A 42,838-nucleotide genomic window follows, 5' to 3' on the forward strand; every position below is an offset into this window, starting at 1 on the left:
TCAGGTGATCCCGCCACAACATCCTCTCTGTTGCTTTGGGCGGCTGCCTGTTGCGTAGGGGGTGCGACCCACCGGACCACACGGAAAGCAGCCTCGGCTTCGCCATCGGGACGGTTCGCCTTCGGCATCGCGGCTATCCCCGTCGCCGCCGTCTGCGTGCGGCGCCTACATGCCGTTGATTCCTGCGTGGTACTTCGGCACCCGCACCGTGATCTTCGTGCCCAGCCCGCACGCCGTCTCCACCACGAGGCCGTACTCGTCGCCGTAGACGCGGCGGAGGCGTTCGTCGATGTTGCCCAGGCCGATGCCTGCGGACTCGTCCACCTGTCCAGCCAGCGTTCGGCGGAGTTTCTCGGGGTCCATCCCGATGCCGTCGTCCTCGATCGTGATGTGGGCTTCGGCGCCGCCGTCGTTCGCGTAGATCTGGATGTGGCCGGGTTCGACCTTGCCCTCCATGCCGTGGCGGACTGCGTTCTCCACCAACGGTTGTAGGCACAGGAACGGGACGGTCACCGGCAGCACCTCGGGTGCCACCTGCAACGTGACCTTCAAGCGCTCGCCGAAACGTGCGCGTTCCAGGGCCAGGTACTGGTCGATGGAGCGGAGTTCCTCCGCCAGCGTGGTGAAGTCGCCGTGGCGGCGGAAGGAGTAGCGGGTGAAGTCCGCGAAGTCCAGGAGCAGGGTTCGGGCTCGTTCCGGATTGGTGCGGACGTAAGAAGCGATGGCGGACAGCGAGTTGTAGATGAAGTGTGGGGAGATCTGGGCGCGCAGAGCTCGCACTTCCGCTTCGACCAGGCGGGTTCGGGAGCGGTCCAGTTCGGCGAGTTCCAGCTGACCGGCTGCCCAGCGGGCTACCTGGTTCGTGGCGCGGACGAGGCCCGCTGAGGCTTCGCGGGAGTAGGCGGCGAGGGTTCCTACTACGCGGCCCTCGACGGTCAGCGGGGCTACTACTGCGCAGTTGATTGGGCAGTTGGGTTCGGTGCAGCCGATGTCGAAGGCTTGGGTGCGGCCGGTGAGGAAGACGTCTTCGGCCTGCATCATGGCTTCGGCGGCGTGGTGATCGGAGACGCCTTCCCAGGCGACTACTTCTGTTTCGTCGGTCAGGGCCAGGGCTGGGGTGTCCAGCAGGGTGCGGAGGTGGCGCGCGGATTTCTTTGCGGCGTCTGGGACCAGGCCTGCGCGGAGCGGTGGGGCGGCGGACCAGGCTGTGTGGAGGGTTTCGTAGGTTACGCGTTGGGCTTCGGTGGAGAGCGACTGTTTGTTGCGCGTGCCTCGCCATAGGACCAGGACGGCTGAGCCGCCCACGATCAGGATCGCGGCTGCGGTGAGGAAGTCTTGCATTGTCGCGTCACCTTCTAGCTTCGCTCGTCGGCCGAGGTGGGGCCGGAGCTGTCCAACCCGAGGTTTTCGGGTGCGTGGAGCTTGACCATTGCCCGTTGCACGCCTGGGGGGACGTGTCTCGGGGTTAGCAGGGAGACGACGTACATCACCGCGAAGCCGAGGGGGACTGTCCAGGCTGCCGGGCGGGAGAGCAGGACCTGGTACCAGGAGTCGCCGGTGTCGGTGAACATCGTGACGAGGCCGGCGGTCAGGGCGGGGACGCCGCCGGCGAGCATGCCGGCGATGGCGCCGATTGTTGTTATGCGCGAAGACCAGATGCCGAGCATCAGTAGCGGGCACAGGGAAGAGGCGGCTACTGCGAAGGCCAGGCCGACCATGTCTGCCACTGGCATGCCGGTGGAGACGAAGGTCATCGCCAGGGGTACCAGGCCTGCTAGGACGGTGGAGATTCGGAAGCCTCGTACGCCGCCCAGGCGCAGGACGTCTTGGGAGAGGACGCCTGCCAGCGAGACGACCAGGCCTGAGGACGTGGAGAGGAAGGCGGCGAAGGCGCCGCCTGCTACCAGGGCGCCCAGGAGTTGGCCGCCTATGCCCTCGATCATTCTGGTTGGCAGGACCAGGACTACGGCGTCGGTTTGGCCGGTCATCAGGAGTTCTGGGGTGTAGAGGCGGCCCAGGGCGCCGTAGATCGGGGGCATCAGGTAGAAGACGGAGAGCAGGCCCAGGACGATCAACGTTGTGCGGCGGGCTGCTGTGCCGTTGGGGTTGGTGTAGAAGCGGACGATCACGTGCGGTAGGCCCATGGTGCCCAGGAATGTGGCGATGATGAGGGAATAGGCGCCGTACAACGGGAAGTCCGCGCCGCTGGACTGGGGGAGGGCCCAGGTCGCGTTGGTGTTGTGCTCCATTGTGGACAGATGGGGGACGGCGGCGCCCTTGGGGAAGGTGAACTTCGAGCCTTGGCCGATTCGGTGGTAGCCGTCGGTCAGGGTCAAGCCCGCGTCCTCGATGCGAACGCCGTCGACCTCGCCGTTGCCCTTGATGAAGATGGAGTGTTCGGCGTGGATGGTGGTCTGGTTGTGGAACTGGACCTCGGTGTCCTGGCGGAAGGTCGGGAACTCCGGCTTGGTGAGGGATTCGGCGCCGTGGACCTGCCAGACGACGATCAGGAAGACGATCGGGACGGTGATCGCGGTCAGTTTCAGCCAGTACTGGAAGGCCTGTACGAAGGTGATGGAGCGCATGCCGCCGGACATGACGTTCGCGGTGACGACGACTGTGACGATGAGCGCGCCCACCCAGTCCGGTGCACCTGTCACGGTGTTCAGGGTCAGGCCGGCGCCTTCCAGTTGGGGGAGGAGGTAGAGCCAGCCGATCGCCAGAGCCAGAACCGATGCGACGCCGCGTACCACGCGGGAGCGGAAGCGGGCCTCGGCGAAGTCCGGGAGGGTGTAGGCGCCGGAGCGGCGTAGGGGTGCGGCGACCATGGTCAGCAGGACCAGGTAGCCGGCGGTGTAGCCGACTGGGAACCACAGCATGTCCGGGCCGTAGGCGAAGATCAGGCCCGCGATGCCCACGAAGGACGCGGCTGACAGGTACTCGCCGCCGATCGCGGAGGCGTTCCACCACGGGGAGACCGTGCGCGAGGCTACGTAGAAGTCCGACGTGGTGCGGGAAACGCGCAAGCCGTAGGTGCCGACCAGGATCGTGCCCAGTGCTACGACCAGCACCGCCACGATGGCGTAACCACTCGTCATGGACGTTCGACCAGCTCCGCGAACTCGCGCTCACTGCGCTCGGCCTGCCGCACGTAGAACCAGCCGGCCAGCAGCAGCATCGGGAAGGTCGCGACGCAGAGCAGGAACCACGGCAGGCCCAGGCCCAGCACGCGGGCCTTGCCCAGTTCGGGTTCGATCGCGAACAGCAGCGGCAGCAGGCCCAAGGTGCAGCACACCACCAGACAGACCGAGATGCCCAGCCGTCGTTGTGCGCGGATCAGGGTGCGCATGTAGACGGCGCCGAGCTCGCTCTGTTCGTTGATCTCGCGGGTGCCCGAGTACGGGCGGCGGGCGCGGGGTGCTCTGGTGCGCGGGCTCGTCACCACCACACGCTGGGTCGGCTTTTGCGGTGGCGGCGTGGTCACGAACCCAGCCCGTTCCTCGGTTGCACGACACCGGCGGGGGTTGCGCCGGAGACGGGGGTCGGGCGGGCGCGGCGCACCAGCAGTTGCCGGAGGTGGCGGGCGTGACGGCGGCTGACGGGGAGAACGGCGCCGCCGATCGTGACGCTGAGGTGGCCGTCTTCCAGGCGCAGCTCGTCGATGTGGCCGAGGGAGACGAGGTGGCTGCGGTGGATGCGGACGAAACCCGCGCTGCGCCAGCGTTCTTCGAGGCCGTTCAACGCCGCGCGCACCAGGCCGCTGCCGGTCGCGGTGTGCAGGCGGGCGTAGTCGCCGTGTGCTTCGACGTAGCGGATGTCGGCGAGGCGGATGAACCTCGTGACGCCACCGAGTTCTACCGGGATGACCTCGTCACCCATCTCCGGCGGCGTGGTGTTCGCGGGCTGCGCGGCCGCGGCGGGTACGGGTTCGGTGGGGGGCTTGGAGTCCCAGACCTCGTGCACGATGCGGTGCACGGACTCCGCCAGCCGTTCCGCGCGCACGGGCTTGAGCAGGTAGTCGAGAGCCTTGAGCTCGAACGCCTCGACGGCGGGCTGCTGGTGTGCCGTCACGAACACCACGGGCGGCGGCTGCGCGAACCGGGAGAGCACGCGGGCGAGGTCGAGGCCGTCGAGCCCGGGCATGCGGATGTCGAGGAACACCGCGTCCAACGGCTGTCCTGCGTCCATCGCGCGGTGCAACACCCGAAGCGCCTTGGTGGCGTCGGTGACCGCTTCCACGTGCGCGATGCGCGGATCGGAGCGCAACAGGTACACGAGGTCTTCCAGCGCGGGTGCCTCGTCGTCGACGGCCAGCACCCGGAGGGAGCGCTCGAGGCTGCCACGTCGATCCGGCCCCTCGCAGACGGGGCAGGGCAGACCTGAGGTCATTCGAGATCGAGTCCAAACTGTGTACGGCCGATCCTCACGTGGCGGCGATTAGACCACGCTCGGTCATCGCGCGCCTGGTGAGCCGAGGGCGTCGGATACGCGATCATGCACCCTCACGGAGGGTGACCCGCTGCGGGGGTCCGATTGCACAACGTGTGCACGGCAATGCCCCCTCCCACCCCTGAAAAGCCCGATTGGGCGCATCATCCGTCAGGTGGCGGAGGTGCGGAAACCCTCCGAACGGGTGTGTCTCGGATGGGAGACGGAAACCGCTATCACGCAGCGTGCACTTGCCTGGTCAGGCACACGGGCCGTGCGGGCCTGGATCAGGACTGCCGGAGGGCGCGCGGCTGGGCCGCGAGGGCGTCACCGAGCGTGATCTCCAGCTCGATGAACGACTCCTCGGCGCGGCGGGCCGCGACGCTGACGGAGGCGGCCGCGGCGGGGCCGATGAGTCTGCGGGTGGGGGCGCGCAGTGCCTGGATCGCCTCGGACCACTGGTTCGAGAGCTTGGCGAGACCGCTCAGCGTGTCCACGAGGTCGTCGGTGTTGTCCGGCGGTGACGCGATGATCTCCGCCAGCCGGTCGCGCAGCGCGTCCAGTGCCGGGTCCACTTCAATCCTCCCGTCGTGCTGCGCCAGGGGGATATGCGCAGTGGGTGGCTGCGGCTGGCTGAGGACAAGTGCTGACATTTCCCCCACTGGGCAACACCATATCTCGACCGCTGTGGTCCAGCGCAATGATGTTGCCCCACTGGGACCACTCGGTCAATCGTGCACCCATTCCGTCTCAATAGGTGCTTGTCTCAACTGGTGCGCGCTTATGGCGGCCGGCTGAAATGAACTGGTTTCGACGTTTAGTCGGCGTTGCTCGACGCAGCGTCGGTTCTACGTCCCTGGTAGGCCAGGTGGCGCCGGGGGTGTTGGGCCGAATCGGTGTGTCCTGGGTCGCATCAATCGCGGCAATGCGTTCCCCGATGGAGGGACTTCTCGACAGTTGTATTAACTCTTTTGCTGCAGTGCGGTCGCGCTGGTGTGGGCGATCGTGTCGGGAGTTCAGTCGTTCGGGTTCATACAGGATTTTCCGGCCGTTCTCAGCGCGGATGCCGGAGGAGTCGCACACCGAGCAGGTCGACCCGCGCGGAGCCGTCGTGGTCCATCAGCAGAACGTCGCACAGGGCCGTTCCGTCCTGCACTCGCCCGGCCGACACCACGACCTTTCCGGGGGCCGAAAGAAGTCCGGTGCGGTGCACCCGGACCTCGCGCACGCTCGTCGCCACGGCGGTGCCGCCGAAGGCTTTCCGGCCCCAGTTCGCGGCGAGACGAAGGCACTCGTCCACTGCCGCGGGGTCGGTGCGGCTGTGTTCGAGCGGCCAGCCGAGGTCGCGGACGCCACGGACAGTGACCGTCGGCGCGTCCTGGACCCGTTTCGGCGGGAGGGCTTCGGCGATCGTCGCCCTGCCGTGCGTGACATCCGAGACGAGTGCGAGCCGCTTTCCCCGACCGCGCACGGTGATCGGCCCGGATCCGGTGCAGGGGTCGCGCAGCAGGGAGACGTCGCGCAGCGCGGTCGCGCCCGAGGCCGCGACGAACCACTCGATCAGCCACGTGAGGGGGCTGTGCGACTCGCCCGGCAGGTCCGTGGGCGGCACCTCGGCGCGGAAGACGCGTTCCTCCGGTGCCGGCGCCTGCTGGACCGCGCCCTTGGTGAGGAACTCGCGGACGAACGCCTCGTCGTCGCCGGCCGTCGTGGTCGACCAGCCGCGGGCGGTCGCGAGGCACCCGAGGGTCTCGTTGTTCATCGCGTGGGTGCGGTCGTCGGGTGACGCGAGCAGCACGCAGACTTTGGTGATGGGGTCGGCCGACGTGGCCGCGAGAGTGGCCTGCAGCGCCGATGTCGGTGCCGCGCAGGCGTTGTGCACGATGCCGGTGATCTGACCCCACTCGACCCGCACGGTGTCCAGGTCGTCGACGCCGGCGACGCGGGCCTCGGCGCCGGCCTCGGCCAGCAGGTCCCGGTACGCCCGCAGCCCGCGCCCGGCCAGGACCTCGCCGGCGAGCTCGATCACGCGGGCGGGGGAGAGGTCCTTGGTGTGGTTGAGGATCGCGCGTTTGACGGCGGCCTCGTCGCGGGCGGTCGGGTGCGGGTCGGCTGCTTCGGGATGGCCGAGCAGCACGATCTTCGGTTTCAGCTCGCGGGCCAGCGCGAGCAGGGAGAGCGAGGCGCCGGTCGCGACGATCACGTTGTGCGTCGTGCCGTCCGGGTCGGGCAGCGGGGTCTGTTCGGTGACCAGTTCGCGGCGCGCGCCGTCGAGGTAGCCGACGGCCTGGTCGGCGCCGCCGTGCAGGAGCTCGGTGGTGATGTGCCGGGCTGCGTTCTGGCCGCGCGGGACGTCGAGGGCGCGGACCGTGCTGTCCGGCCATTCGGTGCGGAGGTGGCGGGCCAATCCGGCCAGGCCGCCCGCCTTTGCTCTCGTCGCGGCGCCGCCGTTCTGGCCGAAGTCGCCGCCGGTGTCCTGCACCGTGACGAAGACCGATCGCGGCTCGCGTGCTGCGTGCAGGGCCTCGGCGTGGACGTTGCTCACGTCGTCGCGCAGGCCTCCCAGGAAGATCACGCCGCTCGCGCCGTACGGGACCTCCTCGACGACGGTGGCGGCGATGCCTTGTGCCGCAAGGTTCTCCCGGATCTCGTGGGCGGTTCTCCTACCGTCGTCGGTGATCACGAGCCGGCCGCGCAGGTTCGCCGTGCGCAGTCCGGGATGCGTTGCCGGCACGGTGGCCAGGACGTGCCTCGTCGGGTGGGGCCTGCCTTCGAGCGCTGCTTGCCATTCACCGAGGGTGCGGAACTCGCAGACGTCCGCGACGGAGATCTCCGGCAGGCCGGGCAGCCGGGTCCGCAGCGCGGTGAGCAGTTCGACGCGGGCGAGCGAATCGAGCCGGAGATCGGCCGTGAGTTCGAGTTCCGCGGTGAGAACGGCGACCGGACGTCCCGTCCGCGCGGACACGAGTGCCAGCAGCACGTGCGCGGGCGAGGAAAAGGAGGGCATCCGCTCACCCCATTCCTGGGCATTGTGTTCGAGCGACGGTACCGCAGCGGGAATGGGCTTCAACGGCTCGCCCGTCCGATCACACGAACAGCGCAACCCGCGCACGTTTGCACCCGGTCGCCGTCTCATTTGGGAACTTCACTGCTGCGAACGGCGCACGGTTGCTCGTGTCTCAACAGGGCCTTGACAGTTGCCGAAATCTCAGTTCGATTTGCGGGCAAACGAACTGTTCCCGCTGCTCTGTCCGGGTGATGGCGGCGGCTGTCCGTGCTGTTCAGGCGGTCTTTCGTGAAAAGCGACGCGGTGTTGGTTCCAATCGACGCTGGTAACAAATAGGGAATCCAACCGCACAGATCGAGTCAAGTATGTTGTCTTGTCGTGACACTCGATTACCGGGAGCTGGGAGATCGGGATCGAATCTTCGGGTACCGGAGGGTTCCGTAGTCCAGGTGAGCGTTGCTACCGTCCTGCGGCTGAAAGGTTTCCCCGGTGAGATCGGGTATCAGGATGAAAACCAGCGCTTCGCTCGACCACGCCGCCGCCTCCGTAGTCTCCGCATTTCAGGCTTTGTGGAAACGCTCTCCCGAACGACTTCTGTTCACGTTCGTCGACGAACTCGGCCGCGACGAGGAGCCGATCACGGCCTCCGCGCTGGGCGAAGCCGCGACCGCCGTCGGCGCCGCGCTGCGCGACTGGGGTTTCCGCCCCGGCGACCGCGCCCTGCTGGTCTACCCGCCCGGCCCGGAGTTCGTGCGAGCCCTGCTCGGCTGCCTGGCCGCGGGCGTCGTTCCCGTCCCGGTCTACCCGCCGAACCCGGTGCGGCTGGGCCACGACCTGGCGGGCTTCCGCTCCGTTGTGGACAGCTGCAGGCCCGTCGGCGTCCTGACGTCCAGCGCCTACGAGCGGGCACGGACCGTCGGCGCCGTGACCGGCTTCTTCGACCGCGGCAAACCTGAGTGGCCACGCCTGCGCTGGCACCGCACCGACCGCGTGCGTCCTGGCGTTTCTTTCGACTGGCACGAGCCTGCCTCGGCGGAGGAACCGGCGTTGCTGCAGTACACGTCCGGCTCGACCGCGGCACCCAAGGGCGTCGTCATCACGCACGGGAACCTGGTCTCCGAGATCCGCGCGAACGCCCGCGACCTGGGCCTCGGCGACGACACCGTCGGCGCGTTCTGGCTGCCGCAGTACCACGACCTGGGCCTGATCAGCGTCATCCTCAGCACCCTGACCGGCAACTCGCACACGTACCTGATGTCACCGCTGTCGTTCCTGCACCGCCCCGCGCTGTGGTTCGACGTGATGTCCCGCGTCCGCGCCACCCACACCGCGGCCCCGAACTTCGCCTTCGAACTGGCGCTGCGCAAGACGACGGTCGAGCAACGCGCCTCCTGGGATCTTCGAGCTCTGCGCGTGGTGATGTCCGCCGCCGAGCCGATTCGCGCGTCCACTGTGGATGCCTTCTACGCGGCCTTCGCCTCGTCCGGCCTGAGCCGCTCGTCGTTCTACCCCGCCTACGGCCTCGCCGAGCACACCGTCAGCGTGTCGATGGGAGGCAAGGCGGTTCTCCGCCTCGACCGCGCCGCACTGCAACGCGGCGAGGTGCTGCCGTCGCTGGACGGCGTGCCGATCGTGGGCTGCGGCCGCGTCACCAAGCCCGACGCCAGCGTCCGGATCGTCGACCCGGAGACGCTTCTGCCCGCAGGGCCGGACCGCGTCGGGGAGATCTGGGCCTCGTCGAGCACGTGCGCGGCCGGCTACTTCGGCCTGCCGGACGAGACCGGCCGGACGTTCCAGGCACAGGTGCCGGGTGACGAGCGGCACTACCTGCGGACCGGTGACCTCGGGTTCTTCTTCGAGGGTGAGCTGTTCATCGCCGGGCGGCTCAAGGACGTGATCATCATCAACGGCCGCAACCACTACCCGCAGGACGTCGAGGACGCCGTCCGCGACTGCCACCCCGGCGTGCGGCCGGGCGGGGTCGTGGCCTTCGGGGTGCCGCGCGAGGAGGGCGAACGGCTCGTGCTGTTCGTGGAGACGCGCGAGAAGAAGACACCCGACACCGTTCGTGCGGAGATCGCGGAAGCAGTGCGGCGGCGGGTGTTCGAGACGCACGGCCTGGCGGTGGACGAGGTAGTGGTGCGACCGCAGGGGCTGGTGCTGAAGACGACCAGCGGCAAGGTGCGGCGGCGGGCCTGCAGGCAGGCGTTCCTGGAGGGTCGGGCGTGAAGACCGTGATCGTGATCGGTGCCGGGGTCAGCGGCCTCACCGCCGCCCGCACGTTGGAGAAGGCCGGCCACCGGGCCATCGTGCTCGAACGCGGCGACGAGGTCGGCGGCAAGTGCGCGTCGGTCGACATCGACGGGCACGCGTTCGACCTCGGCGGCCACGTCTGCACGACGAAGTACGAGCGGCTGGCCGCGCTGGCGACCGAGCTCGGCCTCGACACCGAGCCCACGACGCCGCATCGGGTGTTCGACGCCGGTACCGGGGAGTCGCGGCCGCAGAGTTCGGCGTTCTTCACCTACGAGAACTTCCAGCGGTACACCAGGATTCGCGACGCCGAGTTCCCGCGGCTCGGCGAACCCGGCCTCGCGCACTCCGCCCGTGCACTCGCCACACCGGCAATGCAGTGGCTGCAGGAGCACGGGCTCGAAGCGATGGCGGAGTCGTTCGGCACCGGGTACACCGCCGCCGGCTACGGGCGGCTCGACCAGGTGCCCGCGCTGTACTTCCTGAAGTACGCGGAGATGACGGGTCTGCTGTCGAGCACTCGCGATCTGCTCGGGCACACCGGCAGCTTCACGATCAGGGGCGGGTTCGGCACGCTCTGGCAGCGCGTCGCCGAGGACCTCGACGTGAGGCTGAACGTCGAGGTCGAGCAGATCTCGCGCAACGCCGGCGGAGTGCGGGTCAAGGCGGGGGAGTGGATCGAGGCGGACGCGCTCGTCATCACCGTGCCGATCGACCAGATCCCGGCCCTCGACGCCACGCCCGAGGAACGCGACATCGCACAGCGCGTGCGGTACCTGGACTACACGACCGTGGTGTGCACGGCAGACGGGTTGCCGCGAGAGGCGTTCTCGCTGGTCACCCAGCCGAAGAACGTCGTGTCGTTCCACCATCGCTACGAGGACAGCGATGTCTACGCGTGCTACGCCTATGGGGCGGACGACGACGTATTCCGAGCAGACGTCACGGCATTGGGCGGAGCGATCCACGCGCCGCACGCCCGCAAGGACTGGAAGTTCTTGCCGCACTTCGGTTCCGAGGACCTCGCGAAAGGGGTCCTGGACCGGATCGAGCTCATGCAGGGCGAGCTGAACACGTTCCACGTCGGCAGCCTGCCCGCGTTCGAGCTGGTCGAGTGCACGATCGCGTACGCGGAAGACCTCATCGCAAAGCACTTCGAACCGCAGAGCGGCAGCCGCACGGTCACGACCGCGCAGACGATCCGCGAGTGGCTGATCAAGCACATCGCGGCCGAACTGCACGTGCCCGAGCACGCGATCGCCCCGTCGGCGCCGCTGACCTCGCTCGGCCTGGAGTCGCTGTCGGTCGCGACCCTGCAGAGCGCGTTGTCCGACTGGCTCGGGTTCCGCGTGCCGCACACGCTGTTCCTCGAACTGCCCACAGTGGACGCAATCGCCGAACACCTCGCGCGCCAAGATGTTCCGACGACGGCGAGTCCGCTGACGTTGCCGCTGACCACCCCGCGGCCGTTCTTCTGCATCGGCGGCGCGGTCGGCGCGGCCTACTACCTGCTGCCGCTGGCCCGCGCGGTCGGCCAGGGCCAGCCGTTCTACGGCCTGCAGGGACCCGGTTTCGACGGCTCCGAGGAACCGGTCGACGACATCGGGGAGCTGGCCCAGCGCTACATCACCGAGATCAAGCAGATCCAGCCGTACGGGCCGTATCTCGTCGGTGGGCACTCGTTCGGCGGCATCGTGGCGTACGAGGTGGCCAGGCAGCTCCGGCAACGCGGGGACGAGGTCGCGCGCGTCATCATGATCGACGCGTACCCCGCTGTGCCCGGTCAGCTGGAGCCGCCGTGGGACGAGCGCGCGGTGATCGAGGAACTGTGGACGATCCGGCAGCACGCGTTCCAGGACAACGGGGCACCGCGCCGCCGCGTCGACCAAACCCTCACACCGAAGGAACAACGCGAGCAGCTCGGCCGGTTCCTCGGCGCGTCCGGCACGCGGCCGGTCGAGGAGCACATCGCCACGATCATGGGTGTCTACCAGGCTCAGGTCGAGGCGTTGGTGCGCTACGAACCCCAAGCGTCCGACCTCAAGGTCACGCTGATCAAGGCGACCGGTGGCTTTCCCCAGGTGCTCAAGGAGGACCGGCACGTCGAGCTGTTCTTCGACGCGCCGGCCAACGGCTGGGAACGCGTCGCGATGAGCGAGCTCAACGTCGTGACCGTGCCGGGCGACCACTTCAGCATGCTGGTGCCGCCCGCACTCACGACGTTGGCCGACGCCGTCCGCACCGCCATCGCGCAGGTGCCGCCGCCTCCACCGCCACCCGCGGCGCACGTCGAGTCGTCGATCCACATCAACCCGATGCACCCGGACTTCCTGGCCGACCCGTACCCGTTCTACGCGCTGCTGCGGGATCTCGCGCCCGTCCACTACGACGACGCCCTCGACGGCTGGGTGCTGACGCGGCATGCGGACGTGACGGACGTGTTGCGCCGCACCACTGTCGTGCGCCCGTCCACCGCGACGCTGATGGCCCGGCTCCCCGGCGACGTGCTCCAGCAGATGAACCCGTTCATCCGGCGCCTCGACTCGTCGCTGCCGTTCAGCAACCGCCCGTCGCACACCCGGTTGCGCAAGCTGATGAACCGCAGTTTCACCCCGCGCGCCATGGAACACCGCCGGTCCGAAGTCGAATCCACCTGCCGCGAACTGCTCGACGGCTTCACCGGCGGCGACTTCCTGGCCGAGGTTGCCTACCCGTTCCCCGCACGGGTCGTGATGGACCTCGTCGGCGTGCCTCGCGAGGACCAGCAGCAGCTCACGCGGTGGGGCACCGACGTCATGAAAACGTTGGGGGAGGGGCAATACGGCGCAGACCCGGTGGCGGTCGCGCACGCCTCCTCGGCCGCGATGGACGAGCTGATGGCCTACCTGCGCGCGCTGATCGCGGAACGCCGTCAGCGCCCTCGAGCGGACCTGATCTCGGAGCAGCTGGGCAAAGCCGACGCCGACGCGTTCGGTGACCGCGGCGAATGGGACAGCGACGACGAGCTGGTCGTCAACATCATCTCGTTGATCAACGCCGGCCTGGAGACGACGGCGAACTACCTCGGCAACGGCGTGCTCGCCTTGCTGCGCAACCCTTCCCAGCTCGAACTGCTCCGCACCGACCCGTCGATCGCGGTCACCGCGGCCGAGGAACTGCTGCGCTACGACTCGCCCGCGCCGATCATCACGCCGCAGCTGGCGAGCGAGGACCTGGAGATCGGCGGCCACCTGATCCGGGCGGGCGAGCTGCTGTTCCCGGTGCTCGGCGCGGCCAACCGCGACCCCGCCCAGTACACCGACCCCGAGACGTTGGACCTGCGCCGCGAGTCGGCGGTCACGCACCTGACGTTCGGGGCGGGCATCCACTACTGCATCGGCGCGTTCCTCGGCCGGCTCGAAGGCCAGGTGCTGTTCCCGATGCTGGCGGCCAGGTTCCCCCGGCTCCGGCTCGCTCAAGAACCGGAGTTCCGGCCCGACCCGGCCTTGCGCGGCCTCAAAGCCCTGCACCTGCTCACCGACTAACAAACCTGCTGATAGGAAGCATCCGGAACGTACTGCGCCCACTCCTCGCGGCTGAGCGAGCGACCTGCCTGCTCGCACAGCGTCTTCTCGACGTCGACGGCGTATCCGATGTCCCACAACCGAACCGCGCTGTCGTCACCGCCGCTCGCCAGCGTCCGCCCGTCCGGGCTGAACCGCACGGCCCGCACCGGCGCGGTGTGCTGCAGGTGGCCGGGGCTGACCTGGCCGCGGGTCGCGAGGTCCCAGATCCGCACGGACGAGTCGCCGCTGCCGGTCGCGAGCAGCCTGCCGTCCGGGCTGAACGCCACCGAGTACACCGGCCCGGTGTGCCCGATCAGCTGCTCGCCGCTCGGCGTCCGGCTCGCCACGTCCCAGATCCGCACGACGCCGTCCTCGCCCGCGCTGGCCAGCAGCGTGCCGTCGGGCGAGAACGCCACCGCGCCGATCGCACCCGAATGCCCGGTGAGCCGGTGCTCGGTGTCGCCGTCCCACAACCGCACCACGCCCTCCGAACCTCCGGTGGCGAGCAGCTTTCCGCCGGGCTGCGAGGCGATCGCGTAGACGGCCTCCTCGAGCTGCTTGCCGCCGGTTCGGGTGTGGTTCGCGACGTTCCACCAGGCCGGGTTCGGCTCGCCGCCGCGAACGGCTCGCTGCCCCGTCACCAGCGCGCCGTCCGACGTGAACACCGCGGCCCTGATCTCGTCCGTGCCGACCAGATTGCCGAGGGACCTGCCGCTCTCCGGGTCCCAGAGCAGCACGCCGCCCTGGTTGTCGTCGGTGCGGCTGGGGTGCAGCCGGATGCCGGCGATCGCGATCTTCCGGTCCGGGCCGGCCGCGAGTGAGGTGACCGCGCTGATGACCCCGGTGCGCAGCGCACTGCGCTCCTCGCGCTTGCCGACGTCGATGAACCGGACCGTGGGGCCGCGCTCGATCAGGGATTCCGGGCCCTCGTCCGCGTCCGGGAACAGCTGGACGAGGTTGGGGCCCACCAACTTGCCGGGGTTCGCGCTGCACAGCATGAAGCCGGTGTTCTGACAGGTGTAGTTGCCCTTGTCGCTGTAGAGCGCGCCGCCGTTGTCGCCGCCCGCCACGAGCGTGTGGCCGGACTCGTTGAACAGCAACGAGTACACCGGCCCGGAGAACCCGGACAACGGCCTGGCGATCTCGTGGTGGGCACTGATGTCCCAGTGCCGCACCGTGCCGTCCGTCGACGTGCTCGCGAGCGTCCGGCCGTCCGGGCTGAACGCCACCGACGTCACCGGGCGGGTGTGGCCGGCGAGCGGCGGGCCGACCGCCTGCCGCGTTCCGGTGTGCCACAACCGGATCGTGCCGTCCTGGCTGCCGGTCGCGACGAGCGACGAGTCCGGGTGCACCGCGAGCGACGGCGCCACGAGTGCGCGGTCCTCCCGCGTGTAGCCGCTCACCGGCGCGCCGATCGGGGTGCGGCCGGCGAGGTCCCAGAACCGCAGCGTGCCTTCGAAACCGGCGGAGACGAGCGTCCTGCCGTCGTTCGCGAGCGCGAGGGCGGGGCTGAGGTCGGCGCTGTCGACGACGACGTGCGCGTTGATCGGATCGCCTTGCGCGGCACCGGTCGCCGGGTCCCAGAAGCGGATGGTGCCGTCGGTGGACGCGGTCATGAGGGTGGTGCCGTCGGGGTTGAAGAGCACGGCCGAGCCGGGGCGGATGTCGTCGTCGAACGGGTCGCTGCCGATTCCCCAGCCGCGGATCCGGGCGCCGCTGGTCGCGTCGACCAGGACGACCTCGGTGCCGGGGAGACCCACCGCGAGCGTGCGGCCGTCCGGGTGGAACGCCAGGCCGCCGATCTTCTCCGTGCGCGGGCCGCCGATCCGCAGCGCAGTGCCGATCCACTCGGAGGAAGCGGTGCGCCACAACCGGATCTCGCCCTCCCCGGTGGTGAGCGCGAGCACCGACGCGTCGGGGTTGAAGGCGACGGTCCGCACACGCGTTGCGTCCAGTTGCCGGTACTTGCTGCCGTCGCTGATGAACGCCTTGCCGTCCGCAACGACGGCGGAGCGTTCACCGTCGCGGCTGTAGGTCGCCGACTCGGCAGACTTCCCGAGGCGCAGCACGTCCCGGCTGGGCAGGGCGGCCGTGCGCACCATCCCGGCTCGTGCCTGCGGTGTCTCGCTCACGTTCCACGCGGCGAGGCTCAGCAGCCGGGCCAGCGCCGGGTCGTTGTCGCCGATGTTCTCGCTGCGCGCCGCCAGTTCACGCGACAGCGACCGGTCACGTTGCTCCTCGGCCTCGGACTGCTGTTTCGCCGCCGTCAGACCGAGGACCATGGCGATGACGGTCAGGATCGCGAGTGCGCCGACGGCTCCCTGCCGGGCACGAACGGCCGCGCGGTGCAGGCGGACGTCCTCGCTGTCGAGCGCTTCTTTGGGCTTGCCGTGGACCGGCGCGGCCAGCGTCGCGAGTTCCGAGCGGAACCTGCTGTGCCGCACGGAAAGCTGCGTCTCGTTGCGAGCCCAGGTCAGGTTCACCCAGAGCGGCTCGGCCTCGAACCAGCCGCTGAGCTGCTCGGGCAGCGCGTTCGTGGCGTTCCAGTCGAAGTCGTTCCTGCTCTCGTCCCAGTTGATCGTGCCGCTGGTGAGGACGATGAGGAACGTCGCCTGCTCGCGGTTCTCCCGCCAGTACTGGACCTCGCGGCCGACCCAGATCGACTTCGCGCTCTCCGGCGACGCCATCAGGATGAAGAACCGCGACTTGCGCAGCGCCGCCTCGATCGCGGCCCCGAGACCGGGACTGGCCTCCAGACCGGTCTGGTCGCGGAAGATGCTCAGCGCGTGCGGGCGGTACCAGGGTTTCGCGAGCCGGCTGAGCCCGCTCTGCACCGCCGGGGCGAGCGCGGGCCCGTCGACCGCGTAGCTGTAGGACAGGAACGCGTCGTACTGCCATTCGGACACCTGGCGGAGCGTAACGGGGTGCTCACGGGACCAGTCCCGTGAGCACCCGTGCCGTCAGGACACCGAAGGCGTGCCGCGCGTTTCGTCTTCCCAGTCCAGCACCGGGAAGTCGAACGCGCTGCCGGTCGACTTCAGCGTGTAGAGCTGCGTCTTGCCGTTCGCCGCGCGCACGACGGCGAGGTCCTCCTTGCCGTCCAGGTCGAAGTCTCCGGCCGTGACCACCCCGGTGTACTTGCCCTGCGACCACATGCGCGGGGCGAGGTTCGCTGCGGTGTGCACGAACAACGCCTGTTCGCCCACGACCACGACGTCCTGGCGGCCGTCGCCGTCGACGTCCGCGCTGACCGGTGTGGCGCTGCCCGCGGGGTAGTCGTTGCCCTGCCAGCGGATCTCACCGGCGCCGAACGCGCTGCCGGTCGACGCGTAGGTGCGCAACGACGTGCCGGCGCCCTCGGCCCTGATCTCGGCGAGGTCGGCCTTGCCGTCGCCGTCGAAGTCGCCCGCCGTGATCTTGCCGCTGACCCCTTCCACCCACGTCGCAGGCGTGCCGAGTGCGCCGCCGCGGAACACCTGCACGCGCGAACCGGTGGCCGCCGCGACGTCGGTCTTGCCGTCGCCGTCGAAGTCACCGGCGGCGAACCGGGCCCCCTCCAGCGGTAGGTCACCGCTCCACGGCGCGGTCGCTCCGAAGTCGTTGCCGTCCGAGAGCATCAGCAGCATCCGGGTCGAGTTGTTGAAGCCGCGCTGGAACATGACGACCTCGGAGCGGCCGTCGCCGTCGAAGTCGCCGCGCACGTGCGGTCCCCACTGCTCAGGACCCGAGCTGATGCCCGTGTCGAGCACCTGGGTCCCGCTGTGGAACCCGCCGTCGCGCGCCGTCACGTTCCACATGGTGAACCGGCCGAAGTCGTTGCGCTGCATGAACGTCACGTCCGCCCGGCCGTCACCGGTGAAGTCGGCGCGCACGTGCGGCTGCGGCGTCACGGGGTCGAGCGCGGCCAGCTCCCAGCTGTTGTTGTAAGCGCTGACGTTGCCCGCCCGGTCGACCGCCCGCACGTAGAAGAACGACGAACCGATCTGGTCGCGCGGCAGCGTCACCGGGATGACCGCGTGCCCGTCGGGACCGGCCTTGACGAACGTGTCCGCCCGGTCCTGGTACAAGCCGAACTGGTAGCCGTAAACGTCGTCGCCGGCGGTGGCGGGGGCCAGCGTGATCGTCCCCGTGGTGCCGGCCGGGATCGCGGGCTCGTTGTTCGGGTAGTCCGTCGAGGAGATCAGCGGCATGCCCGGCTTCACGGCGTCGACCAGGAACCAGCACTCGGCGCTGTACGGCCCGGTGTCCGTGCCGTCATTCGTCTTCGCGCGGTAGCTGTAGACGTTTCCGTGCTGCAACAGGCCCTGCGGCAGTTCCGGCCAGGAGAACGCCGATCCCGAGGTGGTGAAGACGCTGCTGGTGTGCACCACCGCACCCGTGGCGTCGCGGACCTCCAGCGTCGTCGTCACGTTGTCGCCGTCGAGGTCCTTGGCGCTGCCCGAGAACTGCCGCGGCGGCGGCATCACCGTCGGCGCCCCCACCGTGCCGCACGGACGCGGGTAGGAGGTGATCACCGTCGGCGCGCTCGGCGCGTTGTTGTAGTTGACCGCGATGTACACGCTGCTGGGCAGGATCACCTTGCCCTGCGCGGGATCGGTGTCCCGCGGAGCGCGCAGCCCGAACGAGACCGACCCCTCGCGGCCGTCGGCCACGTCCTGGAACACCCTGCGGACGTGCTCGTTGCTGAACTCCAGCGGCGCGTTGTACTCACCGCACGCCTGCGCGGACCCGTCCGCGAGCTGAGTGCGCCAGTGCTCGGCGGAGGTCCGCCAGGTCAGCGGCCGCGCCGGGTCGATCGCTTTGGTGTGCCACAGCTGCACCGGTGTCTCGTCGCACGACTCGGTGCGGTCGACGATGACGCGAACCGTCGCGGCGATGATCCGCGACCCGGCCAGTTGCCTGGTGTCGAACAGGAACAGCGGCCGCCACTCGCCGCCGTCGATCGCGCCGACCCGGACCGCGTCCCGGTTCTCGTCCCAGTACGAGGTGTCCGGCGCGAGCTGGTTGACGTGGGTCCACGCGGCCGGCCCGATCGCATAGGAAATCGCGTGGGCCGGTGCCGTGATCAAGGCGCTGAACAGCCCGAATAGGGCTAAGGCGGACAGTGTTCTTCGCACGAGCTCTCCCCCTCGCTCACGAATGCTGTGTCGTGTTCACGTGCGAGGGGGAGGTTAAGTTGCCCTGTCTACAGGCGGCCTACATCGCCAGGTTCGGTGGTACGACCTGTTCCCGGCCGATCCGGCGAGGAACTGCCGATCAGCCCCGAGGAGGCCCAGCGCCTGATGGAGCTGCTCAGAGCCGGCCGACGTCCGTGATCACCACGACCGCCTCGCCCACCTCGTCGGACGCCGCCAGGTCGACCTCGGCGTTGAAGCCCCAGTCCTTGTCGCCCGCCGGGTCCTCGAAGATCTGGCGGCAGACCCAGCGTTCGCGTTCGACGTTGATGATCAGGAACGCCGGGCCGCGGGCGTTCGGGCCCGCGCCGATGTCCGAGTGCTCCTCGAAGTACGGCTCCAGGGCGTCCATCCACTCCTTGGCCGTCCAGCCCGACTCGTGGTCGAGCTCGCCCAGCGAGTACCAGTCGCGCTTGGCGGCCAGCTCGACGCGGCGGAACAGCGCGTTGCGGACCAGGACGCGGAACGCGCGGACGTTGCGGGTGACCGCGGGCGGCAGGTCGACGCGGACCTCCTCGACCGGAGCGTCCGGGTTCGTGAGCTTCTCCCACTCGTCGATCAGCGACGAGTCGACCTGGCGCACCAGCTCGCCGAGCCACGAGATCAGGTCCTGCAGCGCCTCGGTCTTCGCCTCCTCCGGCACCGTCTGCGACAGTGCCTTGTAGGCGTCGGCCAGGTACCGCAGGACGAGGCCCTCAGACCGTGCGAGACCGTAGAACGACACGTACTCCGTGAACGTCATCGCGCGCTCGTACATGTCGCGCACGACGGCCTTGGGCGACAGGTTGTAGTCGCCGACCCACGGGTGGCCGCGGCGGTACGTCAGGAACGCGGCCTCCAGCAGCTCTTCGAGCGGCTTCGGGTACGTGACGTCCTCCAGCAGCTCCATCCGCTGGTCGTACTCGATGCCGTCGGCCTTCATCGCGCCGATCGCCTCGCCGCGCGCCTTGTGCTCCTGCGCGCCGAGGATCTGGCGAGGGTCGTCCAAAATGGACTCGATCACCGACAGGACGTCCAGCTCGTAGCCGGGGGCCTCGCGGTCGAGCAGCTCGATGGCCGCGAGCGCGAACGGCGACAGCGGCTGGTTCAGCGCGAAGTTGAACTGCAGGTCGACCGTGAGGCGGAAGTCGTCGCCGGAGCGTTCCACCACGCCCGCCGCGACCAGCGCCCGGTACATCGCCAGAGCGCGGCGGATGTGCTTGAGCTGCTTCGAGCGGTCCTCGTGGTTGTCCTCCAGCAGGTGCCGCATCGCCGCGAACGCGCCGCCCGCGGGCCTGCCGATCACGTTGAGCAGCATCGCGTGCGAGACCTGGAACGAGGACGTGAGCGGTTCCGGTTCGGCGCCGACGAGCCGTTCGAACGTCGACTCGCTCCACGACACGAACCCGTCCGGCGCCTTCTTGCGCACGACCTTGCGGCGCTTCTTCGGGTCGTCGCCCGCCTTCGCGAGCGCCTTGACGTTCTCGACCTCGTGCTCGGGTGCCTGCACGACGACGGTGCCCACGGTGTCGTAGCCCGCGCGGCCCGCCCGGCCGGCGATCTGGTGGAACTCGCGCGCCTTGAGGATCCGGGTGCGGGTGCCGTCGTACTTCGACAACGCCGTGAACACGACGGTGCGGATCGGCACGTTGATGCCGACGCCGAGCGTGTCCGTGCCGCAGATGACCTTCAGCAGACCGGCCTGCGCCAGCTGTTCGACGAGCCGCCGGTACTTCGGCAGCATGCCCGCGTGGTGCACGCCGATGCCGTGCCGCACGAGCCGCGACAGCGTCTTGCCGAACCCGGAGGAGAAGCGGAAGTTGCCGATCATCGCGGCGATCGCTTCCTTCTCGGGCTTCGAGCAGACGTTGACGCTCATCAGCGACTGCGCGCGCTCCAGAGCCGCGGCCTGGGTGAAGTGCACGACGTAGATCGGTGCCTCACGGCCGTGCAGCAGGTCCTCGATCGTCTCGTGCAACGGCGTGAGGACGTACTGGAAGTTCAACGGGACCGGGCGCTGCGCCGAACGGACCACCGCGGTCGACCGGCCGGTGCGCCGGGTCAGGTCCTTCTCGAAGAACGTGACGTCGCCCAGCGTCGCCGACATCAGCAGGAACTGCGCCTGCGGCAGTTCGATCAGCGGCACCTGCCACGCCCAGCCGCGGTCGGGCTCGCTGTAGAAGTGGAACTCGTCCATCACGACCTGGCCGACGTCGGCCTGCGCGCCGTCGCGCAACGCGATGTTCGCCAGGATCTCGGCGGTGCAGCAGATGATGGGCGCCTGGTCGTTGACGCTGGCGTCGCCGGTCATCATGCCGACGTTCTCCGGCCCGAACACGTCGCACAGCGCGAAGAACTTCTCCGAGACCAGCGCCTTGATCGGCGCGGTGTAGAAGCTGCGCTGGTTGCCCGCCATCGCCACCAGGTGGGCACCGATGGCCACCAGGCTCTTGCCCGACCCCGTCGGGGTGCTGAGGATGACGTTCGCCCCGGAGACGAGTTCGATGACCGCCTCCTCCTGCGCCGGGTACAGCGCGAGGCCGCGTTCGGCGGCCCAGTGGGAGAAGGTGTCGAACAGTTCGTCTTCGTCGGCGATCGAGGTGAGCCGGTCCGTAAGTGCAGTCATCGCAGGTGAACTATAGGTGGTACGCGTACTCGGTGAACTCCCAGTCGGTCACGAACCGCTGGAACCGGGCCACCTCCTCCCACTTGAAGTCCACATAGGACCGCACGAAGTCCTTGCCCAGCACCTCGACCATCGCCGTGTCCTCCTCCAGATAGGCGAGGGCGTCGGGCAGCGTGGCGGGCAGCGTCGGGGCCTTCGACGGGTCGTAGCCGTAGCCCGCGGACGGCCGCGGCGGCTCGATCCGGTCGCGAATGCCCAGGTAGGTGGCCGCGATGAGGCCCGCGATGCCCAGGTACGGGTTCGCGCTCGCGTCGCCGAGCCGCAGCTCCAGCCTGGTGGTTTCTCCTCTTTCGGCCGGCACCCGCAGCATCGCGCTGCGGTTGTCCAGGCCCCAGTCGATCAACCACGGCGCGAGCGAGTCCGGCCCGAACCGCTTGTACGAGTTCACCGTCGGGTTGAGCAGCGCGGCCAGCGCCGGGGCGTGCTTGAGGATGCCGCCGATCGCCCAGCGGGCCTCGTCCGAAAGGCCGTGTGAGGTGCCCGGCGCCTGGAACGCGTTGCGCCCGTCCTTCTCGTGGCACGACAGGTGCAGGTGGAAGCCGCTGCCGCCGCCGTCGTTGAACGGCTTGGCCATGAACGTCGCCAGCCGGCCTTCTCTGCGGGCCAGTTCCTTGACCGACGTCTTGAACCGGAACGCGCGATCGGCCGCGTCCATGGCGGGCGAATGGACGAGGTTGATTTCGAACTGACCGCCCGCGTACTCGTGGTTGCCGCCGGTGGTTTGCAGGCCCGCCGAGCTGAGTGTGCGGAGAGTTCTCAACAGATGACCGTCTGAATCGCCCCGGCGTCCGGTCGCATACACGTTGCCCGGCTCATCGCAGTAGGGGCGCCACCCGTTCGGGCGATCTTCGTCCGGTTCGCAGAGAAAATATTCCAACTCGGGACCGATCACCGGCGACAGCCCGGTCGTCTCGAATATTTCCAGGGCCCTGCGCAGCACTTGCCGCGGCGACTCGTCGACAGGTCTCTCGTCGGCCGGGCTCACGGCGTCGCCGATGCACCACGCCACGCCCGGCTCCCAGGGGATGGGGAGCAGTGTGTCGAGGTCGGGCACCACGATCACGTCGGGCAGCCCGGCGTCGAGCACACCCCCGTTCTCGGTGGTCTGACCGCCTGGCGTGGTGCTGTAAACGGCCCGGCAGAACGACAGCCCGCGCTGCGTAACCGCAGGTAGATGCTCCACGAGGACGTCACGACCCCGGTCCGTGCCGAGCAGGTCGGGAAAGACGACGCGCACGACGTCGATGCCGTCCTCGCCCAGCCTTGCCGCGAGTTCCCGTGTCACCTGTTCACCGACCACGTCGAACTACCTTTCCGGCACAGTGTGTCGCTGGCACGGAGGGGATAACGTTGAGGGGCAAACGCTATCGACCCGTCCGTGGAGTAAAGACCATGATCGGTCTCAGTGGGTGCTCCACACTCATCGTCCACCACGGGGCAACAGTCCGTAACTGGACGGGTGACGACCGTCACGAGATCATGCACGATGTGGGATCGTGATCAAAGTGGTTGCGGACCGACTCGCGCCACAACACAGACATAGTTCGGAACCGCAAGTATTGTGCCGGGAACACCTGAGCTCGAGCACGGGAGACTTTGAGTTGTCTGGTCACCACACGATTGCCGAGACCGAGAAGGCCGTCCAGGCCAAACTCGGTGCGGTGCCGCTGCATCGCGAGCAGATGGCGGCGGTGTCGAACATCCACCGAGCCGCCACCGCGATCCGCCAGCACCTCGAGAACTCGGTGCTGCGCACCAGCGATCTGACCTGGACCGGCTTCGTCGTGCTCTGGGTCGTGTGGATCTGGGGCGAGATGGAGACGCGCTACGTCGCCGAGGAGGCGGGCATCTCCAAGGGCACCCTGACGGGCGTCGCCAAGACGCTGCAGTCACGGGGCCTGCTGGAGCGCCTCGGCCACCCCACAGATGGTCGGCTGGCCGTCCTTCGTCTCACCCCTGAGGGTGAAGAACTGATGGGCGACCTCTTCCCCAAGTTCAACGAGGAAGAGGTGTTCGTCAGCGACCCGCTGGAGTCGTCCGAGGCCCAGTCGCTGGCCGAGATGCTGCGCCGCATGGTGACGCACCTCGAGGCCAACGGCGAGCAGCGGCGGCTCGATCTGCGGGGCGACACGCCGCTGCCGCCGCGCCGGTCCGGGCGGCGGGCCAAGCACGGCTGACGCCCGCGCCTGAGGGCGACTCGCCCGGTAGGGGAATCACCGCCCCGAGGGAGAGTCGCCCATTTCGGCGTTGCCTGGAGCTCTCAGGTGGGTCCGGGCTGCGGTGGTCCCGTTGCGGGCGGGGCCGTTGCGTTCCAGCGGAGGGGGCGCCTGGCGTGCGGGGCCGGCGGGTCGTTGGACGGGCCGGGTCATCTCATCGCCGCTTCGCCCCATCGCAGTCGTGCGTGGTTGCGTTGGCACGACACGTCACCAGGCCTGCCACCCGTGCGGGCAGCAGGCCTCGGCTTCGCGTCAGAGCAGGCTGAGCACCCGTGCGTGCAGCGTGTCCAGGTAGTCCTCGGACTCCGGCTTCATCAGCACGCTCCGCAGCACCCGCGCACCGTCCACATCGACCTCCACCTCGGGGTGCCGAGCCGCGAACGCCGCCTTCGACGCCCGTGCCACGCTCAGGAAGATCGGGTCGACGGCGGCGTTCATGCCGGTCTCCATCATCCGGTGCGAGGCACTGTCCACAGCCGACAGCGTCAACGGGTCGGTGCGCGGGAAGTACGTGACGATGTCCAGCTCGGGCTCCTGGTAGAGCTCCAGCTCGTCCGACTCCCGGATGATGCCGGCCCACCGCACGGCTGCCCGCCGGCCGGCCGCCAGCACCTCGCCCAATCCGTCGCGGGTCAGCGGGAGCAGGCGCAGGGTGAGCCACAGCCCCGCAGCGGCGGCGCCGGCGCGGGAGCACTCCAGGCTGATCTCGCCCAGGTGCAGTTCGTCGGACGTGAAGTAGGTGTAGGGGGAGTCGTGCAGGTAGAAGCGGCCCACGGACGGGTCGCGGAACAGGACAGCGCCGCAGCCGTAGGGCTGTAGGCCGTGCTTGTGGGGATCCACCACCACGGAGTCGCACGACCCGATGGCCTCCCACGGCTCAGGCGCCAGGTCCGTGCCCGCCAGCAGTGTGAAGAACCCGCCATAAGCGGCGTCTACATGCACCCGTGTGTCGTAGCGGCGTGCGATGTCCAGCACGAGATGCACCGGTTCGATGGCGCCCAATGCGGTCGTACCTGGCGTCACCACCACCGTGCCGACCTTGCCATCACGCAACAACGACTCAAGGGCGTCCAGGTCCATGCGGCCGCGGCCGTCCACGGGCACAGGGAACCCCTCGATCCCGAGCACACCGCACATCCGTGCGTGCGTGTAGTGCGCCTCGGAGGAGTAGGCGACACCGCGAGAGGGATGCAGAGACCGGGCGACGAACAACGCCTCCAGGTTGGCGATCGTGCCGCTGGAGGTCAGATGCCCGAGGTGTTCGGAGGAGTAGCCGAACATCGAGGCCAGCGAAGCGACGACCTCGCGCTCCATCGCCGCGGTCGCCGGGCCGCCGTCCAGGGCGTGGTTGTTCGGGTTGATCAGCATCGCGGACAGGTAGCCCACGACGGCCGCTGGGTGCGGCGGCTTGAGCATCTGGCCGGCGTAGCGGGGGTGGAAGAACGGGTAGTTGTCGCGCAGCCGGTCCTGGAGCTCGTCCAGCGCGGAACCGAAGACCGCGGGGTCCACCTGGAGGGACGAGTGGGGCGTGTAGGCGCCGTATTCGGCGGTCCACTTCTCGTGGTTGGCCAACGCCTCGTTGAGCCAGTGCTGAAGGTCCACCGCACACCCCACTCGTCCTGCCGAAATATCTATCTGGCCTGAATGTTCGAATTTGTACGTTACGGCAGACCCCAACGCGAAGACGAGCCGTTCGCGGCCACATCGCGTGCTGAGACGTCCGGGCGGGTGCCGCGGCGCGAGACGATGGCCGTCTGACCTCGGCGCAACGCCACTTCGATCGCCGTGCCGCGCGTCTTGTAGTCCAGCCGGCGCCCGCGCGAGTCCCGGACGTCGATCTCCCCGGCGATCCCGTGGTCCAGCAACAGGGGTGCGCCGGCCTCCGAGTGGACCTGCACCCAGTCGGTGCGGCCGCCGGACCGGGAGGCGTCGATCAGGAACGCACCCTGCGTCCGCAACGACGACACGGACGCGTCAGCCCAAGTGGAGGACACGGACGGGAAGACGCGCACGAGGCCGTTGTGCGACTGGACCATCATCTCCAGCACGGCCTGGCCGGACATCAGCGGCGACTCGATCGCGAGGTTGCCGCCCTCGCGGTAGAAGGTGTTCTCGGTGAGCACCGCGTTCGAGCCGACCTGCTTGCGGTCCAGGAAGTAGCGCAGGAACGACAGCGCCTCCTCCGGCCGGCCCATCGCCGACGCCATCGCGGACGCCGCGCCGTAGCTGTAGCCGGCCCACAGCTGCTGCCGCGAGACCCAGTGGTCGAAGGTCTTGGCGATCAACGCGCGGTGCTCCGGCATGTCCCACGTCAGCTCGCGCAACGGGTAGAACCACAGCATGTGCGAGAAGTGGCGGTGCGAGTCGTTCAACGCCACGTCGCGACCGATCAGCACGCCGTCCGCGCCCTGGTGGTACGGGGTCAGGCGGTTCGCGATGTCACGCCAGCGCGCGTTCTCCTCGATGGAGAGCAACGTGCGCACACCCCAACGGATCAGCGAGAGGTCGTACGTCGCGTCCGTGGCGTTCGCGTACTCCGGTGAGCGCGTCTCCGGCAGGTGCAGCTTGCCGTCGGCACCCTCGACGAGGAACCGCGCGTAGTAGTTCACCGCCTTGGTCAGGATCGGGAACAGGACGTCGCGCAGGATCCGCTCGTCCATCGTGTGCCGGTAGCCCAGCCAGACGTTGTGGCAGGCCCACAGAAGATTGCCCGTGTGGTCATTCGGCGCCACGCCGGGCACGCCGCAGTAGCGCGGGCCGGAGCGCAGCGTGCGGTCGCCGGGATGGCAGATCGCGTACGAGTTGCCGTCGCGGTAGGCCGGGTTCACGTTGAGTTCGAGGTGGTGCTCGAAGCGCTTCAACGTCGTCGTGACGGCGTCCAGCTCGTGGTGGTTCGAGCCGTTGATCAGCGGATACGAGATCTGGACGTTGAGGTTCCACCACACGGCCGTCCAGCTGTTGCCCTGCTCCGGGAACCACGGGCCCCACTCGGAGATCACGGGCGCGTCGGCGCGGGTCGCGGCGGCCATCTTGTAGAGCTGCGCCCAGTAGAAGCGCTGCACGAGCTTGTCCGGCACGGACACCAGCGACTTCGCGAAATAGGCGTTCCACCAGCGACGATGCTGCAGGGTCAGCACCTCGAACGGGATCGCCAACGCCTGACGCACCTCACGGATCGCGTCGGACGTGTGCGTGTCTGCGGGGTGTGTGTACGCCACGTGCGCCGCGAAACGGCCGTCGCGCGTGTGCCAGGCCGTTGTGTAGCCACCGCCTGCGTGCAGCGGCTGTGCGGCGTACGAGACGCCATTGGCCGTGCCCAGGGTCGGGGCGGGGTTGGCGGTGTAGTCGGCCGGCCTGCGGATCTGGCGGGTCGTCGACGACTCCAGCGGCTGGAAACCCCAGGTCACATCGCCCTTCACGGACGCGAGGAACGTGCTGCGCGTGTTGTGCACGAGCATCGTGAAGGTGGCGCTGCCTTGTGTGGTGGTCACCGAGCCGGTGAGTTCGGCGTTCCACAGGTCCAGCGTCCAGTCGACGGCGGTGATCGCGCCGGCGAAAGCCAAGGTCAGGTACCCGATCGGCAGCCTGGACAGGCCGATCGCGGCCTCCCAGTGCTCGCGCTGGTCCTGCACCTCGGAGTGGCTGAGCATGAGCTTGAGCTCGTTGGGCGTGCGTCCGGCGTAGACCTGGACGCCCAGGAAGCCGTTCGCGAGGAACGGGCTGTCGCCCCAGTTCTTCGGCAGCCGTTTCCACTCCATGCGCGCGTCGCGGACCACGTCCCGGTGCATGCTTCGACCCGATGTTTCCGGGAGAGCGGGAGACGCGACCGCAGTGCCCGCGCCGAGCGCAGAAGCCCCCACGGCCGCGCCTGTTCCGTACAGAAAGGTTCTACGCGACAGCTCTGTCACTGTTCGTCCCTCCAAGCCGTGGCGGCGGCGGGAGGGATCTTACGCAGAATTCATCGGATGACTAGGGCAGCTCGAACCCCGCGTCGCTCAACGCGATCCTGCCGGGCCGGCTGAAGACGTAGTCGTAGAACTTCTTGGCGTCGGGTGTGCCGGACACGACGGAGATCGGGAACTTCAGCATCGCCTTGGCCCACTGCTCGCCCGGTTCGGAAGCGCCGAGCTTGTGCGCCGTGAGATCCGGGTTCGCCTTGACGTCGGTCGCGTAGACGATCGCGGCGTCGACCTCGCCGGCCTTCACCTTGGCCAGCGTCTCCTTGACGTCCTGGCCGGTGGCCTTCGGCTGTGGCATCGCCGCGCCGAAGCCGTTCTCGGAGAATGCCGCCAGCGCCGCCGCACCGCACGGTGCCGCCGCGACGCACATGGCGAACGACGGCTGCGTGCCGTCCAGGCGAGGTGCCACGTCCTTCGGTCCGCCGGGCCGCGTCGCGATCACCAGCCGGTTCAGCGCGAAGACCTTCGACGGGTGCTTCATGGTCTCCGGGCTCGCGGACGCGTAGACGTCGACGTGCGAGTCGATCTGCTTCTCCAGCGCCGAACTGGAACCGAAGACGAACTTCACCCGAACGCCCTGTGCGGCCTCGAACTCGGTGCCGATCTTCGTGAACGCCTCGGTGAGCGCCGAGTCCGCGTACACGGTGATCGCCGGCTTCTCGGCTTGAGGTGCGGTCGAGCAGGCCGCGAGCAGGAACGCGAGCGGCACGACGAATCTCATCACGATGTGAACCCCCAGTTCGGGGGACACGGTAGCAGCGGGGGTGTGAGCCAATTGTTGTTGCACACGTCTGGCCACAGCGGGGGACTGGCAATTAGCGTGCCGGACATGTCACCTGTTGCCATGCACATGAGCGACGGTCTGCTGAACGCGCCGATCTCGATCGCGTTCCTCGCCGTCGCGGCGGTGGGCGTCGGGTTCGCGCTGGTCAAAGCACGCGCGGACCTCGACGACCGCACGGCGCCGATGGCGGGCCTGGTGGCCACGTTCATCTTCGCCGTCCAGATGATCAACTTCCCGATCCTGCCCGGCGCGTCCGGGCACCTGCTCGGCGGCGCGCTCGCGGCGATCCTGGTCGGCCCGTACGTCGGTGCGCTGTGCGTCACGATCGTGCTGGTCGTGCAGGCGTTGCTGTTCGCCGACGGCGGGCTCACCGCGCTCGGCGCCAACGTCACGAACATGGCGTTGATCGGCACCGCGGCCGGGTTCCTCGTCGCCGTGGCGCTGCGCAAGCTGGCTGAGCGGGGCAAGGGCGGTCTCGCGGCTGTCGCGTTCGTCTCGGCGTTCGTCAACACCCTGCTCGCCGCGACCGGGTTCATCGTCGAGTACGCGATCGGTGGCGCGGGTGGCGTCGAGATCGGCAAGGTCGCGGTGCTGATGTGGGGTCTGCACGCGCTGATCGGCATCGGCGAGGGCCTGATCACCGCCGCCACCGTCACGTCGGTCGCCTCGATCCGCCCCGACCTCGTGTACTTGCTGCGCGGTAACAAGAAGCCGTTGGAGGTCCGGTCGTGAAGAAGTTCTTCACCGGTTTCGCCGTCGTCTCGCTGTTGATCGCGGGCGTCCTGTCGTACTTCGCGTCGGGTGACCCGGACGGCCTCGACAAGACGGTCGAGGACACCGGTATCGCCGAGCACGCGCAGGAACACCCGTTCGCGGGCAGCACCTTCGCCGACTACGCGCTCGGCGGTGACGACAAGTTCACGGGCCTCGCGGGTGTGCTCGGCGTGGTCGTCGTGCTCGCGGTGTCCTTCGGTCTGTTCTGGTTGCTGCGCAAGAAGTCTCCTCAGAATTGATTGGGTGCCAAGTGAGCGGGAGCCACGACGTCCTGCACCACGCCGGCGACTCGCCGGTGCACCGCCTCGCGCCCCACGTGAAGATCCTCGTGGCGTTCGCGGCGGTGCTGGGCGTGGTGGCGACCCCGCGCACGCTGTTCCCGCTCTTCGGCCTCTACCTGCTGGTGATCGTCGCGGTGTGGGCGCTGGCCCGCGTTCCGGTGCTGTGGTTCGTGAAGCGCGCGGTGATCGAGCTGCCGTTCGTGGTGCTCGCGTTCCTGCTGCCGATCTTCGGCTCCGGTCCGCGCACCGACCTCCTGGGCCTTTCCGTCTCGGTCGAGGGCTCGCTGGCAGGCTGGAACATCCTGGCCAAGGGCACGCTCGGCGTCCTGATCAGCCTGACCCTGGCCGCCACGACCGCACCGGGCGACCTGCTGCGCGGCCTGCAGACGTTGAAGGTGCCCACGCCGCTCGTCATGATCGCCACCCTGATGCTCCGCTACGGCGAAGTCGTCGTGGGTGAGGCGAAGCGGATGCGCGTCGCGCGCATCGCGCGCGGCGACGACCCGCGGTTCCTGTGGCAGGCGGGCGCTGTGGCGCGGTCGGTCGGCACCCTGTTCATCCGGTCCTACGAGCGTGGAGAGAGGGTGCACCTCGCGATGGTGTCGCGTGGCTGGACGGGTGGGGCGGGAGGCTCAGCGGTGATCGTTGCGGAAACCCCGGCCGCACCTGCCCTGGAGGTCTCGAAGCTGGCCTTCGCCTATCCGGACGGGCACCAGGCGTTGTTCGGCGTCGACCTGCGGGTGGAGCGCGGCGAACGGGTCGCGGTGCTCGGGCCGAACGGTGCGGGCAAGACGACGTTCGCGTTGCACCTCAACGGGGTTCTCGGCGGCGGCAGCGGCACGGTGTCGATCGCCGGGCTCGAAGTCGCGAAGAAGAACCTGCGGGAGATCCGGCGCCGCGTCGGGCTCGTCTTCCAGGACCCGGACGACCAGCTGTTCTGCCCGACGGTCGCCGAGGACGTGGCGTTCGGGCCGCGCAACTTCGGGATGTCCGATGTGGACGATCGGGTGCGCAAGGCGTTGAGCGCCGTCGGCATGGAGACCGTCGCGGACCGCTCGCCGTTGCACCTCTCCGGCGGTCAACGACGCCGCGTCGCCCTCGCCTCGGTGCTGGCGTGCGATCCCGAGATCCTCGTGCTCGACGAACCGTCCGCGAACCTGGAACCCGTGGCCCGCAGGGAACTGGCCGAACTGCTGCTGCGACTCGACCGCACGATGCTGATGGTCACGCACGACCTGCCGTTCGCGTTGCAGATCTGCCCGCGCAGCGTGCTGATCGACGACGGCGTGGTCGTCGCGGACGGCCCGACCCGCGAGATCCTCGCCGACGCCGACCTCCTCGCGAAGCACCGGCTCGAACTGCCCTACGGCTTCCGGCTCGACTGAAGCCCGCCCAGCACGATCTCCAGCAGCACGGCGGGGTTCGCGCCCTCGTGCATGCTCTGCAGCAGCCCTTTCATCAACGCGACCAGGTCCTTGGTCGTGATGTCCGTCCGCACCGCTCCGGCTTCTTGCGCGCGCTGGAGCAGTCCGCCGAGCGCGGCGTGCAGGCTCTCTCGCAGGTCTGACGGCACCGTGATCGCGTCGGACATGTCCCGCTTGGCCGCTGCCTCGTCGGCCATCCGCCCGAGGAACGCGAACAGCGCCGCGCCGGCGTCGTCCGCGGGTTCGTTGGCCGCTTCGATCATCGTCGAGACACGCGCCTCGGTGACGGCCTGGAACAGCGCCTGCTTCGTCGGGAAGTGCCGGTAAACCGTGCCGGGCCCGACCCCCGCGCGGGTTGCTATCTCGTCCAACGGCACGTCGAAGCCCTGTTCCGCGAACAGCTCCCGCGCCGCCACCAGCACCTTCTCGCGATTCCGCGCGGCATCGGCCCTCATCGTTGCCAACCGGGGCGCGCGTTCCGTATCGTCCTAACCGGGGTCACCGTTCCGATTCTAGAGAGTGGGGGCACGACATGACACGCACACCGGCACAGATCGTGGAGCACGTCCGCCGGCAGGTGGCGGGGGAACAGGGCCACGAGGACTTCGCGGACCTGTTCACCGAGGACGGCGTGATGGCGTACCGGTTCCCGGCGCCGTTCCAGCAGGAGGAGATCAAGGGCCGCGACGAGATCCGCGCCTACTTCGGCAAGATGAGGGGAGCGCGGGTCCGGGAGAAGATCGAGATCCAGCACGTCGAGGCGATCACCAGGCTCACCGACGACCCGGACGTGGTCGTCGCGGAGATCACCCACCGAGGCTGGTCGAAGGTGAAGCAGGACCACTACACGTTCACGGCCATCGCGATCATCCACCTGCGCGACGGCGAGATCGTCCGCTACGACGACTACATGAACCCGTTGCTACTGACCGAACTGCTCGGCGCCTGACGCACGGCGCCGGCGCTCCGCCAGCACCGCCGAGATGTACGGGTAAGGGTGGACGTGCTGCTCCCGCGGCGATCGCAAGGCGGCACCCAGGTCGTCCGCGATCGCCGTGCCGAGCGTCCACTGCGTCGTGTGCCCCAGCTCGGTGTACCGGGCCAGGAACTGCCGCGCGGCGAGCACCAGCTCCTCCGGCAGCGCCGTGAGGTCCAGCGACGCGGCCCAGGCGGCCATCATCGGCGGCATCTCCAGCGGCGGGACTGACTGGTTCGACACGCGCTCGCGGATCACCAGCGTGCCGGCCAGGTAGTCGCCGACGCGCTTGCCCTGCGGTGAGAACAGCGACACGAACAACGCGATCACGCCGCCGAGACCCAACGCCCAGAAGTCCACGAAGAACCCGCCGAGCGCGCGCACCAGCGCGTGCCGGAACCGGATCGCGCCACCGTCCTGCCGCACCACCCGCAGGCCCATCGCCAGCTTGCCGAGGGAACGGCCGCGCGTCAGGGTCTCGATGGTCGTCGGGTAGCCGATCAGCACCAGCACGCTCATCGACAGCAGCAACGCGGCGCGCAGGGCTGTGTCGCTCGTGCTGAGCACCACGATCACGATCGCGATCAGCAACGCGACGAGCTGCACCAGCGTGTCGAGGGCGAACGCCACCGCTCGCGTCGCGAACTTGGCGGTTCGCAGGTCGACTACTACGGCTTCGCCGGTGATGAGGTCCCCCACGCGGATAGTGTGACGCATCGTGGATCTCGACGTGTTCATCGCCAGGCACCGCGCGTCGTGGGAGCGCCTCGCGGACCTCACCCGGCGTGCCGACCGGCTCACCGGTGCCGAGGCGGACGAGCTGATCTCGCTCTACCAGCGCGTCGCCACGCACCTGTCGATCGTCCGCTCGTCCGGGCACGACGTGGCGACGGTGGACCGGTTGTCGGTGCTCATCGCGCGGGCACGGGCGGCGGTCACCGGGACCCACACGCCGGCGTGGAAGGAGGTCGGTCTCTTCTTCACCGAGAAGCTGCCGGCCGCGATCTACCTGGGCTGGCGCTGGTGGGTGAGCGCCGGCGTGCTGTTCTTCCTGGTCACCGGCGTGCTGTCGGCGTGGATCGCTTCCTCGCCGGACGTCCGGGCCTCGATCGCCGCGCCGGAGACGATCCGCGAGATGACCAAGGTGGGCGGCGATTACGAGGCTTACTACTCGTCCGGGCCTGCCGGTTCGTTCGCCGCCCAGGTGTGGACGAACAACGCCTGGGTCGCCGCGACCTGTCTGTTGCTCGGCGTGCTGCTCGGGATCCCGCCGATCCTCGCGCTCTTCTACAACGCCCTGAACCTCGCGGTCGGCGTCGGGCTGATGTTCTCGGCCGGGCGCGGTTGGGTGTTCATGGGTCTGTTGACGCCGCACGGCCTGCTGGAACTCACGGCCGTGTTCGTCGCGGCCGGGGTCGGCATCCGGCTCGGCTGGATGGTGATCGATCCCGGTCCGCGCACCCGTGCCGCGGCGCTAGCAGCCGAAGGACGCGCGGTCGTCGCCGTGGCGCTGGGACTGGTGCTTGTGCTGTTCGTGTCGGGCGTGATCGAGGGCTTCGTGACGCCGTCGTCGTTGCCGACGTGGGCGCGGGTCGGCATCGGTGTCGCAGCGGAGATCGCGTTCCTGGTCTACGTGTTCGTGCTCGGCCCTCGGGCCGTGCGCAAGGGCGAGACCGGCGACGTCGACGTCACGGAACGCGGAGACGCCGCCCCGGTCGCCGCCTAGAGCAGACCCGCTGCCTTCAACGACAGATAACGGTCGGCCAGCGCGCGCGGCAGCTCGTCCGGCACCGCGTCCACGACATCGACGCTGTGCCGCCCCAGCAACGCCACGAGGTGCCGCCGTTCGGCCAACGTCTTCTCCGCCGCCGCAGCCGAGTACACCGACTCCAGGTCACCTCGCCCCGCCGCCATCTCGTGCACGGCGGGATCGGACACAGAAGCGATCAGCAGCCGATGCCGGGACGTCAGAGACGGCAGCAACGGCAACAACCCGTGCTCGATCGCCGACGACTCCAGCGACGTCAGCAGCACGATCAACGACCGGTGCCGGGCCCTGCGCAGCACCTCCGACACCATGCCCCGCGCGTCGAACTCCACCAGTTCGGCTTCGAGCGGTGCCATCGCGTTGACCAGCACCGGCAGCGTCGCCCGCGGCACCGAAGCCCGCGCCTGCCTGCTGTAGGCCAGGAAGTCGACCTGGTCACCGGCGTGCGAGGCCAGCGCGGACAACAGCAGCGCCGCGTCCATCGAGGTGTCGAGGCGGGGGAGTCCGCCGAGCGATCCCTGCACCCGTCCCGCAGCGGTACGAGCGGTGTCCAGGACAACGACCACCTGCCGGTCCCGCTCGGGCCGCCAGGTCCGCACCATCACGTCGGAAGATCGAGCCGAGGCCCGCCAGTCGATCGACCGGACGTCGTCGCCGATCACGTAGGAGCGCAACGAGTCGAACTCCGTGCCGGCGCCCCGGACCAGTGAGGCGCGCCGCCCGTCCATCTCCCGCAACCGTTCCAGCAACGGCGGGAGGTGCCGGCGACTGTGGAACGGTGGCAGCGCCCGCACGGTCCACGGCACGCGGTGGGAGCCTTGACGGGCCGCGATCCCCAGCGGCCCAACGGATCTGATGGTCACGCGGTCGGGTCGACGGTCGCCACGACGAATGGGGCAGAGGTCGAACGAGAACGTTCGCGATCCACCGGCCGGCACATCCACCCGACCACGGTCGTCAACAACCCCGGCGGACGGCGGCCACGCGTCCCTCAACAGCCCCCGAACCCGCCGCGACCCGGCGTTCCGCACCGTCAGCGACACCGTGCCCGACTCACCCAGCCGCAGCGAGGAAGCCCCCGCCCGCGAGAGCTCCAACCGCCGCACCGACCCCGCCAGCACGAGATCCACCACGACAGCCAAGAGCAACACCCCGAGCACGAGGAACACGCCCTGCCACGAAGGCAGCAGGACGACGACCACCACGCCGATCAGCGCGAGCAACCCCGCGCGCCCCGTGAGCGCCACGTCAGCGCGGCACCTGGACCGTGCCGAGCACACCGTCCAGCACGCCGTCCGGGGTGGCGCCCTCCAGCTCGGCCTCGGGCCGCAGCTCCAGCCGATGCCGCAAAGCCGGACGCGCCAACGACTTCACGTCATCGGGAGTCACGTAGTCCCGCCCGGACAACCACGCCCAGGCCCGCGCGGCCGCCAGCAAAGCCGTGGCCCCGCGCGGCGACACCCCGAGCCGAACCGCGGGCGACTGCCGTGTCGCCCGGCAGACGTCGACCACGTAAGCGATCACCTCGGGCGCCACCGTCAAAGAACGCACAGCCGCCGAACCGGCCTCCAGATGCGCCGCCCCGGCAACCGCGTTCAACGACGACAGATCACGCGGATCGAAGCCGGAGGCGTGCCGGGTCAGCACGTCGATCTCCTGCTCCCGCGGCGGCACCGGCATGGTCACCTTCAGCAGGAACCGGTCCAGCTGCGCCTCCGGCAACGGATACGTGCCCTCGTACTCCACCGGGTTCTGCGTGGCGATCACGATGAACGGCGACGGCAGCGGCCGCGACTTGCCGTCCGCCGACACCTGCCGTTCCTCCATCGCCTCCAGCAACGCCGACTGGGTCTTCGGCGGCGTCCGGTTGATCTCGTCGGCCAGCAGCAGATGAGTGAAGACCGGACCCTCGCGGAACGAGAACGCCGCGTTGTGCGAGTCGTAGACCAGCGACCCGGTCAGGTCGCCCGGCATCAGGTCCGGCGTGAACTGCACGCGCGTGGTCGACAGGTCCAGCGCCGTCGCCAACGCCCGCACCAGCAGCGTCTTGGCGACCCCGGGTACGCCCTCCAGCAGCACGTGTCCCTTGCACAGCAACGCGAGGATCAACGACGTGATCGCCGCGTCGTTGCCCACCACGGCCTTGCCGATCTCCGTGCGCAACGCCACGAGCGCCGCGCGCGCCTCCTCGGCCCCCACCACTGCCGTCATCCCTCGCGCACCTCGTTCTCCAGAGCATCGAGCTCGTCGATCAGGTCGACAAGTCCCCGGTCGTCCACCGGGGAGTTGCCGTAGAGCAGGTTCCGCACGGCGACCTCGTCGCGGCCGGTGCGGCGGGCGATCTCGGCGGACGGATTCCCGTCGACCGGCAGGCCCAGCAACGGGTTCAGCCGGTCACGGGCCGCCTGCCGCAGCACCGAGGCGGCGTGATCGGCCGCCCGCGAACGCCGGTACAACCGAGCCCGGCCCTCCACGGTCTCCGCCGCCCGCACCACGACCGGCAGCGGCTCCACCACCACGGGACCGAGCCGCCGCGCCCGCCACAGCGCGATCACCACGGCCGCCAGCACCAGCTGCAGCGCACCGTACTTCCAGCTCGCCGGCATCAGGTCCGGCAACGTCTTCTGGCGGCTCAGGTCCGCGACCGACGGTGTGTACCAGACCAGCCGTTCGTGCCCGCCGAGGAGTTTCAACGCCAGCGCGGCGTTGCCCTCCTCGCCGAGCTCCTCGTTGGTGAACGGCGCACCCGTTCCGATCGTGATCAGGTTGCCCTGGCGCACCAACGTCGAGTCGTAGCAACGCTCGTCGCCCTGGTACTGGATGCCACCCGTCGTTGCCGCGCCCGCCCGATCAGCGAACGCACAACCGGGCGACCGCGTCTCGACCTCGACCCGGCCTTCCGGACCGTTCGGCGCGACCAGCACCGTCGTCGCGGCCCGGCCGGCGAGCGCCATCACCCGTTCCGGATCGAGCAGGTCCGGGTGTGTCACGAACAGCGTCGCACCGTCCACATCGGACGCGTTCTCGGTGTGCTCGACCCGCACACCGCGCTCCTCCAACAGCCGCGCCAGCGCCCGTGACCCCTCGGGCTTGTACGACCGCGGATCCAGCGCGCCACCCTCGCTGCGAGCGGACCCCAGCACGATCAGCACCCCGGTCACGACCACGGCGAGACCCAGCAGCACCCAGACCCGTGCGCGAGCCCAGATCCCTTGCGCGGTAGGCGAAATCGACGTCATACGCGCACCCGGTCGTCCACGGAGACGAGCTCCTCGTAGCGCTCGGAGGTCGCGGTCCGCCCGCCGTACCAGACGTCGTCGAACGACACCGCCGCACCGCGCAGGTCGTCCGCGAGCGCCGGCAACGCCCGCCCCGCCTCCAGCGCCACCTCGTCCACGGTCCGCCCGGCCCGGGGTTCGAGCACACCGCGTTGTTCCAGCTCCCGCACCAGAGCGCGGAACCGCTCGCGGATCGCCTCGGCGAACTCGCCCGCCGCGGCAGCCTCCTGAGCGGCGCGCCGGTGCTCGTCCGCAGTGGTGTCCTTGCGGTCGAACACGTTCCTGATGCTGGCGACGTTGCGCACGGCCCGCCCGCGCCAGTACCGGATGATCAGCACCAGCGCGACCAGCACCACGAGCAGCAAGATCATCGCGACCGGCGTGACCACCCCGGCGCCGAGGCCCGCCAGCACGGAGCCGAGCCGTTCCAGCACCCAGTTGACCGCCTGTTCCAGCGCGTTCGGCCCGGCGTCGGCGTAGGCGGGATCGGACAGTTCGCGCACGGCGGCGTCCCTGGCCTCGTCGCGGCCGGGATCGAGCGGAACGTCAGCCAGGAGCATGTCCCGCGGCCCGTCGCAGGTCGATGTCGAGCCCCTCGCCGCGCATCCGCCGGTCCACGTACAGGATCGCGGTGACGCCGGCGTGGAACGGCGTGGTCACGGCCACCGCGATGACCCCGCCGACGGCCGACGCCACCAGCGTGGTCGCGGTGAGCAGCTCGGGTCCGCCGCGCAGGAACGAGTCGAGCAGGCCGACCGCCGCGAACGGCACGGTGATCACGTTCTCCAGGATCAGCGAGACGACGTACGAGAGCGCGAGAACGCCCAGCACGCGCGGCCACCCGTTGTGCTTGAGCAGCTCCATCGACCGGCTGAGCGACCGTCCGGCGCCGCACCGCTCCAGCGCCAGCGCGGGCACGGCGAGCGCGAACATCACCCACAGCGCGACACCCGGCAGGAAGCAGAGGAAGAGCCCGGCGCCGACCATCAGCGTGAACAGCGCCGAGACCCCGAGCACGGCTCCGAGGCGCGGCCGGAACTCCGCCCACACCTCGCGCGGCGTGATCGACTGGCCCAGCACGCTGCGGCCGACGATCACCGACATGAACCCGGACATCACCGTGAGGCCGAGGACCTTGGCGAACTGGCCCGCCAGCGACCCGCCGAACACCGCGAAGTAGCCGTTCGTCAGCTGCTGGAGGTACTGGTCGGGCGTGACGGTGTCCGGGTCGAGCGAGCCCAGCACGTTGAGGTCGTCGACGAACGGCAGCGTGAACGCCAGCACGACCAGCTGCGTGACCACGGCGACGGCGACCGAGGCGGTGAACACGATCTTGGCGTGCGTGCGCAGGACGTCGACCGAGCCGTCGAGCACCTCACCGACGGTCAACGGCCGCAACGGCAGGACACGGGTCTCGGCCTCGGGGGCGGGCGTGGTGACGACAGGTGCCGACGTCCGGGGCGCGGCCTGCTCGGGTGGTGGCTGCGCGTCGGGCGCTGACCAGCCCGGCGTCTCCGTCATCGCCTGTTCTCCCCAACGTCGTGGTGATCGGCATCCTGCCAGATGGCCGTGGCGGCCACGGTCACAACTCGCTGGCCCCTTTCCCCGCGGGCTACCGTGGACCGCGAGGAGGTGGCCGGTCGTGACGGAAGAGGCGTCACTGGGGCTGGTCGTCGTCCGCCGTGGCGCCGTGACGTCAGTGCGGGTGTCCGGCGAGATCGACCTCGTGACCGCGCACCGGCTGGAGACGTTCCTGCGCGACCACATCGGCGGCGCGGACACCGTGCTGGAGCTCGACCTGGCCGAGGTGGAGTTCATCGGGTCGGAAGGGCTGCGGGTGCTTCTCCTCGTGCGTGCGGAGTGTGCCCGCCGTCAGGCCAGTCTGGTCATCGCCACGTGCTCGGCGAGCGTGCTGCGGACGTTCGACCTGGTCGGGCTGACGGACCACCTCCTGGGTTCGCCCGGCGGCCGCTCGGCCTAGTGGTGTGGCTCGGAACGTTGCCGGGGGAATTCGCGGTCAGACTGCCGCGAGGTGCCCTGCTGAGCGTGGATCACCTCGCCAACGTTCCGAGACGCGCCACTAGATCTGCTGTTCCATCACCAGGATCGCGCCACCGGGTTCGCCCCCGTTGCCGCGCAACGAGCTGCACACCACGCGGATCGTGACCTCACGGCCGCGCCGGTTCACCGCGTCGACCTTGACCTCCTCCAGGAAGGTGGGGTCGGTCAGCGCCGATCGCACGACGTGCCGCAGGTCCGCCACCGGCAGCCCGATGTCCAGGTTCAGCAGGTGCTCGCCCTCCGCCTCGTCGCGGCGCACACCCCACAGCTCCTCGGCGCCGCGATTCCAGGCCAGCACCCGCATCTGCAGGTCCAGCACGACCACCCCGGCCCACAACGACGTGAGGATCGACTCCAGGAACTCGTTGACCTGGTCGAGTTCCACGGTGCGCTCACGCAGCGCGTCGTTGATGGTCTGGAGCTCGTCGTTGGTCGACTGGAGCTCCTCGTTCATGGTCTCCAGCGCCTCGTTCGTGGACTGGAGCTCCTCATTGGTGGTCTCGAGCTCTTCGACGGTGGACTGCAGTTCCTCGTTCGTGGTCTCGAGTTCCTCGTTGGTGGACTGGAGTTCCTCGTAGGCCGACTCGAGCTGCAGGTTCGCGTGCTCCAGGTCCTCCAGCAGCCTGCGCGCGGCGGTCGCGTCGTGGAAGACGATCGAGACGCCCAGGACGGTGTTGTCGGACCCGACGAGCGGGTTGAGGTGGACCTCGAACCACAGCGGCTCACCGGACCCGCGCAGCCACCGGACGTCCTTGATGCGCAACGACCTGCGCTCCGCGCGCGCCTGCTCGACGTGGCCGCGCAGCTCGACCGGCCGGTAGGCGAGGTCGAGATCGCGCAACGGGCGGCCGATGTCCTTGGCCGACAGGCCGAACGTGTTCTCCGCCTGCCGGTTGACGTGCGCCACCACGTCGTCGGCGGTCACCACGACCTGAGCGACCGGACTCGCAGAGAACGCGTGCTCGCGCAGCTGGTCGATGCCGGCGAGGTTCAACCTGCGTTCGTGTCCCACCGCCTGAGCGATGACGTTGATCGAGGCGTCTCTTCCGCTCGCCGACTTGCGGAAGAGACGCCGCTTGAGGTCGATGGGGTCGAAGATCCGGCTGTGGCTGAGCAGCATCTCGGCCTTGCCGAGGAACAGCACGCCCTTGGGGGCCAGCGCGAAGTGGAACCGGCCGAGGATCTTGGCCTGGGTCTCCTGNTTGAGGTCGATGGGGTCGAAGATCCGGCTGTGGCTGAGCAGCATCTCGGCCTTGCCGAGGAACAGCACGCCCTTGGGGGCCAGCGCGAAGTGGAACCGGCCGAGGATCTTGGCCTGGGTCTCCTGGTTGAAGTACATCAACGTGTTGCGGCACACCAGCAGGTCGATCCGGGAGATCGGGGCGTCCTGCACCAGGTCGTTGCGGCCGAAGATCACCGAGCGGCGCAGGTCGTTGCGGAAGCTGAAGCGCCCGTCGGACTGCTCGAAGTACTTGGCGGTCAGGTCGCCGGGCAACCCGTTGAGGTCGCGTTCGGTGTAGCTCGCGTGGCGGGCCTGCGTGAGCGCCTCGTCGTCGACGTCGGTGGCGTAGATCTTCACCTGCCGGCGGAACCGGTCCGGCCCCAGCGCCTCGGCGAGCGCGATCGCGAGGCTGTAGGCCTCCTCGCCGGACGCGCAGCCCGCGCTCCACACCCGGATCGGGTCGTCCGGCCCGCGCTCGGCGAGCAGCGCCGGGAGGACCTCGGTGCGGAGGTGGGCCCAGGCCTCCGGGTCGCGGAAGAACGCGGTGACGTTGATCAGGATCGTGTTGAACAGGACGCTGAACTCGTCGGCGTTGACCTGGAGGTGGTCGATGTAGTCGCTGTACTCCTCGACGCCGATCTGGCTCATCCGGTGCCGCACCCGGCGCATCAGGCTGGTGCGCTTGTACCCGGTGAAGTCGAAACCACGCGATTCCTTCAGATACAGCAGCACCTGTTCGAAGTCGTGGTCCGGGGTATTCACGCCGTCGCTCACTGACGGGAACTTACTCGTCTCCGCGCAGCTCCAGCACGGCCCACACGATCTTGCCCCCGTCGGGCGACGGCAGGTGGCCCCACCCCCGGCTGACGAGGTCCACGAGCTGCAGACCGCTCGGTGCCGGATGCCCCTCCGGCCGTGGCGGAGCAGTCGGGTCGCGGTCGTGCACGGCGAGCGAGAGCGTGCGCGGCCGCAGCTCGATTCGCAGCAGTGGCTCCGAGTGCGCGTGCCGGACCGCGTTCTCGACCAGCTCGCTCGCGACCATCACCGCGTCGCCGGTCATCGCGGGCAGGCCCCAGCGCTCACACGTGTCCCGCACCGCCTCGCGGGCGAGCCCGGGGGCGTGGGACGAGCCGGGCAGAGCGATGCGGCGATACCGGTGCCTCGGGGGTTTCGAGGTGGCCTCCAACGCCGACGCCAGATCATCGGTCGTGGGCACGCACCGCGTGATGCCGCCGCGCCGCAGGTCGTGCCGGTGCCGATCGGTCTCGGCGACGAGCACCAGCGGGATGTCCGGCCACTCCGAGATCCTCATCCAGACCGTGGAGAACACGGCCAGCATCGACCTGCTCTCCACCTGAAAGTCGGCACCGAGTCGCACGACCAGTGCTGTCGGCACGTCCGCCGCGCATTTGAGCAGGCCGTCGCGCAGAGCACCGTGCGTGGCGAGCTCCAGCCGGCCGATCAGCGTGGCGACCACGACACCATCGAGGTCGGTCGTCCCGATGCCGATCCGACTCATGTGACGGTCTCCTCCCGCGCGCCGCCCCGCAAGAGATGCTTGCGCAGCACGTCGGCGGCCGCGAGGGCTTCTTCTTCCTGTCTGTCACATCGCTCGGCCACGAGAAAGTGGCCGATTTCGCGTGACTGCCTCTTCATCCGCCGGGCGAGTGCGGCCTTCTCGTCGAGGGTGCGCAGCGCCGTCCACAGGGCGCGTTCCAGCTCAGGGGTGGGGCCGGAGGCCTCGTCGTCGCGGACGAGACGGGCGAGCAGCGCCCCCATCCGCGCGACCGGCACGACGTGGTCCACCTCGACGTGCCGCAGGACGCTCTCCGGCATCCCGGGGCAGAGCGCGTCCGACGGTGACTGCACCACCGCGAGCCCGTGCTCGCTCTTGATCGTGGCCATCCCGGCGGTGCCGTCGTCCATGGCCCCGGTGAGGATCACGCCGATCGTGGCGGGGCCCCTGGCCCGTGCGGCGGACCGGAAGAGGACGTCCACGGCCGGCCGGTGCCCGTTCTCCGCCGGTGTGTCCGACAGTCGCAGGCGGTCGCTCTGCACCACCACGTGGTGGTCGGGGCGGGCGACTTCGATGTGGCCGTGCCTCAGCGGCGTGCCGTCGCGCACGTCGAGCGCGGGCAGCGGGCCGCTGCGGTCGAGGATCGACGCCAGCGCGGACGGGCGGCTAGCGGGCCTGTGCAGCACCACGACCACCGTCGCGGGCAGGTCGGGAGGCAGAGCGGAGGCGAGCTCGCGCAGCGCCTCGACACCACCGGCCGAGGCACCCACGACCACCAGGTCCCTGCCCACCGAAGCTCCCTCGAACCTCCTCGCTCCGGTGTACCCAGCTCGTTGCGGCGATTCACCTGTCGCAGGGAGGAATGTCCGCGAGCTCGGCCCTGGCGCGTGCGGGCGTGGTGCGGCGCATGCCGTGCTCGACGCAGCGGCGGACCACGAGCGGCTGTTCGCGCATCAGCCTGAGACCGCGCCTGATCAGCGTGGGAACGGGTTTGCGCGCCTCGGCGACGTCCCTGGCGAACCGGCGGACGAACGTGACGGGGGCACTCGGCGCGAGCACGATGGCGTCCCTCAGCACGCCGGCTTCTTCAGCGCCTTTCACGAGGAGGTCCGCGAAGAGCCCCTCCGCGATGAACGCGGGCGCGTCGCCCAGTTCGACGATCTGCGTGCCGACCGCGCGGTCCTCGCCGATGGAGTACACCGGCGCCTCGGTCTTGCCCGTGTTCGACAGCTCGACGACGGCCTGCAGCGCCTTGTCCGCGTTCCACGAGTTCTCCGCGTCCCAGTCGGCGCGGCCGTGGTCGTCGCGGGGGAGCAGCGGATCGTCGCCGTCGCGGTAGAAGTCGTCGAGGCGCAACACGGGCCAGCCGAGGTGGGCGGCCAGCGTCGACTTGCCTGATCCGGACGGTCCGGCCAGCAACACGGCTCTTGCAATGGGCACGGATCGCAATCCTCGCACATGGCCTAGCCTCGATCTTTCGCCTGGTTGCCGGGTGAGGTGCTGGCGG

At 69.3% G+C, this 42,838-nt stretch carries 33 protein-coding genes; 9 read left to right on the forward strand and 24 right to left on the reverse strand.

The features are described from left to right. Nucleotides 1-165 precede the first annotated feature (165 nt). From LFM09_RS47520 to LFM09_RS47545, 6 genes are all read right to left on the reverse strand, one after another. Entirely contained in the window at nucleotides 166-1,341 is a 1,176-nt protein-coding gene (locus tag LFM09_RS47520; protein ID WP_414103255.1) for a sensor histidine kinase, read from the reverse strand. Nucleotides 1,342-1,355: 14 nt separating this feature from the next. After that, entirely contained in the window at nucleotides 1,356-3,098 is a 1,743-nt protein-coding gene (locus LFM09_RS47525; protein WP_414103256.1) for a cation acetate symporter, read from the reverse strand. Then, nucleotides 3,095-3,442, reverse strand: a complete 348-nt coding sequence (locus tag LFM09_RS47530; RefSeq protein WP_414103257.1) for a hypothetical protein — start codon at nucleotides 3,440-3,442, stop codon at nucleotides 3,095-3,097. The genes LFM09_RS47525 and LFM09_RS47530 overlap by 4 nt, the downstream gene beginning before the upstream one ends. A gap of 38 nt (nucleotides 3,443-3,480) precedes the next feature. Beyond that, nucleotides 3,481-4,389, reverse strand: a complete 909-nt coding sequence (locus tag LFM09_RS47535; protein ID WP_414103258.1) for a LytR/AlgR family response regulator transcription factor — start codon at nucleotides 4,387-4,389, stop codon at nucleotides 3,481-3,483. Nucleotides 4,390-4,715: 326 nt separating this feature from the next. Continuing rightward, nucleotides 4,716-5,003, reverse strand: a complete 288-nt coding sequence (locus tag LFM09_RS47540; RefSeq protein WP_414103259.1) for a hypothetical protein — start codon at nucleotides 5,001-5,003, stop codon at nucleotides 4,716-4,718. Between the two features lie 479 nt (nucleotides 5,004-5,482). Continuing rightward, nucleotides 5,483-7,435: a phosphopantetheine-binding protein gene (locus LFM09_RS47545; protein ID WP_414103260.1), complete on the reverse strand. Its 1,953-nt coding sequence runs from the start codon at nucleotides 7,433-7,435 to the stop codon at nucleotides 5,483-5,485. 507 nt (nucleotides 7,436-7,942) lie between these two features. Here LFM09_RS47545 and LFM09_RS47550 point away from each other — a divergent pair. Both LFM09_RS47550 and LFM09_RS47555 read left to right on the forward strand, forming a co-directional pair. Further along, nucleotides 7,943-9,664, forward strand: a complete 1,722-nt coding sequence (locus LFM09_RS47550; protein WP_414103261.1) for a fatty acyl-AMP ligase — start codon at nucleotides 7,943-7,945, stop codon at nucleotides 9,662-9,664. Beyond that, entirely contained in the window at nucleotides 9,661-13,212 is a 3,552-nt protein-coding gene (locus tag LFM09_RS47555; RefSeq protein ID WP_414103262.1) for a cytochrome P450, read from the forward strand. Before LFM09_RS47550 ends, LFM09_RS47555 begins: the two co-directional genes overlap by 4 nt. Here the strand turns inward: LFM09_RS47555 and LFM09_RS47560 are convergent. From LFM09_RS47560 to LFM09_RS47575, 4 genes are all read right to left on the reverse strand, one after another. After that, complete coding sequence (locus LFM09_RS47560) at nucleotides 13,209-16,139, reverse strand: hypothetical protein (RefSeq protein WP_414103263.1); 2,931 nt, start codon at nucleotides 16,137-16,139, stop codon at nucleotides 13,209-13,211. The two genes, LFM09_RS47555 and LFM09_RS47560, sit on opposite strands and share 4 nt — an antisense overlap. A 54-nt stretch (nucleotides 16,140-16,193) precedes the next feature. Beyond that, on the reverse strand, nucleotides 16,194-18,350 hold the full coding sequence (locus tag LFM09_RS47565; RefSeq protein ID WP_414103264.1) for an FG-GAP repeat domain-containing protein: 2,157 nt from the start codon (nucleotides 18,348-18,350) through the stop codon (nucleotides 16,194-16,196). A 175-nt stretch (nucleotides 18,351-18,525) separates the two neighbouring features. Next, nucleotides 18,526-21,012, reverse strand: a complete 2,487-nt coding sequence (locus LFM09_RS47570; RefSeq protein WP_414103265.1) for a DEAD/DEAH box helicase — start codon at nucleotides 21,010-21,012, stop codon at nucleotides 18,526-18,528. Between the two features lie 10 nt (nucleotides 21,013-21,022). Continuing rightward, on the reverse strand, nucleotides 21,023-22,357 hold the full coding sequence (locus LFM09_RS47575) for a glutamine synthetase family protein (RefSeq protein ID WP_414103266.1): 1,335 nt from the start codon (nucleotides 22,355-22,357) through the stop codon (nucleotides 21,023-21,025). 316 nt (nucleotides 22,358-22,673) lie between these two features. Between LFM09_RS47575 and LFM09_RS47580 the strand changes: the two genes are divergently transcribed. Next, a complete protein-coding gene (locus tag LFM09_RS47580) occupies nucleotides 22,674-23,249 on the forward strand; it encodes a MarR family winged helix-turn-helix transcriptional regulator (protein WP_109641700.1) in 576 nt (191 codons plus the stop codon). 291 nt (nucleotides 23,250-23,540) lie between these two features. Here LFM09_RS47580 and LFM09_RS47585 read toward each other — a convergent pair whose 3' ends face one another. The 3 genes from LFM09_RS47585 to modA all read right to left on the reverse strand — a co-directional run bounded on the left by LFM09_RS47585 (nucleotide 23,541) and on the right by modA (nucleotide 27,968). After that, on the reverse strand, nucleotides 23,541-24,890 hold the full coding sequence (locus tag LFM09_RS47585; protein WP_414103267.1) for a pyridoxal phosphate-dependent decarboxylase family protein: 1,350 nt from the start codon (nucleotides 24,888-24,890) through the stop codon (nucleotides 23,541-23,543). A 59-nt stretch (nucleotides 24,891-24,949) separates the two neighbouring features. Next, entirely contained in the window at nucleotides 24,950-27,196 is a 2,247-nt protein-coding gene (locus LFM09_RS47590) for a glycosyl hydrolase family 95 catalytic domain-containing protein (RefSeq protein WP_414103268.1), read from the reverse strand. A 61-nt stretch (nucleotides 27,197-27,257) separates the two neighbouring features. Then, a complete protein-coding gene (modA, locus tag LFM09_RS47595; protein WP_414103285.1) occupies nucleotides 27,258-27,968 on the reverse strand; it encodes a molybdate ABC transporter substrate-binding protein in 711 nt (236 codons plus the stop codon). A gap of 108 nt (nucleotides 27,969-28,076) precedes the next feature. Here modA and LFM09_RS47600 point away from each other — a divergent pair, with 108 nt between their 5' ends. Genes LFM09_RS47600 through cbiQ form a run of 3 tightly spaced genes read left to right on the forward strand, consistent with a single transcriptional unit; the run spans nucleotide 28,077 to nucleotide 30,471 of the window. After that, the gene (locus LFM09_RS47600) at nucleotides 28,077-28,763 is read left to right on the forward strand and encodes an energy-coupling factor ABC transporter permease (protein WP_414103269.1); all 687 of its coding nucleotides are present in this window, start codon (nucleotides 28,077-28,079) and stop codon (nucleotides 28,761-28,763) included. Next, nucleotides 28,760-29,044 (forward strand): PDGLE domain-containing protein, encoded by a 285-nt coding sequence (locus LFM09_RS47605; RefSeq protein ID WP_414103270.1) that lies wholly within the window; start codon nucleotides 28,760-28,762, stop codon nucleotides 29,042-29,044. Before LFM09_RS47600 ends, LFM09_RS47605 begins: the two co-directional genes overlap by 4 nt. 56 nt (nucleotides 29,045-29,100) lie before the next feature. Further along, nucleotides 29,101-30,471, forward strand: coding sequence for a cobalt ECF transporter T component CbiQ (cbiQ, locus tag LFM09_RS47610; protein ID WP_414103286.1), 1,371 nt, complete (start codon nucleotides 29,101-29,103; stop codon nucleotides 30,469-30,471). Here the strand turns inward: cbiQ and LFM09_RS47615 are convergent. Then, entirely contained in the window at nucleotides 30,450-30,965 is a 516-nt protein-coding gene (locus LFM09_RS47615) for a TetR/AcrR family transcriptional regulator (protein WP_414103271.1), read from the reverse strand. The two genes, cbiQ and LFM09_RS47615, sit on opposite strands and share 22 nt — an antisense overlap. A 77-nt stretch (nucleotides 30,966-31,042) precedes the next feature. On the opposite strand from LFM09_RS47615, the gene LFM09_RS47620 reads away from it, so the two are divergent. After that, the gene (locus tag LFM09_RS47620; protein WP_414103272.1) at nucleotides 31,043-31,459 is read left to right on the forward strand and encodes a nuclear transport factor 2 family protein; all 417 of its coding nucleotides are present in this window, start codon (nucleotides 31,043-31,045) and stop codon (nucleotides 31,457-31,459) included. Here LFM09_RS47620 and LFM09_RS47625 read toward each other — a convergent pair. Continuing rightward, entirely contained in the window at nucleotides 31,433-32,185 is a 753-nt protein-coding gene (locus LFM09_RS47625; protein ID WP_414103273.1) for an RDD family protein, read from the reverse strand. The two genes, LFM09_RS47620 and LFM09_RS47625, sit on opposite strands and share 27 nt — an antisense overlap. A gap of 19 nt (nucleotides 32,186-32,204) precedes the next feature. On the opposite strand from LFM09_RS47625, the gene LFM09_RS47630 reads away from it, so the two are divergent. Further along, the gene (locus LFM09_RS47630; protein WP_414103274.1) at nucleotides 32,205-33,212 is read left to right on the forward strand and encodes a stage II sporulation protein M; all 1,008 of its coding nucleotides are present in this window, start codon (nucleotides 32,205-32,207) and stop codon (nucleotides 33,210-33,212) included. Here LFM09_RS47630 and LFM09_RS47635 read toward each other — a convergent pair. The 5 genes from LFM09_RS47635 to LFM09_RS47655 are packed head-to-tail and all read right to left on the reverse strand — an operon-like array spanning nucleotide 33,209 to nucleotide 38,053. After that, nucleotides 33,209-34,501: a DUF58 domain-containing protein gene (locus LFM09_RS47635; RefSeq protein WP_414103275.1), complete on the reverse strand. Its 1,293-nt coding sequence runs from the start codon at nucleotides 34,499-34,501 to the stop codon at nucleotides 33,209-33,211. The genes LFM09_RS47630 and LFM09_RS47635 overlap by 4 nt on opposite strands. A 1-nt stretch (nucleotide 34,502) precedes the next feature. Beyond that, a complete protein-coding gene (locus tag LFM09_RS47640; RefSeq protein WP_414103276.1) occupies nucleotides 34,503-35,465 on the reverse strand; it encodes an AAA family ATPase in 963 nt (320 codons plus the stop codon). After that, the gene (locus tag LFM09_RS47645; RefSeq protein ID WP_414103277.1) at nucleotides 35,462-36,493 is read right to left on the reverse strand and encodes a DUF4350 domain-containing protein; all 1,032 of its coding nucleotides are present in this window, start codon (nucleotides 36,491-36,493) and stop codon (nucleotides 35,462-35,464) included. The genes LFM09_RS47640 and LFM09_RS47645 overlap by 4 nt, the downstream gene beginning before the upstream one ends. Further along, nucleotides 36,490-37,092 carry a DUF4129 domain-containing protein gene (locus LFM09_RS47650; RefSeq protein WP_414103278.1) on the reverse strand — a complete coding sequence of 201 codons (603 nt, stop codon included), beginning with the start codon at nucleotides 37,090-37,092 and terminating at the stop codon, nucleotides 36,490-36,492. Before LFM09_RS47650 ends, LFM09_RS47645 begins: the two co-directional genes overlap by 4 nt. Further along, complete coding sequence (locus tag LFM09_RS47655; RefSeq protein WP_414103279.1) at nucleotides 37,079-38,053, reverse strand: hypothetical protein; 975 nt, start codon at nucleotides 38,051-38,053, stop codon at nucleotides 37,079-37,081. The genes LFM09_RS47650 and LFM09_RS47655 overlap by 14 nt, the downstream gene beginning before the upstream one ends. Nucleotides 38,054-38,174: 121 nt before the next feature. Between LFM09_RS47655 and LFM09_RS47660 the strand changes: the two genes are divergently transcribed. Then, entirely contained in the window at nucleotides 38,175-38,513 is a 339-nt protein-coding gene (locus LFM09_RS47660; protein WP_414103280.1) for an STAS domain-containing protein, read from the forward strand. A gap of 99 nt (nucleotides 38,514-38,612) precedes the next feature. Here LFM09_RS47660 and LFM09_RS47665 read toward each other — a convergent pair whose 3' ends face one another. From LFM09_RS47665 to LFM09_RS47680, 4 genes are read right to left on the reverse strand one after another with little or no spacing between them, the layout of a single operon-like run. After that, nucleotides 38,613-40,589 (reverse strand): CheR family methyltransferase, encoded by a 1,977-nt coding sequence (locus LFM09_RS47665; protein WP_414103281.1) that lies wholly within the window; start codon nucleotides 40,587-40,589, stop codon nucleotides 38,613-38,615. A gap of 10 nt (nucleotides 40,590-40,599) precedes the next feature. Further along, a complete protein-coding gene (locus tag LFM09_RS47670; RefSeq protein WP_414103282.1) occupies nucleotides 40,600-41,334 on the reverse strand; it encodes an ATP-binding protein in 735 nt (244 codons plus the stop codon). After that, nucleotides 41,331-42,122, reverse strand: coding sequence for a chemotaxis protein CheB (locus LFM09_RS47675; RefSeq protein ID WP_414103283.1), 792 nt, complete (start codon nucleotides 42,120-42,122; stop codon nucleotides 41,331-41,333). The genes LFM09_RS47670 and LFM09_RS47675 overlap by 4 nt, the downstream gene beginning before the upstream one ends. A gap of 52 nt (nucleotides 42,123-42,174) precedes the next feature. Next, the gene (locus tag LFM09_RS47680; protein WP_414103284.1) at nucleotides 42,175-42,771 is read right to left on the reverse strand and encodes a uridine kinase; all 597 of its coding nucleotides are present in this window, start codon (nucleotides 42,769-42,771) and stop codon (nucleotides 42,175-42,177) included. Between the last annotated feature and the right edge of the window lie 67 nt (nucleotides 42,772-42,838).

The organism is Lentzea alba, assembly GCF_047445655.1.
GTDB lineage: Bacteria > Actinomycetota > Actinomycetes > Mycobacteriales > Pseudonocardiaceae > Lentzea > Lentzea alba_A.

Bases quoted from the DNA above. Each gene is read 5' to 3' on its own strand.
- LFM09_RS47520 (WP_414103255.1), bottom strand. From the start codon at position 1,341: ATGCAAGACTTCCTCACCGCAGCCGCGATCCTGATCGTGGGCGGCTCA.
- LFM09_RS47525 (WP_414103256.1), bottom strand. From the start codon at position 3,098: ATGACGAGTGGTTACGCCATCGTGGCGGTGCTGGTCGTAGCACTGGGC.
- LFM09_RS47535 (WP_414103258.1), bottom strand. From the start codon at position 4,389: ATGACCTCAGGTCTGCCCTGCCCCGTCTGCGAGGGGCCGGATCGACGT.
- LFM09_RS47545 (WP_414103260.1), bottom strand. From the start codon at position 7,435: ATGCCCTCCTTTTCCTCGCCCGCGCACGTGCTGCTGGCACTCGTGTCC.
- LFM09_RS47550 (WP_414103261.1), top strand. From the start codon at position 7,943: ATGAAAACCAGCGCTTCGCTCGACCACGCCGCCGCCTCCGTAGTCTCC.
- LFM09_RS47570 (WP_414103265.1), bottom strand. From the start codon at position 21,012: ATGACTGCACTTACGGACCGGCTCACCTCGATCGCCGACGAAGACGAA.
- modA (WP_414103285.1), bottom strand. From the start codon at position 27,968: ATGAGATTCGTCGTGCCGCTCGCGTTCCTGCTCGCGGCCTGCTCGACC.
- LFM09_RS47600 (WP_414103269.1), top strand. From the start codon at position 28,077: ATGTCACCTGTTGCCATGCACATGAGCGACGGTCTGCTGAACGCGCCG.
- LFM09_RS47615 (WP_414103271.1), bottom strand. From the start codon at position 30,965: ATGAGGGCCGATGCCGCGCGGAATCGCGAGAAGGTGCTGGTGGCGGCG.
- LFM09_RS47620 (WP_414103272.1), top strand. From the start codon at position 31,043: ATGACACGCACACCGGCACAGATCGTGGAGCACGTCCGCCGGCAGGTG.
- LFM09_RS47640 (WP_414103276.1), bottom strand. From the start codon at position 35,465: ATGACGGCAGTGGTGGGGGCCGAGGAGGCGCGCGCGGCGCTCGTGGCG.
- LFM09_RS47645 (WP_414103277.1), bottom strand. From the start codon at position 36,493: ATGACGTCGATTTCGCCTACCGCGCAAGGGATCTGGGCTCGCGCACGG.
- LFM09_RS47650 (WP_414103278.1), bottom strand. From the start codon at position 37,092: ATGCTCCTGGCTGACGTTCCGCTCGATCCCGGCCGCGACGAGGCCAGG.
- LFM09_RS47655 (WP_414103279.1), bottom strand. From the start codon at position 38,053: ATGACGGAGACGCCGGGCTGGTCAGCGCCCGACGCGCAGCCACCACCC.
- LFM09_RS47670 (WP_414103282.1), bottom strand. From the start codon at position 41,334: ATGAGTCGGATCGGCATCGGGACGACCGACCTCGATGGTGTCGTGGTC.